54 protein-coding genes (1 of these 54 running past the window's edge) are annotated in these 55,073 nt (G+C 71.4%); 36 read left to right on the plus strand and 18 right to left on the minus strand.

Annotated features, from left to right (window positions below; translation table 11 throughout):
* Positions 1–7: 7 nt before the first annotated feature.
* Entirely contained in the window at positions 8–1,264 is a 1,257-nt protein-coding gene (locus QQ657_RS06310; protein WP_284741105.1) for an MFS transporter, read from the minus strand.
* 62 nt (positions 1,265–1,326) lie between these two features.
* On the opposite strand from QQ657_RS06310, the gene QQ657_RS06315 reads away from it, so the two are divergent.
* From QQ657_RS06315 to QQ657_RS06325, 3 genes are read left to right on the plus strand one after another with little or no spacing between them, the layout of a single operon-like run.
* Complete coding sequence (locus QQ657_RS06315) at positions 1,327–1,830, plus strand: ArsR/SmtB family transcription factor (protein WP_284741290.1); 504 nt, start codon at positions 1,327–1,329, stop codon at positions 1,828–1,830.
* Between the two features lie 42 nt (positions 1,831–1,872).
* On the plus strand, positions 1,873–3,321 hold the full coding sequence (gene hflX / locus QQ657_RS06320) for a GTPase HflX (RefSeq protein WP_284741106.1): 1,449 nt from the start codon (positions 1,873–1,875) through the stop codon (positions 3,319–3,321).
* A gap of 53 nt (positions 3,322–3,374) precedes the next feature.
* Positions 3,375–4,385: an SdiA-regulated/phytase-like domain-containing protein gene (locus QQ657_RS06325; protein WP_284741107.1), complete on the plus strand. Its 1,011-nt coding sequence runs from the start codon at positions 3,375–3,377 to the stop codon at positions 4,383–4,385.
* 251 nt (positions 4,386–4,636) lie between these two features.
* On the opposite strand, the gene lexA is transcribed toward QQ657_RS06325, so the two are convergent.
* On the minus strand, positions 4,637–5,296 hold the full coding sequence (lexA, locus tag QQ657_RS06330) for a transcriptional repressor LexA (RefSeq protein WP_284741108.1): 660 nt from the start codon (positions 5,294–5,296) through the stop codon (positions 4,637–4,639).
* 358 nt (positions 5,297–5,654) lie between these two features.
* On the opposite strand from lexA, the gene QQ657_RS06335 reads away from it, so the two are divergent.
* From QQ657_RS06335 to QQ657_RS06350, 4 genes are all read left to right on the plus strand, one after another.
* Positions 5,655–6,125: a LysM peptidoglycan-binding domain-containing protein gene (locus QQ657_RS06335; RefSeq protein WP_284741109.1), complete on the plus strand. Its 471-nt coding sequence runs from the start codon at positions 5,655–5,657 to the stop codon at positions 6,123–6,125.
* Positions 6,126–6,600: 475 nt separating this feature from the next.
* A complete protein-coding gene (gene nrdR, locus QQ657_RS06340) occupies positions 6,601–7,095 on the plus strand; it encodes a transcriptional regulator NrdR (protein ID WP_284741110.1) in 495 nt (164 codons plus the stop codon).
* A 31-nt stretch (positions 7,096–7,126) separates the two neighbouring features.
* Entirely contained in the window at positions 7,127–9,940 is a 2,814-nt protein-coding gene (locus QQ657_RS06345) for a vitamin B12-dependent ribonucleotide reductase (RefSeq protein ID WP_284741111.1), read from the plus strand.
* A gap of 50 nt (positions 9,941–9,990) precedes the next feature.
* The gene (locus tag QQ657_RS06350; RefSeq protein WP_284741112.1) at positions 9,991–10,308 is read left to right on the plus strand and encodes a hypothetical protein; all 318 of its coding nucleotides are present in this window, start codon (positions 9,991–9,993) and stop codon (positions 10,306–10,308) included.
* Between the two features lie 9 nt (positions 10,309–10,317).
* Here QQ657_RS06350 and QQ657_RS06355 read toward each other — a convergent pair whose 3' ends face one another.
* Both QQ657_RS06355 and QQ657_RS06360 read right to left on the minus strand, forming a co-directional pair.
* A complete protein-coding gene (locus tag QQ657_RS06355; protein ID WP_284741113.1) occupies positions 10,318–11,109 on the minus strand; it encodes an isocitrate lyase/PEP mutase family protein in 792 nt (263 codons plus the stop codon).
* A gap of 38 nt (positions 11,110–11,147) precedes the next feature.
* Positions 11,148–12,665, minus strand: a complete 1,518-nt coding sequence (locus QQ657_RS06360) for an FAD-dependent oxidoreductase (RefSeq protein ID WP_284741114.1) — start codon at positions 12,663–12,665, stop codon at positions 11,148–11,150.
* A 92-nt stretch (positions 12,666–12,757) separates the two neighbouring features.
* On the opposite strand from QQ657_RS06360, the gene QQ657_RS06365 reads away from it, so the two are divergent.
* Positions 12,758–13,456, plus strand: a complete 699-nt coding sequence (locus QQ657_RS06365; protein ID WP_284741115.1) for a TetR/AcrR family transcriptional regulator C-terminal domain-containing protein — start codon at positions 12,758–12,760, stop codon at positions 13,454–13,456.
* A 4-nt stretch (positions 13,457–13,460) separates the two neighbouring features.
* Here QQ657_RS06365 and QQ657_RS06370 read toward each other — a convergent pair whose 3' ends face one another.
* The 3 genes from QQ657_RS06370 to QQ657_RS06380 are packed head-to-tail and all read right to left on the minus strand — an operon-like array spanning position 13,461 to position 15,347.
* Positions 13,461–14,867, minus strand: a complete 1,407-nt coding sequence (locus QQ657_RS06370; RefSeq protein ID WP_284741116.1) for an MFS transporter — start codon at positions 14,865–14,867, stop codon at positions 13,461–13,463.
* A gap of 1 nt (position 14,868) precedes the next feature.
* A complete protein-coding gene (locus tag QQ657_RS06375) occupies positions 14,869–15,195 on the minus strand; it encodes a VOC family protein (protein ID WP_284741117.1) in 327 nt (108 codons plus the stop codon).
* The gene (locus QQ657_RS06380) at positions 15,192–15,347 is read right to left on the minus strand and encodes a ribbon-helix-helix domain-containing protein (RefSeq protein WP_284741118.1); all 156 of its coding nucleotides are present in this window, start codon (positions 15,345–15,347) and stop codon (positions 15,192–15,194) included. The genes QQ657_RS06375 and QQ657_RS06380 overlap by 4 nt, the downstream gene beginning before the upstream one ends.
* 101 nt (positions 15,348–15,448) lie before the next feature.
* On the opposite strand from QQ657_RS06380, the gene QQ657_RS06385 reads away from it, so the two are divergent.
* Entirely contained in the window at positions 15,449–16,183 is a 735-nt protein-coding gene (locus QQ657_RS06385) for a ferritin-like domain-containing protein (protein ID WP_284741119.1), read from the plus strand.
* Here the strand turns inward: QQ657_RS06385 and QQ657_RS06390 are convergent.
* Positions 16,180–16,719, minus strand: coding sequence for a TetR/AcrR family transcriptional regulator (locus QQ657_RS06390; protein ID WP_284741120.1), 540 nt, complete (start codon positions 16,717–16,719; stop codon positions 16,180–16,182). The two genes, QQ657_RS06385 and QQ657_RS06390, sit on opposite strands and share 4 nt — an antisense overlap.
* A gap of 77 nt (positions 16,720–16,796) precedes the next feature.
* On the opposite strand from QQ657_RS06390, the gene QQ657_RS06395 reads away from it, so the two are divergent.
* Positions 16,797–17,408, plus strand: coding sequence for an FMN-dependent NADH-azoreductase (locus QQ657_RS06395; RefSeq protein WP_284741121.1), 612 nt, complete (start codon positions 16,797–16,799; stop codon positions 17,406–17,408).
* Positions 17,408–17,722: a DMT family transporter gene (locus QQ657_RS06400; RefSeq protein WP_284741122.1), complete on the plus strand. Its 315-nt coding sequence runs from the start codon at positions 17,408–17,410 to the stop codon at positions 17,720–17,722. The genes QQ657_RS06395 and QQ657_RS06400 overlap by 1 nt, the downstream gene beginning before the upstream one ends.
* On the opposite strand, the gene QQ657_RS06405 is transcribed toward QQ657_RS06400, so the two are convergent.
* Positions 17,712–19,724 (minus strand): prolyl oligopeptidase family serine peptidase, encoded by a 2,013-nt coding sequence (locus QQ657_RS06405; RefSeq protein ID WP_284741123.1) that lies wholly within the window; start codon positions 19,722–19,724, stop codon positions 17,712–17,714. The two genes, QQ657_RS06400 and QQ657_RS06405, sit on opposite strands and share 11 nt — an antisense overlap.
* 263 nt (positions 19,725–19,987) lie before the next feature.
* On the opposite strand from QQ657_RS06405, the gene QQ657_RS06410 reads away from it, so the two are divergent.
* Complete coding sequence (locus tag QQ657_RS06410; protein ID WP_284741291.1) at positions 19,988–20,944, plus strand: neutral zinc metallopeptidase; 957 nt, start codon at positions 19,988–19,990, stop codon at positions 20,942–20,944.
* Here the strand turns inward: QQ657_RS06410 and QQ657_RS06415 are convergent.
* Positions 20,937–21,509: a TIGR03086 family metal-binding protein gene (locus tag QQ657_RS06415; RefSeq protein WP_284741124.1), complete on the minus strand. Its 573-nt coding sequence runs from the start codon at positions 21,507–21,509 to the stop codon at positions 20,937–20,939. The two genes, QQ657_RS06410 and QQ657_RS06415, sit on opposite strands and share 8 nt — an antisense overlap.
* A 77-nt stretch (positions 21,510–21,586) precedes the next feature.
* Here QQ657_RS06415 and pdxR point away from each other — a divergent pair, with 77 nt between their 5' ends.
* From pdxR to QQ657_RS06430, 3 genes are all read left to right on the plus strand, one after another.
* On the plus strand, positions 21,587–22,999 hold the full coding sequence (gene pdxR, locus QQ657_RS06420; RefSeq protein ID WP_284741125.1) for a MocR-like pyridoxine biosynthesis transcription factor PdxR: 1,413 nt from the start codon (positions 21,587–21,589) through the stop codon (positions 22,997–22,999).
* On the plus strand, positions 22,996–23,418 hold the full coding sequence (locus tag QQ657_RS06425; protein WP_284741126.1) for a hypothetical protein: 423 nt from the start codon (positions 22,996–22,998) through the stop codon (positions 23,416–23,418). The genes pdxR and QQ657_RS06425 overlap by 4 nt, the downstream gene beginning before the upstream one ends.
* A 102-nt stretch (positions 23,419–23,520) precedes the next feature.
* A complete protein-coding gene (locus tag QQ657_RS06430; protein WP_284741127.1) occupies positions 23,521–23,952 on the plus strand; it encodes a CBS domain-containing protein in 432 nt (143 codons plus the stop codon).
* A gap of 43 nt (positions 23,953–23,995) precedes the next feature.
* Here QQ657_RS06430 and QQ657_RS06435 read toward each other — a convergent pair whose 3' ends face one another.
* Positions 23,996–25,555 carry a DUF4139 domain-containing protein gene (locus QQ657_RS06435; protein WP_284741128.1) on the minus strand — a complete coding sequence of 520 codons (1,560 nt, stop codon included), beginning with the start codon at positions 25,553–25,555 and terminating at the stop codon, positions 23,996–23,998.
* An 84-nt stretch (positions 25,556–25,639) separates the two neighbouring features.
* Here QQ657_RS06435 and QQ657_RS06440 point away from each other — a divergent pair, with 84 nt between their 5' ends.
* Together QQ657_RS06440 and QQ657_RS06445 are read left to right on the plus strand one after the other, a co-directional pair.
* Positions 25,640–27,448: a Xaa-Pro dipeptidyl-peptidase gene (locus QQ657_RS06440; RefSeq protein ID WP_284741129.1), complete on the plus strand. Its 1,809-nt coding sequence runs from the start codon at positions 25,640–25,642 to the stop codon at positions 27,446–27,448.
* Entirely contained in the window at positions 27,448–28,089 is a 642-nt protein-coding gene (locus tag QQ657_RS06445; RefSeq protein WP_284741130.1) for a YdcF family protein, read from the plus strand. The genes QQ657_RS06440 and QQ657_RS06445 overlap by 1 nt, the downstream gene beginning before the upstream one ends.
* Before the next feature lies 1 nt (position 28,090).
* Here the strand turns inward: QQ657_RS06445 and QQ657_RS06450 are convergent, their stop codons facing one another.
* Together QQ657_RS06450 and QQ657_RS06455 are read right to left on the minus strand one after the other, a co-directional pair.
* Positions 28,091–28,732, minus strand: coding sequence for a response regulator (locus QQ657_RS06450; protein WP_284741292.1), 642 nt, complete (start codon positions 28,730–28,732; stop codon positions 28,091–28,093).
* On the minus strand, positions 28,729–29,841 hold the full coding sequence (locus tag QQ657_RS06455) for a sensor histidine kinase (RefSeq protein ID WP_284741131.1): 1,113 nt from the start codon (positions 29,839–29,841) through the stop codon (positions 28,729–28,731). Before QQ657_RS06455 ends, QQ657_RS06450 begins: the two co-directional genes overlap by 4 nt.
* A 96-nt stretch (positions 29,842–29,937) precedes the next feature.
* Here QQ657_RS06455 and QQ657_RS06460 point away from each other — a divergent pair, with 96 nt between their 5' ends.
* Together QQ657_RS06460 and QQ657_RS06465 are read left to right on the plus strand one after the other, a co-directional pair.
* Positions 29,938–30,792 carry a M23 family metallopeptidase gene (locus QQ657_RS06460; RefSeq protein WP_284741132.1) on the plus strand — a complete coding sequence of 285 codons (855 nt, stop codon included), beginning with the start codon at positions 29,938–29,940 and terminating at the stop codon, positions 30,790–30,792.
* A gap of 158 nt (positions 30,793–30,950) precedes the next feature.
* A complete protein-coding gene (locus QQ657_RS06465; RefSeq protein ID WP_284741133.1) occupies positions 30,951–32,075 on the plus strand; it encodes a DUF4192 domain-containing protein in 1,125 nt (374 codons plus the stop codon).
* A gap of 192 nt (positions 32,076–32,267) precedes the next feature.
* Here the strand turns inward: QQ657_RS06465 and galE are convergent, their stop codons facing one another.
* From galE to QQ657_RS06480, 3 genes are all read right to left on the minus strand, one after another.
* Entirely contained in the window at positions 32,268–33,248 is a 981-nt protein-coding gene (gene galE / locus QQ657_RS06470; RefSeq protein ID WP_284741134.1) for a UDP-glucose 4-epimerase GalE, read from the minus strand.
* Between the two features lie 102 nt (positions 33,249–33,350).
* Positions 33,351–34,535, minus strand: coding sequence for a galactokinase (gene galK, locus QQ657_RS06475; protein WP_284741135.1), 1,185 nt, complete (start codon positions 34,533–34,535; stop codon positions 33,351–33,353).
* Complete coding sequence (locus tag QQ657_RS06480; protein WP_284741136.1) at positions 34,532–35,248, minus strand: iron-dependent transcriptional repressor DtxR; 717 nt, start codon at positions 35,246–35,248, stop codon at positions 34,532–34,534. The genes galK and QQ657_RS06480 overlap by 4 nt, the downstream gene beginning before the upstream one ends.
* Before the next feature lie 113 nt (positions 35,249–35,361).
* Between QQ657_RS06480 and QQ657_RS06485 the strand changes: the two genes are divergently transcribed.
* From QQ657_RS06485 to QQ657_RS06500, 4 genes are all read left to right on the plus strand, one after another.
* On the plus strand, positions 35,362–36,207 hold the full coding sequence (locus QQ657_RS06485) for a sulfurtransferase (RefSeq protein WP_284741137.1): 846 nt from the start codon (positions 35,362–35,364) through the stop codon (positions 36,205–36,207).
* 420 nt (positions 36,208–36,627) lie between these two features.
* Positions 36,628–37,797 carry an acetoin utilization protein AcuC gene (locus QQ657_RS06490; protein WP_284741138.1) on the plus strand — a complete coding sequence of 390 codons (1,170 nt, stop codon included), beginning with the start codon at positions 36,628–36,630 and terminating at the stop codon, positions 37,795–37,797.
* 2 nt (positions 37,798–37,799) lie between these two features.
* Positions 37,800–40,481, plus strand: a complete 2,682-nt coding sequence (locus QQ657_RS06495; RefSeq protein WP_284741139.1) for a bifunctional acetate--CoA ligase family protein/GNAT family N-acetyltransferase — start codon at positions 37,800–37,802, stop codon at positions 40,479–40,481.
* A gap of 3 nt (positions 40,482–40,484) precedes the next feature.
* A complete protein-coding gene (locus tag QQ657_RS06500) occupies positions 40,485–41,615 on the plus strand; it encodes a serine hydrolase domain-containing protein (RefSeq protein WP_284741140.1) in 1,131 nt (376 codons plus the stop codon).
* Positions 41,616–41,681: 66 nt separating this feature from the next.
* Here the strand turns inward: QQ657_RS06500 and QQ657_RS06505 are convergent, their stop codons facing one another.
* Both QQ657_RS06505 and QQ657_RS06510 read right to left on the minus strand, forming a co-directional pair.
* Complete coding sequence (locus QQ657_RS06505) at positions 41,682–42,704, minus strand: acyl-CoA dehydrogenase family protein (protein ID WP_284741141.1); 1,023 nt, start codon at positions 42,702–42,704, stop codon at positions 41,682–41,684.
* Positions 42,705–42,713: 9 nt separating this feature from the next.
* A complete protein-coding gene (locus QQ657_RS06510; protein WP_284741142.1) occupies positions 42,714–43,874 on the minus strand; it encodes an acyl-CoA dehydrogenase family protein in 1,161 nt (386 codons plus the stop codon).
* Between the two features lie 70 nt (positions 43,875–43,944).
* Here QQ657_RS06510 and QQ657_RS06515 point away from each other — a divergent pair, with 70 nt between their 5' ends.
* From QQ657_RS06515 to QQ657_RS06575, 13 genes are all read left to right on the plus strand, one after another.
* A complete protein-coding gene (locus tag QQ657_RS06515) occupies positions 43,945–44,136 on the plus strand; it encodes a ferredoxin (RefSeq protein ID WP_284741143.1) in 192 nt (63 codons plus the stop codon).
* A gap of 82 nt (positions 44,137–44,218) precedes the next feature.
* Positions 44,219–45,076, plus strand: coding sequence for a 3-oxoacyl-ACP reductase (locus QQ657_RS06520; protein WP_284741144.1), 858 nt, complete (start codon positions 44,219–44,221; stop codon positions 45,074–45,076).
* Positions 45,073–45,837 carry a glucose 1-dehydrogenase gene (locus tag QQ657_RS06525; protein ID WP_284741145.1) on the plus strand — a complete coding sequence of 255 codons (765 nt, stop codon included), beginning with the start codon at positions 45,073–45,075 and terminating at the stop codon, positions 45,835–45,837. Before QQ657_RS06520 ends, QQ657_RS06525 begins: the two co-directional genes overlap by 4 nt.
* A gap of 95 nt (positions 45,838–45,932) precedes the next feature.
* Entirely contained in the window at positions 45,933–46,721 is a 789-nt protein-coding gene (locus tag QQ657_RS06530) for an MlaE family ABC transporter permease (protein WP_155542112.1), read from the plus strand.
* A complete protein-coding gene (locus QQ657_RS06535) occupies positions 46,721–47,569 on the plus strand; it encodes an MlaE family ABC transporter permease (RefSeq protein ID WP_284741146.1) in 849 nt (282 codons plus the stop codon). Before QQ657_RS06530 ends, QQ657_RS06535 begins: the two co-directional genes overlap by 1 nt.
* On the plus strand, positions 47,566–48,897 hold the full coding sequence (locus tag QQ657_RS06540) for an MCE family protein (protein WP_284741147.1): 1,332 nt from the start codon (positions 47,566–47,568) through the stop codon (positions 48,895–48,897). The genes QQ657_RS06535 and QQ657_RS06540 overlap by 4 nt, the downstream gene beginning before the upstream one ends.
* Positions 48,894–49,943: an MCE family protein gene (locus tag QQ657_RS06545; protein WP_284741148.1), complete on the plus strand. Its 1,050-nt coding sequence runs from the start codon at positions 48,894–48,896 to the stop codon at positions 49,941–49,943. The genes QQ657_RS06540 and QQ657_RS06545 overlap by 4 nt, the downstream gene beginning before the upstream one ends.
* Positions 49,940–50,971, plus strand: coding sequence for an MlaD family protein (locus tag QQ657_RS06550; protein ID WP_284741149.1), 1,032 nt, complete (start codon positions 49,940–49,942; stop codon positions 50,969–50,971). The genes QQ657_RS06545 and QQ657_RS06550 overlap by 4 nt, the downstream gene beginning before the upstream one ends.
* Positions 50,968–52,161, plus strand: a complete 1,194-nt coding sequence (locus tag QQ657_RS06555; RefSeq protein WP_284741150.1) for an MCE family protein — start codon at positions 50,968–50,970, stop codon at positions 52,159–52,161. Before QQ657_RS06550 ends, QQ657_RS06555 begins: the two co-directional genes overlap by 4 nt.
* The gene (locus tag QQ657_RS06560) at positions 52,158–53,303 is read left to right on the plus strand and encodes an MCE family protein (protein WP_284741151.1); all 1,146 of its coding nucleotides are present in this window, start codon (positions 52,158–52,160) and stop codon (positions 53,301–53,303) included. Before QQ657_RS06555 ends, QQ657_RS06560 begins: the two co-directional genes overlap by 4 nt.
* Positions 53,300–54,535: an MCE family protein gene (locus tag QQ657_RS06565; protein WP_284741152.1), complete on the plus strand. Its 1,236-nt coding sequence runs from the start codon at positions 53,300–53,302 to the stop codon at positions 54,533–54,535. The genes QQ657_RS06560 and QQ657_RS06565 overlap by 4 nt, the downstream gene beginning before the upstream one ends.
* A complete protein-coding gene (locus QQ657_RS06570) occupies positions 54,532–55,014 on the plus strand; it encodes an Rv1363c family protein (protein ID WP_284741153.1) in 483 nt (160 codons plus the stop codon). Before QQ657_RS06565 ends, QQ657_RS06570 begins: the two co-directional genes overlap by 4 nt.
* Positions 55,011–55,073: the 5' portion of a hypothetical protein gene (locus QQ657_RS06575; protein ID WP_284741154.1), read on the plus strand. 420 nt of this gene lie beyond the right edge of the window; only the first 63 of its 483 coding nucleotides appear in the window; the start codon lies at positions 55,011–55,013; the stop codon falls past the right edge of the window. Before QQ657_RS06570 ends, QQ657_RS06575 begins: the two co-directional genes overlap by 4 nt.

Here is a 55,073-nt window from a genome sequence, read left to right on the forward strand (position 1 = left end):
AACAACTCTAGGCGGCGCCGGAACCCGTTTTCGCCGAGGTCGGCAGATCACGCATGTGCCGCAGCGGCGAGAAGACCACCCACAGCACCGCGGCCACTTCGCCGGCCACGCCCACCCACGTCGCGCCGCGCAGCCCGAGACCCTCGCCGAGTGCGCCGCCCAGCAGGCCGCCCAGCGGTATCACGCCCCAGACGACGAACCGCACACTCGCGTTCATCCGGCCGAGGAGCCGGTCCGGGCAGATCGCCTGCCGGTAGGACACCTGCGCGACGTTGTAGATGATGATCCCGAACCCGCCGATCGCCGCGCCGAGCCCGGCGAGCCCGAGCCGCCAGTCCGGCGCGGCGAGCGGGAACACCAGGTTGGCCGGCAAGGTGCACAGCGGGACCAGCCAGATCGCCCGCGACTGGCCGAGCCGCCGGGTCACCGCGCCCGAGCAGACCGCGCCGAGGATCCCGCCGGCGCCGCCGACCGCCAGCAGTACGCCGACCGCGGCCGGCGGCAGCCCGACGGTCCGCGTCAGGAACAGCACCTGCACGGCGCTGAACGCGCCGTGGAAGAAGTTCGCCGTCGCCGTGGTCGCCACCATCGCCCGCAACGGCTTGTCGGAGAACACGAACCGCAGCCCTTCGGCGATCTGCGGGAGCAGCCGGGTGTGGCCGCGGGGTTCCGGCTCGGGTTCGCTCGCGCGGATGCGCAGCAGGCACAGCGCCGACGTCAGGTAGCCGAAGCCGGTGATCAGCACGGTGTTCGCGGCGCTGACCAGCTGGACCAGCACGCCCGCGGCGCTCGGCCCGGCGATCTGCGCGGTCGACTGGACGGCCTGCAGCTTCGCGTTGCCCTCCAGCAGGTGCTCCCGGCCGACGAGCGAAGGCAGGTACGACTGGTAGGCGATGTCGAAGAACAGCGTCGCGATGCCCACGAGCAGCACGACCACCAGCAGCTGCGCGAGCGTCAGCACTCCGGCCCACCAGGCGAGTGGCACGCTGAGCAGCAGGGCGAAGCGGGTGAAGTCGGCGGTGAGCATGACCCGGCGGCGGCTCAGCCGGTCGATCCACACCCCGGCGGGCAGGCCGAGCAGCAGGAACGCGAGCGTCTCGGCCGCGGTGAGCAGGCCCATCTCGAACGGCGTCGCGGCCAAGGTGACGGCGGCGAGCAGCGGGATGGCGGTGTTGCCGACGAACGTGCCGAGCTGGCTGGCCGTGTCGCCGGCCCAGAGCCGCCTGAAGTCGGCGTGGAAGAAGAGTGATGACCCCCTGGACATGGGGTCGAGTCTGGCGCGAGTGATTGGAAAGTGTCAATCACTGTTCGCTCTAGGCTGTGCGCGTGTCCTCTGAGAAACGACGTGTCGCGACCGAAGCCGAGGCTGCCGCCCTGGCCTCCGGAATACGGCTGCGCATCATCCGGTTGACCTTCTCGGAGGCGCTCACGAACAAGGAGCTCGCCGGGCGGCTCGGGCGGGACCCCGCGACGACCCTGCACCACGTGCGCAAGCTCGTCGAGACCGGTTTCCTCGCCGCGCAGCCGCCGCGCCGCGGAGCCCGGGGCGCGAAGGAAATTCCGTATCTTTCGACGGGGCTCTCGTGGACACTCGACTCATGCGGTGATCAGGGTGTGAAACAGGCGGTGCTCGAGGCCTATCTGGCCGAGATCGCCGAAACCGGGTTCGAGGACGTGCAGCAGACGCGCCTCGTCGTCCAGGTGGCCCCTGAGGAGCGCGAGGAGCTGGAAAACCGGCTCGAATCGCTGCTCGAGGAGTTCCGCGCGCGCCCCCGTCGTCCCGGCGCGAAGCGCACCGCGATCTACCTCGCCACCTATCCCAGCACGTAAAAGTTCGGTTCCCGCGGCGAATCGTGGGACCATGGAGGCACGATGACAGAACTGACACACACCGAAGACCACGACGACGACCTGTACGACGGAGACCCGTCGACAGGCGAAATGGAGCTCGAGGACCGGGCGTCGCTGCGCCGGGTCGCGGGGCTGTCCACCGAGCTCGACGACGTCACCGAAGTCGAGTACCGGCAACTGCGGCTCGAGCGGGTCGTGCTGGTCGGCGTGTGGACCGAGGGCACCGCCCTGCAGTCCGAGGCGTCGCTGGCCGAGCTGGCGCGCCTGGCCGAGACCGCGGGTTCGGAAGTCCTCGAAGGTCTCATCCAGCGGCGGACCAAGCCGGACCCGGCCACCTACATCGGCTCGGGCAAGGTGCGGGAGGTACGCGACATCGTCGGGTCCACCGGCGCCGACACCGTGATCTGCGACGGCGAGCTCTCGCCGGGCCAGCTGCGGCAGCTCGAGGAGAAGGTCAAGGTCAAGGTCATCGACCGGACCGCCCTGATCCTCGACATCTTCGCCCAGCACGCCCGGTCCAAGGAGGGCAAGGCCCAGGTCGAGCTGGCCCAGCTGCAGTACCTGATCCCGCGCCTGCGCGGGTGGGGTGCGTCGCTGTCCCGGCAGGCCGGTGGCCGCGCGGGTGGCGCGAACGGCGGCGTGGGCCTGCGTGGTCCCGGTGAGACCAAGCTCGAGACCGACCGGCGGCGGATCAACAAGCGCGTGGCGAAGCTGCGCCGGGAGATTGCCGCCATGGACACGATCCGCGAGACCAAGCGCGGGCGGCGGCTGGCCAACGAGGTGCCCAGCGTGGCGATCGTCGGCTACACCAACGCCGGCAAGTCGAGCCTGCTCAACGCGCTGACCGGGGCCGGGGTGCTGGTGGAGGACGCGCTGTTCGCCACCCTCGACCCGACCACGCGGCGCACGCAGACCGCGGACGGGCGCACCTACACGCTGACCGACACCGTCGGGTTCGTGCGGCACCTGCCGCACCAGCTGGTGGACGCGTTCCGCTCGACGCTGGAAGAGGCCGCGGACGCGGACCTGCTGGTGCACGTGGTCGACGGGTCCGACCCGGCGCCGGAGGAGCAGGTCAGCGCCGTGCGCGAGGTGCTCGGCGAGATCACGCGCAAGCGCAAGGAGCCGCTCCCGCCGGAGCTGCTGGTGATCAACAAGATCGACGCGTCCGACGAGGTCAGCCTCGCCCGGCTGCGGCACGCGCTGGCCGGCTCGGTGCCGGTCTCGGCGCGGACCGGGGCGGGCATCGCGGAGCTCGTCGAGGTGATCACCGAGCGGCTGCCGCGGCCGGAGGTCACGGTCGAGGTCCTCGTGCCGTACACGCGCGGCGAGCTCGTCGCGCGGGCGCACGCGGAGGGCGAGGTGCTCGAAGAGGAGCACGTCGAGGACGGCACGCGCCTGCTGGTGCGGGTCCGCCCGGACTTCGCCGCGGCTTTGCGCGAGTACGAGACCAACTCGACCAGGGCCTGAGACGTCTCCGTAGTGTGCGGTCCACGGGGACTGCACACTACGGAGGTGGCTGGGTGCGCTGGGTGGTCGCGTTTGCGGCGGTTTCTTTGGGCGTACTCGGCGGGCCGGTTCCGGCGTCCGCGGCTCCGGCCGCTCCGGAGCCGTTGTGCACGATGAAGGACTCGCGGATCGGCGAGCTGTCCGGCCTGGTCTCCGACGGATCGAAGCTATACGCGATCAATGACGGCGGCTCGAAGGTCCAGGTGTTCGTCCTGGGGCGGGACTGCAAGGTCCAGAAGGTCTTCACGGACAAGACGGACCCGTTCGACGTCGAGGACCTGGCCCGGACTCCCGACGGGACGCTCTGGCTGTCCGACACCGGTGACAACAAGAAGGGCCGGCTGACCGTCGCGCTGCTGGAAATGAGCCCGGCGGGCAAGGTGACCGTGCACCGGCTCACGTACCCGGACGGGCAGCACGACACCGAAGCGCTGATCATGGACAAGGCGGGGACGCCGTACCTGATCACCAAGGACATCCTCGGCGAAGCCCGTGTGTACCGGCCGTCGGGTCCGCTGGCCAGCCCCGGGCCGACCAACCTGGAGAAGGTCGGCACGGTGAAGATCTCGGAGACCGACACGCCGGGCGGCCCGGTGGGCTCGTTCGGCTCGGTGCTCGTGACGGGCGGCGCGTCTTCGGCCGACGGAAGTGTCGTCGCGCTGCGGACCTACACCGACGCTTATGTCTACGCGGCCCCGGACGGCGATGTGCTCGCGGCGTTGCAGCGGACGCCGACCCGGATCCCGTTGCCGGGGGAGAAGCAGGGCGAGGCGATCGCGTTCGACCCCGACGGGACGTTGCTGTCGGGCAGCGAAGGCGTCGGCGAGCCGATCCGCGCGGTCCGCGGTGCGGCCGCGTCGGCTCCTCCGGTGTCGTCATCCTCGGACGGCAAGCCGGCTTCGAGCGCGAGCGGCGGATCGTCGGACGGCGGGGGAGTGCCGATCCTGCCGGCGGCGGGGATCGCGGTCGCGGTGGTGGGGCTCGGCTGGTTCGGGTTCAGCAAGCTGCGCCGCCGCCGCGGCTGAGAAACGCCTGGCGGGTCACCGGTTCCGGCGGGGAGGCCGTCCTTCGCGCGGTGCGGGGCGCGGCCGCTCGAGCCGCGCAGTCCTGCGCACCGCGCGAAGGAAACCTCAGCCGGCGCGGCGGCGGACGGGGCCGGGCTTCCCGTCCACCCACCGCACCGCGACCGGGTTGGCTCCCGGATCTCGGCTCCCCACGGCCAAGATCATCCGATCCGGTGAACCTCCGGGCCGTGCGATAGCCCGGAAGGCTTCCCTCAAAGGCGTCGCAGCACCGCCACCACCTTGCCGAGCACCGTCGCGTCGTCGCCGGGGATCGGCTCGTACGCCTCGTTGTGCGGCATCAGCCAGATGTGGCCGCCCTTGCGCTTGAACGTCTTGACCGTCGCCTCGCCGTCGATCATCGCCGCGACGATCTCGCCGTTGTCCGCGTCCGGCTGCTGCCGGACCACGACCCAGTCGCCGTCGGTGATGGCCGCGTCGATCATCGAGTCACCGGTGACCTTGAGCAGGAACAGCTCGCCCTCGCCGACGATCTCCCGCGGCAGCGGGAAGACGTCCTCGATGGCCTGCTCGGCCAGCACCGGGCCACCGGCGGCGATCCGGCCGACCAGCGGCACGTACGCCGCCTTCGGCATGACCGGCTGCTGGTCCATCTCGATGCCCATGGGGTTGTCGTCGGTCGCCGAGAGCACGCCGACCGCGCGGGGACGGTTCGCGTCCCGGCGCAGGTACCCCTTGCGCTGCAACGCCCGCAGCTGGTGCGAGACCGACGACGTCGACGTCAGCCCCACCGCCTCGCCGATCTCCCGGACGCTCGGCGGGTAGCCGAACCGGCTCACCCACGAGCGGATCACGTCGAGCACCTGCTGCTGGCGGACGGTGAGGGCGTCGTCCACGTCGTACACCTCGGGCATGGAGGCCACCTTTCCGGTGCCCCCGGGGGACCCACTGGTCCTGCCCGCCTTGTTCTCCTTCGCCACTGCGTCGCCTCCCAGACGTTCGCTGCACGTATGCGCGCCGGCCGCCGCCCGCCGGGTGCGGGCAGCCTCGCCGGCGGCATCTGCCCGGCAGATGCCCTGGTCACCGACGTTAGCCCCCGGGCACGCCGATTTCAAACATCTGTTCGATCGACACGCCGTGTCCGCTCGATTTTGTCGGTGGTAGGTGGTAGACCTTCGCACGGGCGTTCGATAGAACGCTTGTTCGACCTTGATCCACGGGCCGGCACCGGTCCCGGAAACAGGCGGACACCAGGGTTTCGAGGAGGTTCGGATGTCCATTCTGGCCGAACGCGGGCACGCCCGCCCGGCGACCCCGGTCCCGGCGCCACCCCGGCCCGTCCGCGTCCTGCGCGGGCGCCGCGGCGAGGTCCAGCGCCCGCCGACACGCGCGCGGGTCGTCGCGGGTCGCCGGCCGGCCGGCGACCCGTGCGCGGCGCCCCGCCGGGTGCCGGTGCGGTGGCCGTGGCTGGCCGGGCTCGCCGTCGCGAGCTGCCTCGTGGTCACCGGGCTGGGACTCTTCGGCGGCGGCGTCGCCGCGAACGCCCCGGTGCCGGCGCGGACCGCGACGGTGTCGGTCGGCCAGGGCGACACCCTTTCTTCGCTGGCCGAGCGGTTCGCGCCGGGCAGTGACGCGAGCGCGGTCGTCGCCCGGATCAAGGAGCTCAACCGCCTGGACGAAGCCGTTCTGGTGCCCGGGCTGCCGCTGACGGTCCCGGTCGCCGACGCCGTTCCCGCGCCGTGACCCCGCCCCGCGCATGAACCGCCCACCGAGAATCACCCGCTCCGGTGAAACCGCCGATCGCCCGGAGAGCGGTGTCCCGCCGGGCTCGCGGCTCCGGTTTCGAGGTGCTCGCCGCGGCGGTTCCACTGCTCCACCAGGGTGACGCCGCCCCGGCTGCCGTGTCGCGGCGGTCCGGTCCCGGGCGAAGCGCGGCCCGGCCTTCGCAAGCCGGCCTGCCGGACCTCACCCGGGCGAGTCCCGCTCCGGCCGTGTCGCTTGCGCACACCCCCTCCGAGTTCTACGCTCGCCCGCTATATGTAGTAGTTACACCGCTGTAGTTGGTCCACAGGTTGGGGTAGACTGGGCAGCAGTTGTCCACAGCTGGTCGGCTTTTACCCACCGGATGTCCACAAAACGATCACCAGGTGCAGGGGTGCATGGTGGCCGCGAGGACGTCGACCGGGGCGGCCGGCGATGAGGGGAAGGTGATCGGCGGATGAGGTGCCCGTTCTGCCGGCATGCGGACTCCCGGGTCGTCGACTCCCGAGAGGTGGATGAAGGCCAGGCGATCCGCAGGCGGCGCTCGTGCGCGTCCTGCGGACGGCGGTTCACGACGTCGGAGACGATGGTGCTCGCCGTCGTCAAGCGGTCCGGGGTCACCGAACAGTTCAGCCGGGACAAGGTGGTGAGCGGCGTCCGCCGCGCCTGCCAGGGCAGGCCGGTCGACGACGACGCGTTGCAGCAGCTCGCGCAGCGCGTGGAGGAGTCGATCCGCTCCGCCGGCTTGGCGGAGATCCCGAGTCACGAAGTCGGCCTGGCCATCCTGGGCCCGCTGCGTGAGCTCGACGGGGTCGCCTATCTCCGGTTCGCCAGCGTCTACCGCTCCTTCTCCTCGGTCGAGGACTTCGAGAAGGAGATAGCCGATCTTCGTGAGGCCATGGCGGGTACTGCTGCCCCGGAGGAGAGCGATCAGCGCGAAGACGGCGATTGACCGTCCCGCTGCGGGAGTGAGGGTTCGACCGATGACCGAAACCGTGGGAACCGGAGCCGGCACGGCCGCCGGCAAGAAGAGCAAGGCGGCCGGCGGGCTGAGCGTGAAGCGCGTCTTCACCACCGAGGGGAAGCATCCCTACGAGCAGGTGACCTGGGAACAGCGCGACGTCGTGATGACGAACTGGCGCGACGGCTCGGTCAACTTCGAACAGCGCGGCGTGGAGTTCCCGGCGTCCTGGTCGGTCAACGCCACCAACATCGTCACCAGCAAGTACTTCCGCGGCGCCGTCGGCAGCCCGCAGCGCGAGCGCAGCCTCAAGCAGCTCATCGACCGCGTCGTGAAGGCGTACGTCAAGGGCGCGCGCGACCACGGCTACTTCGCCACGCCGCAGGACCTCGAGATCTTCGAGCACGAGCTCACCTGGATGCTGCTGCACCAGGTCTTCAGCTTCAACTCCCCGGTCTGGTTCAACGTCGGCACGTCGTCGAAGCAGCAGGTCTCGGCGTGCTTCATCCTCGCCGTCGACGACACCATGGAGTCGATCCTCAACTGGTACCGCGAGGAGGGCCTGATCTTCAAGGGCGGCTCCGGTGCCGGCCTGAACCTCTCCCGCATCCGCTCCTCGAAGGAGCTGCTGACCTCCGGCGGCACCGCGTCCGGCCCGGTCTCGTTCATGCGCGGCGCCGACGCGTCCGCGGGCACCATCAAGTCCGGCGGCGCCACCCGGCGCGCGGCGAAGATGGTCGTGCTCGACATCGACCACCCGGACATCGAAGAGTTCGTCCAGACGAAGGCCCGCGAAGAGGAGAAGATCAAGGTCCTGCGCGACGCCGGGTTCGACATGGACCTCTCCGGCGCGGACATCTCCTCGGTGCAGTACCAGAACGCGAACAACTCGGTCCGCGTGACCGACGAGTTCATGCAGGCGGTCGAGAACGGCACCGAGTTCGGCCTGCGCGCCCGGCTCACCGGCGAGGTGCTCGACCGGACCGACGCGAAGAAGCTGTTCCGCAGCGTCGCCCAGGCCGCGTGGGAGTGCGCCGACCCCGGCATCCAGTACGACGGCACGATCAACGACTGGCACACCTGCCCGGAGTCCGGCCGGATCACCGCGTCGAACCCGTGCAGCGAGTACATGCACCTCGACAACTCGAGCTGCAACCTCGCCTCGCTGAACCTGCTCAAGTTCGTCACGCCCGAGGGCACGTTCGACGCGCCGCTGTTCGCGCGCGCCGTCGAGTTCGTCATCACGGCGATGGACGTCTCGATCTGCTTCGCGGACTTCCCGACCGAGCCGATCGCCGACACGACGCGGAAGTTCCGCCAGCTCGGCATCGGGTACGCGAACCTGGGCGCGCTGCTGATGGCGCTGGGCCACGCGTACGACTCCGACGGCGGCCGCGCGCTCGCGGCGGCGATCACGTCGCTGATGACCGGCGTCTCGTACCGCCGCTCGGCCGAGCTGGCCCAGGCGGTCGGCGCGTACGAGGGCTACGCGCGCAACGCCGAGTCGCACCAGCGCGTGATGCGGAAGCACGCGGCGGCGAACGAGCTCGTCCGCACCTACCACGCCAACGACGCCGCGGTCCGCAAGCTGGCGACGGAGGAGTGGAAGAAGGGCATCGACATCGGCACGAAGCACGGCTGGCGCAACGCGCAGGCGTCGGTGCTCGCGCCCACCGGCACCATCGGCTTCATGATGGACTGCGACACCACCGGGATCGAGCCGGACTTCTCGCTGGTGAAGTTCAAGAAGCTCGTCGGCGGCGGCTCGATGCAGATCGTCAACCAGACGGTGCCGCGCGCGCTCGAGGCGCTGGGTTACCAGGCCGAGCAGGTCGAGGCGATCGTCGAGTTCGTGGCGCAGAACGGCCACGTCGTCGACGCGCCCGGGCTGCGTCCCGAGCACTACGAGGTGTTCGACTGCGCGGTCGGCGAGCGCTCGATCGCGCCGATGGGCCACGTCCGGATGATGGCCGCGGTGCAGCCGTTCCTTTCCGGCGCCATCTCGAAGACGGTCAACATGCCGGAGTCGGCGACGGTCGAAGAGGTCGAGGAGATCTACTTCCAGGGCTGGAAGCTCGGTCTCAAGGCGCTGGCGATCTACCGCGACAACTGCAAGGTCGGCCAGCCGCTGTCGACGGCCAAGAAGGAGAAGGCGGTCGCGGAGCCGGAGAAGGTCGTCGAGTACCGGCCGGTGCGCAAGCGCCTGCCGAAGAAGCGCCCGAGCCAGACGGTGTCGTTCACCGTCGGCGGCGCGGAGGGCTACCTGACGGCGGGTTCGTACCCGGACGACGGCCTCGGCGAGATCTTCGTCAAGCTGGGTAAGCAGGGCTCGACGCTGGCCGGCGTGATGGACGCGTTCTCGATGTCGATCTCGGTGGGCCTGCAGCACGGCATCCCGCTCGAGTTCTACGTGTCGAAGTTCTCGAACCTGCGCTTCGAGCCGGCGGGCATGACCGACGACCCGGACATCCGCATCGCGACGAGCGTGATGGACTACTTGTTCCGCCGCCTGGCGCTGGACTACCTGCCGTACGAGAAGCGTTCGCAGCTGGGCATCCTGTCCGCGGACGAGCGTTCGGCGGAGGTGGAGGCCACCTACGGCGGCGGTGGCGTCGATCTCGAGGCGCTGAGCTCCACGGTGGATTCCTCGCCGGAGCCGCACGCGGAGGAGCCGGAACACCCGCACCGCGAAGCCCAGACGACGACGGAGCTGATGGAGCTGCGCCTCGGCAAGGCGGCGGACGCCCCGCTGTGCATGACGTGCGGAACGAAGATGCGCCCGGCAGGTTCGTGCTACGCGTGCGAAGGCTGCGGCGCGACGTCCGGTTGTAGCTGACGGCCGGAGCCGGGCGGGCGCCCCACGCGCCCGCCCGGCTTCCCGCGCTCATGGAGATCACTTCCGGCGGCACCGAGGGACCACGGCTCGGTGATGAGCTTGCCCTCTCGGATACCAACGTCTACGGACTCGTTCTCGGCGACGACGGTCCCGAAGAGCTCGCGCGAACCTTCGCGCGGGCGGGGTGGCGAGCCCGCAAGTCGTCCTACGACGAGTACGAAGTCGAACACACGTGGGCCCGGCTCCGGTTCTTCCGGGACCGAGGCGGTGCCGACGTGTTCGCCGGCACCGTCGACCCCGCTCACCTCGCCCGGCTCGCCGGTACCTTCACCGGTCTGGGCCTGACCGTCCGGATCGACGGGGGCTGACCGCCCGGGTCAGCCGAACGCCCGCTGCAGCTCGGAAATCGGCGGCAGGTCGCCGACGAAGCCGAACCGGCCCGCGCGCATCTCGCGGGCTCCGTCCATAAACGACTTCAACGCCAGCCGGGACAACGCCGCGCCGATGCTGATGCGGCGGACGCCGATCTCGGCCAGCTGCTCGAGCGTGATCGACGGGTCGGCGAACCCCATCACCACGTTGACCGGCTTGTCCACCGAGGACACCACTGCGCGCATCTCGTCGAGCGTCTTCAACCCCGGCGCGTACAGCACGTCCGCGCCCGCCTCGCCGAAGGCCTGCAGGCGCTTGATCGTGTCGGCGAAGTCGTTCGCGCCCCACAGCTGGTTCTCGGTGCGGGCCGTCAGCACCACCGATCGGGCGCGGGCCGTCTCCACCGCGGCGCGGACGCGGTCGACCGCCAGGCCGAAGTCGTAGATCGGCGCGTCCGGGTCGCTCGACTGGTCCTCGATGGACACCCCGGCCGCGCCGGCGTCGGCCGCCGCGTCGATCGTCTTCGCGGCTTCGGCCGGGTCGTCGGCGAAGCCGTTCTCGAGATCGGCGTTCACCGGCAGGGGCGTCGCCTCGGCGATCTCCCGGAGGTTGGCCAGGACCTCGGCCCGGGTCGCGCGGGTCCGGCCCACCACGTTGGCCACGCCGAGGCTCGTCGTGGCCAGGGCGTCGAAGCCGAGGCCGGCGAGCAGCCGGGCCGTCCCGGCGTCCCACGGGTTCGGCAGCAGGAAGGGCTCGGGCCGCTCGTGCAGCGCCCGGAACTCGTCGGCGGTCGTCATGTGTCCACCATCCTCCCGGGACGGCCGGCGGACAATGGTCAGCGAGCCAGAACGCGCGCCACCGCCCCGGCGGCCTCGTCCGGCCGCCCTCGCCACGCGATGAAGTGGTCCGGGCGCACCAGCACCGCGCCGCCGTCCGCGATTCCCGTGTCGCGCAGCCATTCCTCGTCCTCGACGACGTGGAAGTCGAAATCACCCGTCGGCGCCCCGGCGCCGGGACCGGTGAGCAGGGTCAGCCGGCGGCCGACGAGATCCAAAGTGGACACCTCGGCCGACACCCACGCGTGGGGGAGCCGTGACCCGGGTGTCCCGTCGAGCACGACGTCCTCGGTGGACGGCAGCTCGGCGCGGGCACCGAGCACCGCCGCCGAGTCGTAGCGGTAGCCGAGGTGGACGACCGGGGCGTTGACGACGCCGGCGGCCGCGCGGGCCGCCGCGGCGGACGGGCCCTGCTCCCAGTGCAGGCGGGGATCCTCGAGCCGCCGCAGTGCCTGGTCGAGCGCCAGTGCCGCCACCGGACGGCGTTCGGCTTCGTAGGTGTCCAGCAGCGCCGGGCCCGCGGCGCCGTCGAGCACCGCGGCCAGCTTCCAGGCCAGGTTGTGCGCGTCGGCCATGCCGGTGTTCGCCCCGAACGCCCCGAGCGGCGGCACCGCGTGCGCCGCGTCGCCGGCGAGGAACACGCGCCCGGCGCGGAACCGGTCGGCCAGCAGCCCGCGCACCCGCCACGGCAGCACGCTCAGCACCTCGACGGCCAGGTCGGGGACACCGACGGCGGCCCGGATCAGCGCGGCACAGCGCGACGGCGGGAACGCGTCCACCGGCTCGTCGCCCAGCTCGGTGTGGAAGATCCAGTCCTTCTCGGCGTCGACGGTCACCAGCATCCCGGGCGACTCGGGCGTCGTGATCGTGCAGTTCGCGAAGTGGTGGCCCTTCGTGTACGGCGTCAGGTCGGCGCGGAAGAGGATGTTGAGCAGGGGCTTCCCGAGCGCGCCCGGCCCGGTCGTGCCGATGCCGAGCGCGGCCCGCACCTCACTGCGGCCGCCGTCGGCCGCGACCAGGCAATCGGCGCGTTCCGTGCGCCGCCCGTCCGGGCCGTCGAGGACCGCCGTGACGCCGGTGTCGTCCTGCTCGAACGAGACGAGCGTGGTCGAGTACGCGACGGTCGCGCCGCGTTCGCGCGCCGCGGTGAGGAGCACCGAGTCGAGCCGGTCTTGCGGGCAGGTGCCGCGCAGCACGCTCGGGCTGTGCCGGGAAGCGGCGAGGTTCGGGGTGTTCGGCACGGCGGGCGGCGTGTCGGGCAGGTCGGCCGTGGCCAGTGTGGGGGCGTAGATCTTGCCGAGGGTGGCGGTGCGCCGGATGGCGACCGCTTCGACGGCGTCGGCGATCCCCGCCTGGCGGAGGAATTCCAGGGTGCGGAAGCTCAGGCCGGTGGCTCGCGGGTGCGCGGACGGGCCGTCGGCGCGTTCGACGACGAGCGCGCGCACGCCGTGGTGGGCGAGGAAGAGCGCGGTGGACAGGCCGACGGTGCCGCCGCCGGCGACGATCACGCGAGTCATGGTTACCCCCAAGTTATGGCTACAGTGTTCTCACTACGGATACACCGTAGCCAATCAGGTACGCTGTTCGCAACGAACCCGGGAGGACGACGATGGCGGAGGAGCCGGCGCTGGTCTGGGCGAAGGAGCGGCGCAGCCCGCGGCGCCAGGCCCCGAGCGTCGAGCAGATCGTGCGGACGGCGATCACGATCGCCGACACCGAGGGACTGCCCGCGCTGTCGATGCGCCGGGTCGCGGCCGACCTGGGCTCGGGCACGGCGTCGCTCTACCGCTACGTCGCGAGCCGCGACGACCTGCTGGACCTGATGATCGACGAGGTCAAGAGCGCCGAAACCACCGAGCTCACCGGCGACTGGCGCGTCGACCTGGCGAGCGTCGCCCGGCAGGTCCGCGCGACGCTGCTGCGGCACCCCTGGCTGAGCGGCGAGATCCCCGGCCGTCCGGCGCTGGGCGCGAACTCGCTGCGCCGCCACGAAGCCGCCCTCACGGCGGCGGCCCCGCTGACCGGCGACATCACGTTCGTCGCGGGGGCCGTGGACGTGGTGCTGGCGTACGTCTTCGGCACGGTGACGCAGGAGCTGGCCGAACTACAGGCCCAACGCCGGTCGGGGCTGACGAAGGAGCAGTGGCAGGCGAGCGTCGGCCCGTACATCCGCGAAGTCATCGAGAGCGGCGAGTACCCGCAGTTCTCGCGCCGGGTGATCGAGGGGGAGGACCGGAGCGCGGAAGAGGTCTTCGAGTTCGGCCTCGGCTGCGTGCTGGACGGCATCGCCGCCCGCGCCGGACGCTGAAAAGTCAGTCGGCGGCGGGCACCCGGCGGCCGCGGATCGCGGACAGGACCGCGGCGGCCAGCATGATCACCGTCAGGGTGTAGAAGGCCGTGCTCAATCCTTCGGTGAACACCGTCGCGAGTGGACCGTCCAGACCCGCCGAGCCGACGAAGATCGCGAACGCCGTGCCGCGCGGGATCGCCTGGGCCGCCACCAGGATCGCCGTGGTGAACGAGAAGACCATGCCGATGCTCGCGAACGTCCGCAGCACGCCCGAGGCGATCCCCAGCCGCTCGGGCGGGCAAGCCTTCATCACCGCCGAACTGTTGGCGGGGTAGAAGAAGCTGCCGCCGATCATGATCACGACGTTGCCGAGCGCGGGCAGCCACAGGCTGCTGGTCGTGGTCATCCGGGCGAAGAGCACGAGCGCGACGACCGAAAGACCCAGCCCGGCGGTCGCGGGGAGCACCGGGCCGAGGCGGTCGGCGAGCCGTCCCGCGTACGGCCCCGCCGCCGCGCCGAGCACGTAACCCGGCAGGAGCAGCAGCGACGCGTCGATCGGGCTCAGGCCGCGCGGGCCCTGCAGGTACATGATCACCAGGAACAGCACCGCGAAGCTGCCGAGCCCTTGGAGCAGCGACGCCAGCAGCGACGGCGCGACCGCGGGGATCCGGAACAGCGACAGGTCCACAGTCGGGTCCGGGTGCCGCAGTTCGATGACCACGAAGACGCCGAGCAGCACCAGACCGCCGGCCAGGTAGGCGAAGTGTGTCCAGTGCAGCGGTTCCGCGGCCAGCGACGTCATCGCCCACGAGATCCCGAACAGGCCCAGGCCGAGGGTGACCATGCCGGCGACGTCCAGCCGGCGGCGCTTCCGTTCGCCGCGGTCGCGCAGGACGCGCCCGGCCAGCACCAGCGCGGCCACGCCGATCGGCAGGTTGATCCAGAAGATCCAGCGCCACGACACCGACGTCACGATGACGCCGCCGAGCAGCACGCCGACCACCGAGCCGACGGAGTAGCCGAGGGCGTTGAACCCGTAGGCGCGGCCGCGCTCGGCCGGCGGGTACAGCTCGGAGATGATCGCGCCGCTGTTGGCGGCGATGAGCGCCGCGCCGAGGCCCTGCAGGAGCCGGAACGCGATGATCGTCGCCGCGTCCCAGGCCAGCGCGCACAGCACCGAGCCGGCGACGAACACCGCGAACCCGGCCCGGTACATCCGCACCCGGCCGAAGAGGTCGCCGAGCCGCCCGAGCTGCGTCGCGAGCACCGTGACGACCAGCAGGTAGCCGACGACCACCCAGGTGACCGCGGATAGGGAGATGCCGAGGTCGTCCTGGATGGCGGGCAGCGCGAGCACGACGATGGTGCCGTCGACGGCCGCGATGAGCACCCCGATCATCACGACGAGCATCCCCAGCGAGCGCTGCACGTCAGCTCCCGGCCTGGAGGATCCACTCCCGCCCGTCGGGATCGCGGACGGTCATCTCGCGGGTCCCGAAGTGGGTGTCCTCGAAGGGGGAGACGACCTCGACGTCGAGCGTCGCGTCGCTCGGGGTCTTCAGGACGAGCTTCATCCCGGTCGGGTGGCTCTCGGGCACCTCGGCGATGAACAGGTACGGCCCGTCGCCGTTGCGCAGCAGCCCCGAGTTGTGGTCGGTGGCGAAGTCGATTTCGTAGCCGAGGGTCTGGAAGAACTTGGCCGCCTTGCCCCAGTTGTGCGTCTCGAGGTACACGGCGTCGATCCCGCTGGTGGTCATCCCTGGTCTCCTTCGGTGGCGAGGTACTGGCGAAGCGCCTCGGTGACGAGCGCCGACAGCGACTGCCCGGTGTCGACGGCGTGGTGCTTGACCTCCCGGATGAGGTCCACGGGGAGGTACACGTTGAACTGCTTGACGTCCTTGTCCGCCATGACAGTATGCTAGCATCCTAACTTAGTAGCGCGTCAACCTTCACCGGATCTCCACCGTGGACGCTCGGGAAATCCACGACCGCGGGGGAGGATCGGGCCTGATGAACTGGTTGCGGGAATTCGAAGAGGAAGCCGAACGTCGACGCCGTCGCGAGGATCCGCCCTGGGCGCGAGGGGCCCGGCTGCACCCTGATGTTGCGCGGAGCATCCAACGGTTCCAGGTCGGCGAAGCCGGGGACGGCGCGAACCTCATCGCGAAGGCCGGTGACGGCGACTACCTCGACGCCGTGAAGCTCTTCGTTGCCGAGGAGCAGAACCATGCCCGGATGCTCGCCGAACTCCTCGCGGCCGCCGGGGTGCCCACCATCGCGACGCACTGGTCCGACACCGTGTTCGTCCGGCTGCGGCGGGCGCTCGGGCTGCGGCTGGAGCTGATGGTGCTGCTGATCGCCGAGGTGGTCGCGCTGCGGTACTACCGCGCCCTGCGCGACGGCGCTGAGGACCCGCTAGTCACGCAGGTCGCCGCCCGGATCCTCGCCGACGAGGAACGGCACGTGCCCTTCCACTGCCACCGGCTGCGGATCGGGTTCGCGGGCTTCTCGAGGCCGGTGCGCGCCGCGGTGTTCGGCGCCTGGCGGGTGCTGCTACTCGGCGTCGCGGTCACGGTCGCCGCCGACCACGGTCCGGCGCTGCACCGCCTCGGCGTCGGACGGCTCGTCTTCGTCGCCGACGTCCTCACCGCCTTCGAGGCCGCCCTCGCGCGGATCCGCGGTGAAGAGCCGAAACCGAAGCCGCGGTACATCCCGAAGCGCGCCCGGCCACGCGGGCTCGTCTAGAGGAGACCGGAAAGCTCCTTCAGTGACGCCGTGATGCGCTCCGGTGTCACGCCCTGCGCGCGCTGGTGCAGGTACAGCTCCGGCGCGAGCGGTGCCAGCAGGACGTCGGCCAGGACGTCGGGGTCGGCGGTGCCTGCCGCCAGGACGCGGACGTGCATGCGCCAGAAGCCGTACGCGCCCGTCGTGAAGCGGGAATGGCCGACCTCCGTGCCCAGCACCAGGTGCGCGTGCCGCTCCAGCAGTTCCACCATCGCCGCGTAGAACGCCGCCAGCCGCTCGGCCGGCGGCGCGCCCGGACCCAGGGGCGGGTCGCCGCGCAGCAGCGACTCCTGCAGCTGGCGTTCGTGCTCGTCCAGGAGGGCGACGGCGATCGCCGCGCGGTCGGGGTAGCGGCGGTAGAGCGTGCCGCGGCCGACGCCGGCCGCTCGGGCGATGTCCTCCATCGTCACGTCGGCCGCGCCGTGGGCGGTGAACAGCTCGTCGGCCGCCGCGAGGATCTTCGCGCGGTTGCGGGCCGCGTCGGCGCGTTCGGGCATGGCGGCAGCCTAGGGAATAAGCGGACGGGGCGTCCAGTTGACGTCAAGTGGACACCGCGTCCACTTGAGGAGGAACCGTGAGCCACCTGCTGCACCTCGACTCCAGTGCCCGCCGCACGTCGTTCTCGCGCGAGCTGTCCGCGCGGTACGCCGACGCCTGGACGGGCACCCGCACCTACCGCGACCTCGCCGCCGACCCGGTCCCGGTGATCGGCGAGGCGTGGACCGAGATCTGCGACGCGCTCCTGACCGCGGGCATCACCGACCCCGCGCACTACGCCGACGTCGTCGAGACGCCGGAGCGGCGGAAAGCCTGGGCGACCGTCGAACCGCTGCTGGCCGAGCTGCTCGAAGCCGACGTCGTCCTGATCGGCGCGCCGATGTACAACTTCTCGATCCCGGCCGCGCTCAAGACGTGGATCGACCAGGTGACGTTCCCGCGGATGTCCTTGCGGGGCAAGGCTTTCGTCATCGCCGGCGCCCGGGGCGGGACATACGCGCCGGGGACGCCGCGAGCGCCGTTCGACCACCACGAGCGGTACCTGCGGGACTTCATCGCCGGGCACTACGACGTCGACGACGTCCGGTTCGTGCACGCCGAGCTGACCAACGCCCTGGTCGACCCGCACCTCGCCGCGCGCGAAGGCGACCGTGCGGCTTCTCGTCGTCAGGCCCTTGAGAGTATCTGATGGGGTGGGCGACACTGATCTGCGCCGGACTCGTCGAGATCGCCTGGTCGCAGAGCATCAAGCCGACGGAGAACTTCACGAAGCCGTGGCCGACGCTCCTGTGTTTCGTGCTCGGCGCGGCCGCGGTGTACCTGCTGTCACGTGCGATGGACACCGTCCCGGTGGGCACCGCCTACGCGGTGTTCACCGGGATCGGCGCCGTCGGCGCGATCGTGCTCGGCGTCGTCGTGACCAAGGATCCGCTCAGCGTCGGCCGGGTGGCCGCGCTGGCCCTGATCGTCGGCGGCGTCGTGCTCGCGCGCGTCACTTCGTGAGCTGCTCCCACAGGAACTCGAACACCAGCGCCCACTTGAACGCCAGCTGCTCGTTGTCGGCTGCGGCGCCGTGGCCGCCTTCGATGTTCTCGTGGTAGCGGACGTCGTGCCCCTGCTCACGCATGCGCGCCACCATCTTGCGGGCGTGGGCGGGGTGCACGCGGTCGTCGCGCGTGGACGTGACGAACAGCGACGGCGGATAGGCGCGTCCACTGTGGACGTTCTGGTACGGCGAGTACTTCGAGATGAACTCCCATTCCGCGCCTTCGTCCGGGTCGCCGTACTCCGCCATCCACGACGCGCCGGCCAGCAGCAGGTGGTAACGGCGCATGTCCAGCAGCGGCACCTGGCTGACGATCGCGCCGAACTGGTCCGGGTAGCGCGTCAGCATGACGCCCATCAGCAGGCCGCCGTTGCTGCCGCCCTGGATCCCGAGCTTTTCCGGCGTCGTGATGCCGCGCTCGACCAGATCCGCGGCCACGGCGGCGAAGTCCTCGTACACGCGGTGGCGCCGCGCCTTGATCGCCTGCGTGTGCCAGCTCGGCCCGTACTCGCCGCCGCCGCGGATGTTCGCGACGACGTACGTGCCGCCGCGCGTGAGCCAGCCGCGGCCGATCATCCCGCTGTAGGACGGGGTCAGCGACACCTCGAAGCCGCCGTAGCCGGTCAGCAGCGTCGGCCCGCCTTCGGCGCCGGCGGGCCGGACGACGAAGTACGGGATCTTCGTGCCGTCTTCCGACGTCGCGAAGTACTGCGCGACGTTCATGCCCGAAGCGTCGAAGAACGCCGGCGCCTGCTTCAGCACCTCGACCTCTTCGCCGACGTGGCCGTAGCTCAGCGTCGACGGCTGGAGGAAGCCGCTGGAGTTGATCAGGTACTCGTCGCTGACGTCGGGATCGGTGTCGAAGATGTCCGCGCTGCCGAACTCCGGCCCGCCGGACAGCGGTTCCTCCTGCCAGCCGTCCGGGCCCGGCGTGAGCGTGCGCAGCTCGGTGCGGACGTCGCGCAGCAGGCCGAGCAGCAGGTGGTGGCGCGTCCAGGCCCAGTAGTCGAGCGAGGTGTGCTCGTCGGGCGTGAAGAGCGTGGTGAACGCCCGGTCGCCGGCCATGAAGTCGTCGAACCGGATGCCGATCAGCGACCCCGCCGGGTGGTCCACGCCGCCGACGGTCCACCCCGTGCGCGGGCGCACCAGCAGCCATTCGCGGTGGATGGACGCGCTCGCGTCGTCCGGAACGTCGATCTTGACCAGCGCTTCGGGCGTGCGCAGGTACAGCTCGGAGCGGTAGAAGTCGATCGCGCGGCTGACGAAGTCGCGCTCGAAACCCTCGGTCGGGTCGTGGGACGCGCCGATCGAGACGTCGTCGGGCTTGCCCTCGTACACCGTGGTCGCGGCCTCGATCGGCGTGCCGCGGCGCCACTCCTTGCTCAGCCGCGGGTAGCCGGAGCTGGTCAGCGTGCCCGGGCCGAAGTCGGTGCCGACGTAGACGCGGTCTTCGTCGATCCAGCCGATCCGGGTCTTCGCCTCCGGCAGCGTGAAGCCGTCTTCGACGAACTCGTGCGCGTCGAGGTCGAACTCGCGCACGACCGTGGCGTCGGCGCCGCCGCGGGACAGCTCGACCAGGCCGCGCCGGTAGTCCGGCCGCAGCACGGTCGCGCCCTGCCAGACCCAGTTCTCGCCCTCGGCCTCGGCCAGCGCGTCGACGTCGAGCAGCAGCTCCCACTCGGGTTCGGCCCGCCGGTAGGACTCCAGCGTCGTTCGCCGCCACAGGCCGCGCGGGTGGCTCGCGTCCTGCCAGAAGTTGTAGAGGAGCTCGCCGCGGCGGCGCACGTACGGGATCCGGTCGTCGGCGTCGAGCACCTCGCGCAGCTCGTCACGCAGCTCGGCGAACCGGGCGCCGGTGGTCAGCTCCGCCAGCGTCTCGTCGTTGCGGGTGCGCACCCAGCCGAGCGCGTCATCGCCGGTCACGTCTTCCAGCCACAGGTACGGGTCCTCGACACTCATCCCGACAGTGAACCTTATTCAGCCGTCGCCCGGCGCAACAGTCACCGCAAGTGCGCCAGTTACGGCCCGTAGCGCCGGTCTAACCAGAATAAGGTTCAGTTTCGCCTGTTCGCGGTCCTGGTGGCCACCGGGCGGCGTTTTCGTTTCGTGATCCTTCCCTCTTCGGGCGTCCGTATGCTGGTGCCATTGAGCAGGGGGAGAACGTGACCGACACCGACGGACCGGCTCCGCCGGGGCGCTCCGGACCGCCATCACCGCCGCCGATGGTGGCCCGGGCCCCCGAACCCGCGTGGGTGCCCGAGCCGAACCCGTGGGCGCCGAACTGGGCCGCCGCGCCGCCGGTGCCGATCGCCCCGCCGCGCAGCCGGCTCTGGGGCGCCGTCGCCGGGGTCATGATCGTCGTGCTGGCGATCTCGCTGATCGCGGCCACCATCCCGCGCCGGGTCGACGGGCACGCGGTCGTGGCGCAGGGCGTCGACACCGGCCGCGCGTACGGCGGCGGCACGGACGGGAAGCCCGCGCAGCCCGTGCCGGAGCTGGCCCGCAACCCGCTGCTCTCCGACGCCATCACGCCCGGGCCCGCCACCTGCTCGCTGCCCGACCTCGGCCGGCCCGCCGCGCAGCTCAAGGCCTACTACAACGCGCTCGTCGGCTGCCTGGAGCAGTCCTGGCGCCCGGCGCTGCAGAAGGCGAACGAGCCGACGCTGACCGCGACCGTCTCGGTGACCCTGCCCGAGCACAGCGCGTGCGGCGAAGCGCCGACGGAGAACGAAGCCGTCGCCTACTACTGCGGCGGCGACACCACGATCTACGCCCCGACCGACTGGATGCTGTCCGACGCCGGGCTCAACAAGGCCCGGCACATCGCGACGATCGCCCACGAGTACGGCCACCACGTCCAGCGCGAGAGCGGCATCCTGTCCGCGGCGGCCGACAAGATGACCTCGCCGGACGAGAACAGCGCGGCCGACAAGGAGGTCGTCCGCCGGATCGAGCTGCAGGCGAACTGCTTCGGCGCGCTGTTCCTGGCCGCGGTCGCCGGCTCGGGCTCGATCAGCCGGTCGCTGGCGAACGCCGCCGTCGCCGACTACGGCCGCGCCAACGACAGCGACACCCACGGCTCGCGCGAGCACCAGCTGTCCTGGGCCAAGGCCGGCTACGACGTCAAGACGACGAAGGCGTGCGACACGTGGAGCGCCGCGCCCGCCGACATCAGCTGACGGTCCACGCCGGGTCACGGCCGAGGAGGGCGAGGAACCGGTCGAGTTCGCTCGCGTCCGCTTCGGTCTCGACGCGGTGCGCGAACGAGCCGTTCTTCTCGCGGCCTTCGTCCGGGATGTGCTCGGCCAGCTGCAGCGCGGCGTGCACGGCTTCGGTGTCCGGCTCGTAGGGCAGGCCGAGCGTGCGGGCCAGGTCCCAGCCGTGCGCGACGGTGTCGACGAGGTGCATGTGCGCGGCGATCGTCCCGGGGAACGTGCCGAAGTGGTTGATGGTGAGCTGCCGGTCCAGCACGGCGTCGTCGGCCATGGCGTCGAGGAAGTCGTCGACCGATGCCTGGTACGCGGCTCGCGCGTCGTCGCCGAGGTCGCCGGCGTCCCAGTCCGGCGCCGAGCCTTCGCGGGCCGCGGTCGCGAAGGCGTGGTTCTCGCTGACCTGGTGACGCAGGAGGTCGGCCAGGGTCCAGCCGGCGCACGGGGTCGGGCGGGCGAGGTCGGCGGGCGTGGCGGTGGCGACGATCTTGTCGAGGACGAGCAGGCTGCGGCGGTCGAGTTCGCGGAGATCCATGCTTCGCACGCTAGGCGGGCCAGCGGACCACGAACAGTGCCAAATTCGGGCCACTTCAGGTGTGCCAATCTGGAGTGGTGGACGTGCACATCGACCTGACCGGGACGCGCGGGCACCGCGACGCGATCTACCGGCAGCTGCGCGCGGCGATCCTGGACGGCCGGATCCGGCCCGGCGAGGCGCTGCCGCCCACACGGGAGCTGGCGCAGCGGCTGGCGGTCTCGCGGACGACGGTCAGCGCGGCCTACGACCGGCTCACCGCCGAGGGGTTCCTCGCCGGGCGCGTCGGCGCGGGCACGTTCGTCACGGCTTCCGCTTTGACGCGCCCCGAGCCGTCCGCGGTTTCGGGCGTGCGGCCGCTGCCTGAGTGGGACGCGCTGCCGTCGCCGCCCGCCCCGTTCGCCCCGGCGCCGGAGTTCGACTTCCGCCCCGGCGTCCCGGACCTGACGCGGTTCCCGTTCGACACCTGGCGCCGGCTCGTCACGCAGCGGCTGCGCGCGGGCCAGGCCGACCTGATGACCTACGGCGACCCGCAGGGTCTCGCTTCGCTGCGCGCCGAGATCGCGAGGCACGTCGGGGTGTCGCGCGACGTGCGGGCGAGCGCGGATCAAGTCGTCGTCACCGCCGGGGCCCAGCAGACGACGGACCTGGTCGGGCGCGTGCTGCTGCGCGCGGGGGACGTGGCCGCCGTCGAGGACCCCGGCTACCCGCCGCCGCGGCTGGTGCTGGCCGCCCGCGGCGTGCGGGTCGCGCCGGTGCCGGTGGACGCGTCCGGGATCGTCGTCAGTGCCATTCCGGCCGGGACGCGGCTGGTGTACGTGACGCCGTCGCACCAGTACCCGCTGGGGCTGTCGATGTCGCTGGAGCGGCGTCTCGAGCTGCTGGACTGGGCCGAGCGCAACGACGCCGTGCTCGTCGAGGACGACTACGACACCGAGTTCCGCTACACCGGCCGGCCGCTGGAACCGTTGCACAGCTTGGATTCCCGCGGGCGGGTCGTGTACGTCGGCTCGTTTTCGAAGGTGCTTTCGCCCGCGCTGCGGCTGGGGTTCCTCATCGCGCCGCCGTCGCTGGTGCCGGCGTTGGTGAAGGCCCGGTACCTGACCGACTGGCACGCGCCGAACGTCGAGCAGGCGGCGCTGGCGGCGTTCATGGCCGAGGGCGGTTTCGCGCGGCACGTCCGGCGGATGCGGAAGGTCTACCGCGAGCGGCACGAGCTGCTGTCGGGATTGCTCGCTGCTTCGTTCGCGGATTTCCTGACGCCGTTGCCGTCTTCCGCGGGCCTGCACCTGAGCGCCACTTCTTCGTCGGATCTTTCGTCCTTGGTTCGCCGCGCCCGGCACGACGGTGTCCGGCTGTATTCGCTGGGGGACTTCGCCGTGGGGGAGCGGCGGCACGGGCTGGTGTTCGGTTACGGTGCGGTCGCGGCCGAGCGGATCGGGCCGGGGCTGGCCCGGCTGCGGGCGCTGGCGGACGAGGGAGCGGCATGACCGACGAGGTGCTGGTGGCGATCGACGCGGGTCTGCGGCAGCACATCGGCGGCGACCGCGCGGGCGCGTACGCGACGTTCACGGCGTTGTGGGCGTCGATCGGACCGGACGGCGACCCACTGCACCGCGTCGCGCTGGCGCACCACATGGCCGACGTCTGCGACGACCCGGCGCAGGAGCTGGAGTGGGACTTGCGCGCCCTGGCGGCGGCGGGCGCGATGACCGACTCGGCGACCGCGCGTGGTTTCTACCCGTCGTTGCACCTCAACCTGGGTGAGGACTACCGCAAACTGGGTGACATGGCGGCGGCGCGCGAGCAGCTGTCCCTGGCCCGCGCCCGCCTCGACGCCCTGTGCGACGACGACTACGCGGCCGGTATCCGCCTGGCACTGGACGGCCTGGCCGAACGGCTTGGCTGAATCGGTACGAATACCACGAACAAGCCCCGTTTGCCGGACTTTCGCGCACGTCCCGGCGCCCTTACCCTGTGGTGATCCAGCTCACCGACGGGAAGGATCGCCATGCGGATTGCGGATCTGCTGCGCAAGAAGGGGTCGGCGGTCGCAACGGTCACCCCGGAGACCACGGTGACCGCGCTGCTGGCCGGCTTGGCCGAGAACAACGTGGGCGCGATGGTCGTGGTGTCCCCGGAGGGATCGATAGCGGGCATCGTGTCCGAGCGCGACGTGGTACGCCGCTTGAACGAGCACGGCCCCGGTCTGCTGGACGGGCCGGTGTCGGAGATCATGACGAAGCTGGTGGCGAGCTGCGGTCCGGAGGACTCGGTGGACCAGCTGTCGGTCCTGATGACGGAGCGCCGAATCCGGCACGTCCCGGTCCTGGTGGACGGCCGGCTGGCGGGGATCATTTCCATCGGGGATGTGGTGAAGAACCGGATGGAGCAGCTGGAACAGAGCCAGGAACAGCTGGAGGCGTACATCTCGCAGGGCTGAAGGACGGCGGCGGTCCCGTCGGGGCCGCCGCCGCGCAGCGCGGTTATTCCCGCCAGCCCGACAGTTCCACGCCCTTCGCGACATCCACCCGATAAGACAACGTCACCGTCTTGGTCTCACCCGCCGCCAAGGTCAGCTTCCACGTAACCTCACCCAACTCAGACGTCTCCACCGGCTCCGGCGACGTCTTCACGTCCTTCACCGTGACCGCGTCATCCCGCGAAACCGGCGCTTGGTCCAACACGGTCACCACAGCCTCCCGAGGCCCATGGTTGGCAACGGAAATCCGATACTCCGCCTCACGCCGCTTCTGCCCCGACAAAGTCGCCTTCGAAGCCGTCCGCCGAACCAGCTCCCGCTCGATCCGGATCCGGTCGTCCACCCCCAAAGCCAACTCGAGCTCCTCCCCAGGAGCCCACGGCTCGAGCACAGTAGTCCCGACGAACTCGGCGTCATGGAACACCGAAGCCCGCCCCGGCCTCAAGGCAAAAGAAGACGTATTGACGACGACCGCCCGCAGATAAGCCTCCTCGGCCAACACCGGCGCCGTCACGTAACCCAAAACAGCCGTGAGCGAAAGCTGAGCCAACGTCGTCCGATGCCCCTGAGCCCCGGAAGGCACCGCCACCGGACGCGAAGGCCGGTACGTCACCGCCGTCGTCCCCTGCTCGGCCGAAGCCAGTTTCGGCGCCATCGGAGCAGGAGCGGAAGCAGCGAAACGCGCCATCCGCGCGCCCTCCGGAATGCCGCCACCGGAACCGCCGTAAGCCGCCGCCGGAGCCGCCGGGACCGGGTGGACGCGGTCCAAGTACCACGGCGACAACTCCGGTACCACCACCGAAACCGCCGGCCGCGCCGTCGACAAAGCCAGCTCGCACTCCGGCCAGTCCTCGCCCGTGTGCTGGCTGACCAGCCCGTACGACGTCACGCTGACCTCGGTCCCGCGCACCCGGACGTCGTAGCCCGGCTCCCAGCTCGCGCCCTGGACCACATAGGACAGTTCCAGCTCCGCCGACCCCGACGGATCCGCGATCTCCAGCTCCACGACCACCGTCGTACTGTCCTGATAGGACTGTCCGCGGTGGGACTCGATCCGCCGGTCGAGCGCCGCGAGGTCTTCGCGCAACCGGGTGATCCGGTCAGCGAAAAACCGCCGGGACTTCAACGCCGAAGCCAGCCGCGAGCTCAGCGCGTCGGTCACCTCGGCGACGCGCGACGGCTCTGCGGTCCCGGCCGCCAGCGCCTTCGCGAAGCTGCCGCCACTGCGCTTCGCGAGCGAAGTCAGCAGATCCACCTTCATGGTTTCGGCCGCTTCGTCGTCGACGACGCCGTCGAGCGTCGCCTGGTCGGTACGCCGTTGTTCGACGAGCGTGTGCAGGACGGCATCGGCCGGCGAAGCGTGCTGCTCGGTGCGCACGTCGACGCCGGTGATCAGGGCGGGACCGGTGCCGGTGACGCGCACGGACGCCGGATCGAGGGCCGGGGAGAGCCCGGCGAAGGTCAGGCGCGGCCCGCCGTCGAGCGGGGCCTTGCCCCGGCGGGTGATCCGGGCCTGCTGCGGGTAGACGGTCACGGCGGCGATCGGCGCTTCCACGGTCGGCATGACCCCGACGTTAGTCTCTTGACACTCCCGAGGCCGGAGCGGAAGTCTCGACACTCGTCCGCTTCGCCCGGCTTGGGGGTTTGAGTGAAAGCCGCACGAACCGCAGTCCTGCTCCTCGCACTGGCCACCCTGCCGCTCACGGCGGTCACCGCCGAAGCCGCCGCCCCGCCCGGCCCGGTCTTCACCGGCGGCCAGGCGCAGCCGGTGTTCGACCCGGCCGACGTCGTCCGCGAGGACGTCTGGGTCACCGCGCCCGTCGACAGCGACCACGACGGCCAGGACGACCTCGTGCACGCCCAGGTCGTGCGCCCGCGCGCGACGCAGCAGGGCCTGAAGGTCCCCGTCGTCTACCAGGCCAGCCCGTACTACGCCGGCGGCAACGACATCGCGAACCACGACGTCGACGTCGAGCTCTACGCCCCCGGGTACGCCCGCGGCCCGGAAGGCCCGCGCGTCGCGGCGCACGGCGTCGGCCCGGCCGCCCCGATCACCTGGCGCTACCAGGACTACTTCACCGCGCGCGGGTTCGCGGTCGTGTACGGCGAGTCGCTCGGCTCCGGTCTCTCCACCGGGTGCCCGACCACCGGTGACGTCAACGAGACGATCGGCGCGCGCTCGGTCGTCGACTGGCTCAACGGCCGGACGCCCGCTCGTGACGCCGCCGGCGCCGCGGCGAAGGCCGACTGGAGCACCGGCAAGACCGGCATGATGGGCGTCTCCTACAACGGGACGCTGCCCAACGCCGTCGCGAGCACCGGCGTCGAAGGTCTCGAGACGATCGTGCCGATCGCCGCGATCTCCAGCTGGTACCAGTACTACCGCAACGACGGCGCCGTCGTCGCGGCCGGCGGGTACCAGGGCGAGGACGCCGACGTGCTCGCCGAGTACGTCTACACCCGCGAAGACCGGCAGGTCTGCCGCCCGGTGATCGACGGGCTGGCCCGCGACCAGGACCGCGTGACCGGCGACTACACGCCGTTCTGGGACGTCCGCAACTACCGCAACGACGTCGCGAAGGTGCACGCATCGGTGCTCGCGGTGCACGGCCTCAACGACTGGAACGTCAAGACCGACCAGGTCGCCGAGTGGTACGAAGCGCTGAAGGCGCACGGCGTCGAGCACAAGATCTGGCTGCACCAGTCCGGTCACGCCGACCCGTACTCGCTGCGGCGCGACGTCTGGCTCGCGACGCTGAACAAGTGGATGTCGCACTACCTCTACGGCATCGACAACGGGATCCAGAACGAGCCGAAGGCGACCATCCAGCGCGAAGACCTCTCGTGGGTCGACGAAGCCGACTGGCCGGCGCCCACGACGTCCGACGTGCGCGTCTACCCGTGGCCCGGCGGCAAGGCGAAGGGCACCATCGACACGCGCAACCCGGTGCCGGGCAGGGCGGCCGTCGAAACCCTCGCCGACGACTCGTCGAAGACGATCGAGCAGCTGGCCGGCCTGGCATCGTCGGGCAACCGGCTGCTGTACGCGACTTCGGCGGCGAAGCAGTCCGTACGTCTCTCGGGCACCGCACGGGCCGACCTGGCACTGGCGTTCGACCGGCCCGCGGCGAACGTCTCCGCGATCCTGCTCGACCGTGCCCCGGACGGCACGTCCCACGTGATCAGCCGCGGCTGGACCGACCCGCAGAACCGCACGTCACCGGCCCGCACCGAGCCGATCACGCCCGGGCAGACGTACAAGATCACCGTCGAACTGATGCCGAAGGACTACATCCTGGCCGCGGGTCACCGGCTGGAGTTCCTGCTGGCGTCCAGCGACCACGACTACACGTTGCGGCCGAAGCCGGGCGCGGGACTGGCGCTCGACCTGACCAAGACGTCGGTGACGCTCCCGGTCACGGGCGGCAAGCCGGCCCTGCGAGCCGCGTTCGGCTGATGCTGCCGGAGCGTCTCCACGCCGACGTCCGCACGCTGTGGGACTACCACGACCTGCGGCACGAGCCACGGCGCTGCGACGCCGGGATCGGGCTGGGCAGCCGCGATCCCGGCGTCGCCGTCCACGCGGCGGAACTGTTCCACGCCGGACGGTTCCCGCTGGTCGTGTTCACCGGGGCCAACGCGCCGACGACGGTGGAGCGCTTCCCGCGTGGCGAAGCGGTCCACTACCGCGAGATCGCACTGGAGCTCGGCGTGCCCGACGAGGTGATCCTGGTCGAACCCGAGGCGCGCAACACGGGGGAGAACGTCGAATTCACCCGCCGGCTGCTCGCCGGGCGGGAGATCCGGTCCGTGACGCTGGTGACGCGGCCGTACCAGCAACGACGGGCCTACGCCACGGCGAAGCGGCTCTGGCCCGGCGTCGACATCGTGTGCGCGTCGAAAGCGGTGTCGTTCGAGGAGCACCTGACCGGCGAAGAGGACGTCGACCGGGTGATCAGCATGCTCGTCGGCGAGACGCAGCGGATCACCGCGTACGCGGCGCGGGGCTTCGCGATCCCGCAGCACGTCCCGGACGGGGTCGAGCGGGCGTTCGGCAGGCTGGCCGCGGCCGGGTTCACGCAACGGATGCTGCGGTGAGTCAGTCCGCGATGCCCGTCCGGTAGGCGAAGGCGACCGCCTGCGCGCGGTCCCGCAGCCGGGCCTTGGTGAACAGGTGGTTCACGTGGGTCTTCACGGTCGCCTCGCTCACCACGAGCGTGCGCGCGATCTCCGTGTTCGACAGGCCCGCCGCGATCAGCCGCAGCACCTCGATTTCGCGCGCGGTCAGGCCTTCGATCTCCTTGACGCGCTGGGGCGTGCTGCGCGTGGCGGCCTCGACGAGCCGGCGTTGCAGCTCCCCGTCCACTGTGGACTGGCCGGCGGCCGCCGAGCGAAGCGCCCTCGCGATCGCTTCGGCGTCGGCGTCCTTCGTGAGGAACCCGCGGGCGCCGGCGCGCAACGCGGCCAGCAGCGACTCGTCGTCGGCGTACGTGGTCAGCACGACGACCTCGGTGCCCGGGTGCTCGGCGCGGATCCGCTCGGTGGTCTCCACGCCGTCGCAGCGTGGCATCCGCAGGTCCACGAGCACGACGTCGGGGTGGTGCTCGGCGACGAGGTCGAGGGCGGCCAGGCCGTCGGCGGCGGCGCCGACCACCTCGACGCCGGGCAGCAGCCCGAGCAGCGTGACCAGGCCCTCCCGGACCACCGCCTGGTCGTCGGCCAGCACGACGCGCAGCGTCACGCCGGCACCGTCAGGTGAATCCGCCATCCGTCCTCCCCCGGCCCGCTCTCGAAGCGCCCGTCGAGCAGCGCGACCCGTTCGCTCATCCCGCGCAAACCGTAGCCTGCCGCCGGCGCGTCCGGCGGGCGCCTGCCCTGCCGGTCGGCGACGGTCAGCGCGACCCTTCCGGAGCCGTAGTCCAGGGTGACGTCGACCTCGGCCTGCGCCGCGTGCTTGCGCGTGTTGGCCAGGGCTTCCTGCACCGCGCGGACCAGCGCGGTGCCGACCGCCGGGTCGAGCTCGCGCGGTTCGCCCTCGATCGTCAGGTCCGCCCGGGCCCCGCTGTCCAGCCGGTAGGCGGCGAGGAGGTCGGCGATCGTGCGTTCGACCGGGACGGCGTCCTCGCGTAGCGCGGCGACGGCCTTGCGGGCTTCGGCGAGGCCGTCCGACGCCAGTTTCTGCGCCCGTTCGATCTGCGCGACGGCGTCCGGGCTCGCCCCGTCGCGCACCAGCATGAGCCGCGCGCCCTGCAGGTTGAGCGACAGCCCGGCCAGCGAGTGCGCCAGGACGTCGTGCAGCTCGCGGGCGATGCGGGTGCGTTCGGCGAGCGCCGCCGCGCGGGCGTGCTCCTCGGTCGCCGTCTGCGCGCGGGCCAGCGCCAGCTCGGTCTGCTCGATCCGGGCCAGCCGGGTCCGCCGGTTCAGCCCGAGCAGCACGATCACGGCGACGATCGCGTACGTCGGCAGCGCGCCTTCCCAGGCGTGGTGGTAGCCCGCCCAGAAGGAGATCGCGGCCAGGTCGATGCCCACCGCGAGGATGATCGGCAGCTTCGGCTGCCAGAGCACGACGAAGAACGTGGTGCTGAACATCGTCACCGACGCCCAGCTGTTCGGCACGATCGCCCACAGCGTGCCCGCGGCCGTGATCACGGTGATGCTGAAGACCGGCAGGAAGCGGCTGGCGCCGGTGTCGAAGATCCAGAGCAGCGGGAGCGACAGGGCCAGGGTGATCCCGATCAGGATCCACGAGAGCGTGTTCGCCCGGGGCATCGCGGCGAACATCGGCACCGCGACGAACCCCCAGCGCACCCAGTCCTGGGCCTGGGGGAGCCCGGGTCGTGTGGCGATCATCTTCAGAGTCCTCCGCGGGGTGCTTGTACGGAAAATGTACCGACGAGGGCTTCGCTGTGCGGTGTCGAGATGTCCGCTTCGTCAGGAGGTTTCCCCATGTCCAGGTTGCGACGGCTCGCCGTGTTCGCCGCCGCCGCGGCGCTGCCCGCGCTCGGCCTCACCCTCGCCGGCTCGGCGACCGCGTCGGCCGCGCCGAACTTCCAGGTGCCGTTCAAGTGCGGGGTCACCGTGACCGCGGCGACATTCAGCGGGCACAGCCCGGAGTACTCGGTCGACTTCCAGAAGTCGGGCATCACGGGCATGCCGGTGCTGGCCGCGTCGTCCGGCACGGTGACGCGGGTCGCCGACGAGGGCAGCACGAGCTACGGCAAGTGGATCGAGGTGGACCACGGCAGCGGCTGGCGCACCCGGTACGCGCACCTGTCGGCCCAGGAGGTCTCGGTCGGGCAGTCGGTCGCCGGCGGCAAGGAGATCGGCAAGGCGGGCGCGACCGGCGGAGTCACCGGCCCGCACCTGCACTTCGAAGAGCGGCTGAACGGCGTGGTGCAGAAGGCGAAGCTGAACGGTGTCGCCGTGCCGTACTACGGGCACACGGACTTCACGAGCAAGAACAACTGCGGCGGCAACCCCTACTCCGCCGAAGAGGTCTGCGGCTCCGGCTTCTCCGTCGTCGACCAGCAGGCGCTGGCGAGTTCGTCCGGCACGACGTACCTGCTGTACAACGCGTCCACCAAGGCGAACTGCGTGACGACGCTGAAGGCGACGTCGCTGGGCACGGCGAGCGCGGTCTCGGCGTTCCTCGAGGTCCAGGGTTCGGCGCGGGTGACCGACTCCGGCAGCTTCACCTACTACGCCGGACCGGTGAAGAAGACCGCCGACGCGACCTGCGTGAAGTGGGGCGGCTCGGTCGGCAGCAACACCTACGAAAGCGGCTTCGAGCACTGCGGCTGAGCCGGGCCGGTCGGTGGGGCCGGGCAGCATAGCCCGCCCCACCGACAAGAATCCGCCGTCCGGCCGCCTCCCGGCCGGATCCGTCCACATCGGCCCCGCCCATCCACAGATTTGCCGCCACCGCCCCATCCGGCCCCGGCTTGCCCCACCGTGGAGGCATGACCACTGCCACCCCGGCCGGCCGCTCGCCGGTCGACCTCCGAAGCCCCGCGCAGCTGCTGGCCGCGCTCCCCTACCTGATCGGGTTCCGGCCCGCGAACTCCGTCCTCCTGCTCGGCCACCGGGCTCCCATGGGCGACCGGCTGGGCCTGGTGCTGCGCGGCGACCTCCCGCGCCGCGAAGACCGGGCCCACCAGGCCCGGGCGCTCGCCCCGAGGTTCGCCTTGGCCCCGCACACGGGCGTGACGCTGGTGGTGGTCGGCGGCCGGCGAAGACCCGGCAGCCCGCCGCCGCACGCGGGCTTCGTCAACCTGCTGGGTGACGCGCTGGGCGAGCTCGGCCTCCCGGTGCTGCACGCGATGTGGGCACCGGACATCGACGAAGGGGCACCGTGGGGGTGTTACGCGGACCCGGACTGCGGCGGTTCGCTGCCGGACCCTCGCGCGACCGTGGCGGCGGCGGTCGCGACGGGCGACGGCTCGGTGGCCTTCGACAGCCGCGCCGAGCTGGAATCGCTGCTCGCCCCACGGTCGCCGGAAGCACTCGCCCGCCGGGCTGAATCGCTAGCTCGGCTGTCGTCCCTGCTCTGGCCGGAGGCGACGTGTGTCTTCGAAGCGGCGTCGGCAATCCGAGCGGCGTTCGAGCGCCAGCTGCGCGGCTCAGGGCCACCGACGGACGAGGAAGCGGTCGCGCTCGCGAGCGCCCTGACGCTCCCGGAGATCCGGGACGCGTGCCTGGGAATGGCGGTCCCACCCCACACTCCGGCCGCGCGTGAAGCGGAGCGCTTGTGGCTGACGTTGGTCCAGGAGCTCCCGGCCCCGGAGCGCGCGGAAGCGGCGACCTTGCTGGGGTACACGGCATTCATGCGCGGCGACGGCACGTTCGCGCGCATGGCACTGGAGAACGCGTTGGCGGCGAAGCCGGACCACGTACTGGCCGGGCTGTTGAAGACGGTGCTGGACCAGGGCATGGCGCCTGGGCAGCTGTTGGGCTTGGCGCTGACGGCGGACCCGGTGGGCTTGTCGGGCTTCGGCCTGGCTCCGGAGGATTTCGGGGAGCCCGGTCCGCGCCTGCCGCTGGGTGTCGTGTGTGGACGTTCGGAGTTCGTCGTCGAGCCGGGGTGAACGGCGCGCGTGCCCCTGGCCGGTTCAGCTTCGCACTTGCCGCGCCAGGTAGTGGACTGTCACTGCCTGGCGCGGCCGGCAGCCTCATCTCTGCCGGTCCTGGTGACGGGGCAGCTCGGTACGACCCCAGCCCTCGCGCCGCCGCGCAGCGGAATACTGCCGCGCGGCGGAGGCCCGAAGCGGCGCGCGGTCTCAGCCCTGCCGGGCCTGGGTGAACTCCCAAGCGTCCCGCACGATGCCGGTCAGCTCGGTGCGCTCCGGCTTCCAGCCCAGCTCTTCCCGGGCCCGGTCACTGGCCGCCACGAGCACCGACGGGTCGCCCGCCCGCCGCGGCGCCACCTCGGCCGGGATCGGGTGGCCGGTGACCTCGCGGCACGCCTCGATCACCTCGAGAACGGAGAACCCCGTGCCACTGCCCAGGTTGTAGATGCGGTGCGTACCCGCCGTCGCGTGCTTCAGCGCCAGCAGGTGCGCGTCGGCGAGGTCCACGACGTGGATGTAGTCGCGGATCGCCGTGTGGTCCGGCGTCGGGTAGTCGTCGCCGAAGATCTTGATCTGTTCACGGTCGCCCGTGGCGACCTGGAGGACGAGGGGAATCAGATGGGTTTCCGTGGTGTGGCGCTCCCCGAACGCGCCGTACGCGCCCGCGACGTTGAAGTACCGCAGGCTCACCGCGGCCAGCCCGTGCGCGACGGCGAAGCTGGTGATCGCGTGGTCGATGGCGAGCTTCGTCGCGCCGTAGGTGTTGGTCGGCCGGGCCGGCGCGGACTCCGGGATCGGCGACTGCTCCGGCTCGCCGTAGGTCGCCGCGGTCGAGGAGAACACCAGGCGCGGCGTGCCGTGCTCGCGCATGGCCTCGAGCAGCCGCAGCGACGTGACGACGTTGCCTTCCCAGTACTTCGCCGGCTCCGTCATCGACTCGCCGACCAGCGACTTGGCCGCGAAGTGCAGCACGCCGTCGAAGCCCTCGCGCAGCAGGCTGCCCGCCACCTCCGCCGCGTCACCCTCGACGAACCGCGCGTCCGGGTGGACGGCGTCGGCGTGGCCGGTGGACAGGTCGTCGACGACGGTGACCTGGTGCCCGGCCTCGATCAGCCGGGCGGCGCAGACACTGCCGACGTACCCGGCTCCGCCCGTCACGACCAGTTTCAGGGCGTTGCTCTGCTCCGACACGTCCAGGCCTTCCTGCCGAGGGTGGTGACTGTGCGCCACAGTTTCCTCCCATGGCGACGCGCGGGTCCGCGCGGGGGTTGCCCCGGACGGACCCGCGCGGCCTCAGCGCTCGTCGCGCCCGGCGCCGCGGGAGGGCACCGCGGTGAACATCCGCGGCCGCCGGTAACCGGCCTTCTCGTACGCCGCTTCGACGGCCGCCTTGACCCCGTCCAGGTCGGCGTCGCGGACCAGCGCGATCGCCGAGCCGCCGAAACCGCCGCCGGTCATCCGGGAGCCCAGGGCGCCGGCCCCCCGCGCCGAGTCGACCGCGAGGTCCAGCTCGGCCGTGGAGATCCGGTAGTCGTCGCGCATGCTGACGTGCGAGGCGTCCAGGTACGGGCCGATGTCGGCCAGCCGGCCGGCGCGCAGCAGTTCGACCACTTCGAGGACCCGCTGGTTCTCGGTGACGACGTGCCGCACCAGCGGCACCAGGTCGTCGGGCAGCCGGTCGAGGGCCGCGGAGAGCCCTTCGACGGTGATGTCGCGCAGCGCCTTGACGCCGAGCAGCTCGGCGGCCCGCTCGGTGCCGCGGCGGCGCTCGCCGTACCCGCCCTCGGCGTGCGAGTGCTTCGTGCGGGTGTCCATGATCAGCACCTGCAGCCCGGCCTCGGCCAGGCCGAACGGCACCTGCTCCTGCTCGCCCGACCGGACGTCGAGGAACAGCACGTGCGATTCGGTGCAGCAGAGGGACGCCGTCTGGTCGAGCAGGCCGGTGGGCGCGCCGACGAAGTCGTTCTCCGAACGCTGGACCCACCGGGCGACCTCGGGCCGCGTCGGGACGCGGTCGCCGGACGCGCCCAGCTCCAGCCCGGCCAGGCCCAGCAACGCCAGCGAGACCGCGCACTCGAGCGCGTGGGAGGAGGACAGCCCCGCCCCCGACGGCACGTCCCCGGCGATGACCAGGTCGGCGCCGGCCGGAAAGCCCTGGTCGCGCAGCACCCAGGCGACGCCTGCCGGGTACGCGGCCCACCCGTCGACGGTGCCCGGCGCCAGGTCGGCGATCTTGAGCTCGCCGGAGCGCTGGAGCTGGCCGTCGTCGCCCAGGGTCGCCACGGACAGGACGCCGTCCTCGCGGGGCGACGCCGCCGCGGCCAGGCGGTGCGGCAGGGCGAACGGCAGCACGAAGCCGTCGTTGTAGTCGGTGTGCTCGCCGATCAGGTTGACGCGCCCCGGCGCGGACCACACGCCGGCGGGCTCGCCGCCGTGCACCGTGCGGAACGCCGCCGCGGCCTCCGAGGCCGGGCTCACCTGGCCAGCGCCAGGACGGCGTGCAGCGCGGAGCTGGCGACCTGGGCGGTGGTGTCCCCGCCGGTGACCTCGACGGTGCCGCCGTTGGCCCGGCCGATGGTGACCGTGCCGCCCGGCACGATGCCGACGGACTTGAGCTCGGTCATCAGCGACTCGTCCAGCTGGACGTGCTCGGCGATGCGCCGGATCTCGACGCGGCCGCCGCCGGTGCGGGCGAACTCGTCGAGCCGGACGAGGTCGGCCTCGGCGGGCGGTGCCGGGTCGCCGTCGCCCAGCTTGTCCAGACCGGGGATCGGGTTGCCGTAGGGGGAGGTGGTCGGGTGGTCGAGGAGCTTGACCAGCTTGCGCTCGACGGCCTCGCTCATCACGTGCTCCCACCGGCACGCCTCGTTGTGCACGTGCTCCCACTCGAGGCCGATGACGTCGACGAGGAGGCGCTCGGCCAAGCGGTGCTTGCGCATGACGGCGATGGCCAGTTCGCGGCCGTGGTCGGTCAGCTGGAGGTGCCGGTCGTCGGCCACCACGACCAGCCCGTCGCGCTCCATCCGGGCGACGGTCTGGCTCACGGTCGGGCCGCTCTGCTGCAGGCGCTCGGCGATGCGGGCGCGCAGCGGGACGACACCTTCTTCTTCGAGTTCGTAGATCGTACGCAAGTACATCTCGGTGGTGTCGATGAGATCGTTCACGCTGTCCCCTTCGTCCGCGTTGCTCATCGTAGTCGTTGACCCCGACAGCGGCGGGGGGCCTTGCGGATAACAACTCGCCGGTGACGGATATGTCCGCACCCCGGCGCGGCCGGGCCGGCGGCCGCTGGAAGATGGGAGGCATGCGTCCGCTGATCAGCACCACCGACCTCGCCGCCGCGCTGGCCGGCCCGGCGGGGGACCGGCCCGTCGTCCTCGACGTCCGCTGGCGGCTCGCCGGCCCGCCCGGCGCCGATTCGTACCGCGAGGGCCACGTGCCCGGCGCGGTGTTCACCGACCTCGACCGCGTGCTCGCGGGCGAGCCGGGCGAGGGCGGCCGGCACCCGCTGCCCGCCCCGGCCGACCTCCAGCGCGACCTGCGCGCGGCCGGCGTGCGTGCGGCCGCGCCGGTGGTGGTCTACGACGACGCCGACGGCTCGGTGGCGGCGCGGGCGTGGTGGCTGCTGCGCTGGGCCGGCCACGACGAGGTAGCGGTGCTCGACGGCGGTTACGCTGCGTGGACTAGCGGCGGTCACCCGGTGAGCACGGAACCGGCGCGGCCGGAGCCCGGGGACATCACGGTCCGCCCGGGCGGCATGCCGGTGCTCGACGCAGACGAAGCGGCGGCGCTGGCCCGCGACGGCCTCCTGCTCGACGCCCGCGCGACACCGCGCTACACGGGCGAGACCGAGCCGGTCGACCCACGGGCCGGCCACATCCCGGGCGCGGTGAACGCCCCGTTCGCGGCCCACACAGCCGACGACGGCCACTGGCGCGCGCCCGAGGAGCTGGCGGCCCGGTTCGCGGACCTGGGCCTGCGCCCGGGCGAGCCGGTCGCGGCGTACTGCGGCTCGGGGGTCACGGCGAGCTCGGTGGTGCTGGCCCTGGAGCTGGCGGGCCACCCGGGCGCAGGGCTGTACGCGGGCTCGTGGTCCCACTGGTCCCGCAACCCGGACCGCCCAGCGGCGACGGGCACCCTCCCCGGCTGAGCGGAGCCTTCACGAGATCGGCGATGCCGGGCGCTGCCCGCGCCCGGCTAAGCGCTGCCCGCGGCTCCAGCCCGACTCGTTCGGGCCGGGCCGGGCAGGCTGGGGGCTCCCCGCGGCCCGACGTGGCTTGTCCGCCGAGGCCGGGCTCGGCTGGGCGCTGCCCGCGGACCTGGCGTGGTTTGTCCGGCGCGGCCGGGCCGAACAAACCGCTACCTGCAGCACGGCATGGCTCCCCACAGCCCGATGCCTGGCTGAGCGCTGCCTGCGACTCAGCGCGGCTCTCCCGCGGCTCGGGCCGGGCGCCGCGCTGCCCGGCGTCCGCTCGCACCCGGCGTGAGCGGCAACCGCCGCGGGCCGGGGAGCTCCGCCGCCGGTTCGCCCAGGGCACAGATTCCTCCGATCGGCACTACAGTCGACCGCATGGCGCCGGCTGTTGTTTGGGACTCCGCTCTGCTCGGCTATGACCTGGGCGGGGACCACCCGTTCAACCCCGTCCGGCTGGAGCTCACCGTCCGGCTGGCCACCGAGCTCGGCGTGCTCGACGACGTCCCCCTCCTCGTCCCCACCAGCGCCGGGGACGAAGAACTGCTCCGCATCCACGCCCCCGAATACATCGCCGCTGTGCGGGAGGCGCCGCTTGTCGGGTGGGATGTCGGGCATGGGCTCGGGACCTCCGACAACCCCGTCTTCTCCGACATGCACGATGCCTCCGCGCTCGTCGTCGGCTCGACGCTGCTCGCCGCCCGGAAGATCGCCGAAGGCGAAGCCACCCGGGCCGTCAACATCGCCGGGGGCCTGCACCACGCCATGCGCGACCAGGCTTCCGGCTTCTGCGTCTACAACGACTGTGCTGTCGCCATAAGCTGGCTGCTCGACCACGGCTTCGAGCGCATCGCCTACATCGACACCGACGTCCACCACGGCGACGGCGTCCAAGCCGCCTTCTACGACGACCCGCGCGTCCTCACCATCTCGATGCACCAGCACCCCTTCACGCTCTGGCCGGGCACCGGCTACTCCGGCGAGACCGGCCGCGGGAAGGCCGACGGCACCTCCGTCAACGTCCCGCTGCCGCCGCGGACCCGGGATCCCGGGTGGCTGCGCGCCTTCAACGCCGTCGTCCCCTCGCTGCTCGCCGACTTCGAGCCGCAGCTGCTGTTCACCCAGTGCGGCGTCGACTCGCACGAGGAAGACCCGCTGGCCGACCTCTCGCTGTCCGTCGACGGGCACCGCACCATCTACGCCACCCTCCGCGACCTCGCCGAGACGTACGCCGGCGGCAAGTGGATCGCCGTCGGCGGGGGCGGGTACCAGCTGATCCGGGTCGTCCCGCGGTCGTGGACGCACCTGATCGCCACCGTCCTCGACCGGGACGTCGCCCCGGCCACGCCGCTGCCGCCCGGCTGGGTCTCCACCGTCACCAAGGCCGCGCCGCACGCCGAGCTGCCGACGGCGATGACCGACGACCGCGAGACCCAGTTCAAGCCGTGGGGCGACGGCGAAGACGACCCGGTCGACGTCGCCGTCCGGGACACCCGCCGGGCCGTTTTCCCGTTGCACGGTCTCGACCCGGACGACCCCAGGGACTGACGATGGCCGGCCGGGACCCCTTCGACTACCCCCGCGACTGGGAGGCCGACGTCGTGCTGTCCGACGGCGGCACCGTCCACCTGCGCCCGGTCGTCCCCACCGACGCCGACGGCCTCGTCGCCTTCCACGGCAAGCTGTCCGAGCGCACCCGCTACTTCCGCTACTTCGGCGCCTACCCGCGGATCCCCGAGAAGGACCTGAAGCGCTTCTCGACCGTCGACCACCACGACCGCGTCGCGTTCGCCGCCTTCCTGGGCGACGACATCGTCGCGGTCGGCCGGTACGAACGGCTCGACCACGGTCCCTCGGCCGAAGTCGCCTTCGTCGTCAGCGACGCCCATCAGGGCCGCGGTCTCGGCTCGATCCTCCTGGAACACCTCGCCGCGGCCGCCTCCGAATGCGGGCTGCGCCGGTTCGTCGCCGAGGTGCTCGCCGAGAACGCCGCCATGGTGCGGGTCTTCCGCGACGCCGGTTACCAGGTCAGCCGCGAGATCGAGGAAGGCGTGCTGCACCTGGAGTTCGACATCGACCCGACCGAGGAGTCCCTCGCCGTCGCGCGCTCCCGGGAACAAGCCGCCGAAGCACGCAGCGTGCACAACCTGCTGCATCCCACCTCGGTCGCGGTGATCGGCGCGTCCGCGGAGCCGGGCAAGGTCGGGCACGTCGCCTTCGCGAACCTCCTGGCCGCCGCGTTCACCGGCACCGTCTACCCGGTCAACCCGGAGCACCACTCGGTCCGCGGCGTCCGCGCGTACGCGTCGGTGCTCGACATCCCGGACCAGGTCGACCTGGCCGTCGTCGCGGTGCCAGCCGAGGCCGTCGAGTCCGTTTTGGACGCTTGCCTCGCGAAAGGCGTCAAGACGCTGCTGATCCTCTCCAGCGGCTTCGCCGAAGCCGGGCCGCACGGCCTGCACGCCGAGCTGCGGCTGGTCGGGGAGGCGCGGGCGCACGGCATGCGCGTCGTCGGCCCGAACGCGCTCGGCGTGCTGAACACCGCGCCCGGCATCCGGCTCAACGCCACCCTCGCGCCGCGCCTGCCCGTGCGCGGGCGCACCGGGTTCTTCTGCCAGTCCGGCGCGCTGGGCACCGCGATCCTCGCCGACGCCGAGTCGCGCGGGCTCGGGCTCTCGACGTTCGTCTCGGCCGGCAACCGCGCCGACGTCTCGGGCAACGACCTGCTCCAGTACTGGGAAACCGACCCGGACACCGACCTCGTCCTGCTGTACCTCGAGTCCTTCGGCAACCCGCGCAAGTTCGCGCGCCTGGCCAGGAGGCTCGCGCGGACGAAGCCGATCGTCGCGGTGAAGTCGGGGCGGCACGCCGTCCGCCCGCAGCTCGCCGCGACGTCGACCGAGATCGACGAAGCCAGCGTCCAGGCCCTGTTCGAGCAGGCCGGTGTCGTGCGCGTCGAGTCGCTGGCGCAGCTGTTCGACACCGCGCTCGTGTTCGCCCACCAGCCGCTGCCCGCCGGGCCGCGGGTCGCGATCGTCGGCAACTCCAGCGCGATCGGGCTGCTGGCCGCCGACACCGCGCGGATGCAGGGACTGCGGCTGGCGTTCGACCCGGTGGACGTCGGCCCGCAGGCCGGGCCGGACGACTTCGCCAAGGCAGTCGGCGAAGCGCTCACCTCGCCGGACACCGACGCGCTGGTCGTCGTGTTCGCGCCGCCGGTGGCCATTCCCGGCACGGCGTACGCACGCGCTCTGCGCGAAACCGTCGTCGAACTGGGGCAGCGCAAGCCGATCGTCTCGACGTTCCTGGCCGCCGAAGGCGTCCCGGACGAACTTGCCGTCCTGACCGAGGACGGGACGCCGACGCGCGGCTCGATCCCGTCGTACCCGAGCCCCGAACGCGCGGTGACCGCCCTCGCCCGGGTCATCCGGTACGCCGCGTGGCGGCAGCGCCCGCAGGGCACGCTCGTGACGCCGTCCGGGATCCACACCGAGCAGGCGCAGGTGATCGTGCGCGAGCTCCTGGAAAGCGAGAGCGGCCGGACGACGCTGCTGTCCGACACCGACGTCGTGCGGTTGCTGGGCTGCTACGGCATCGACGTCGTCCCGTTCCGCGTCGCGTCCACAGTGGACGAAGCCGTCGCGGCGGCGGCCGAGCTGGGCTACCCGGTGACGCTCAAGGCCGTCGACGAGCGGCTGCGCGGCCGCCCCGACCTGGCCGGGGTGCGGCTCGACCTCGCCTCCGAAGAAGCCGTGCGCACCGCCTACGAAACGCTGCGCGAGATCTCCGATGACGACGACGTGTACGTCCAGCGGATGGCCCCGAAGGGCCTGTCGTGCGTGATCGGGCTGCAGGACGACCCGTCGTTCGGCACGCTCGTGTCGTTCGGGCTGTCCGGGCTGGTCAGCACGCTGCTGGGCGACCGCGCCTACCGGGCGGTGCCGCTCACCGACGTCGACGCGGCCACGCTGCTGCGCGAGCCGCGGACGGCGCCGCTGCTCACCGGCTACCGCGGCGACGAGCCCGCCGACCTCGCCGCCCTGCAGGACATGGTGCTGCGCGTCGCCGCGCTGGCCGAGGACAACCCGGAGGTGCGGTCCCTGGTGCTCGACCCGATCCTGGCGTCGCCGGACGGCGCCTTCGTCGCCAACGCCCGCCTCGTGCTGGGGCCGCCGCCGTCCCGGCCCGACACCGGCCCGCGGCGCCTGCGTGCCATCAACCCCCTGGACTGAGTCGTGCTGACCGAACTGCTGAAGCAGCACGCCGCGGACGTGCCCGGCGCGGTGGCCCTCGTCGCGCACGGCGACCAGGTCGAGGCGGCGGCGGTGGGCTCGGCCGACGCCGGCGGCACCGTGCCGATGGCGCGGGACTCGCTGTTCCGCGTCGCGTCGCTGACCAAGCCGATCGTCGCGGCGGCCGTCATGCTGCTCGTCGACGACGGCGAGCTCGCGCTGGACGACCCGATCGCGCGGTGGCTGCCGGAGCTGGCGTCGCCGGTGGTCGTGCGGACGCCGGCCGGGCCGGTCGACGACGTCGTGCCCGCGGCCCGTCCGATCACGGTGGCCGACCTGCTGACGTTCCGGTGCGGCTACGGCCTCGCGGCGGACATGACGCTGCCCGCGGTCGACCTGCTGCTGCAGGTGCTGGGCCACCCGGCGGCGGCGTCGCGGGCGTTGGCGCCGGACGCGTGGACGGCCGCGCTGGCGCAGGTGCCGCTGCTGCACCAGCCGGGGGAGGCGTGGCTCTACGACACCGGTTCGGACATCCAGGGCGTGCTGGTCGCGCGGGTGTCGGGCCGGCCGCTGCCGGAGTTCCTGGCGGAGCGGCTGTTCGAGCCGCTGGGCATGGCCGACACCGGGTTCTTCGTGCCGACGGCGGCGCTGGGCCGGTTCACCAGCGCGTACCGGCGGGGCGAGGCGGGGCTGCGGCTGATCGACTCGCCGGAGGGGCGGTGGAGCGCGGCGCCGCCGTTCCCGTCCGGCTCGGCGGGCCTGGTTTCGACGGCGGACGACCTGCTCGCGTTCGGCCGGTTCCTGCTGGCCGAGGGGAGGGCAGGCGACCACCGGCTGCTGACGCCGGAGTCGGTGCGCCGGATGACCACCGATCACCTGACCCCGGCCCAGCGCGAGGCCGGGCGGGTGTTCCTGCACGGCCAGGGCTGGGGATACGGCGGCGCGGTCGACGTCGAGGCGAAGCAGCTGTGGCAGGTCCCCGGCCGCTACGGCTGGGTCGGCGGCGCGGGCACGGCCTGGCACCTGCTCCCGGCGACGGGCACGGTGACGGTGCTGCTCACGCAGGTGGAGATGACGAGCCCGGAACCGACCCGCCTGATGCGCGAGTTCTGGACCTACGCGGCTTCGAGCTGACTCGGGCCCAAGCCATGAGGGGCACCTTCATGGCTTTTAGGTCCATGAGGGTGCCCCTCATGGACTTCAGGCGTCCGCGGCCAGCTCGGTGCCCAGGGCGAGGAGCTGCGAGGTCGACCCGCCCAGCAGGAACTCCAGGCGCTTCGCCGCCGTGAAGTAGCGGTGGACCTCGTGGTCCACGTCGATGCCGACGCCGCCGTGGATGTGGACCGTCGTGTGGGCCACCCGGTGGCCCGCCTCCGACGCCCAGAACTTGGCGGTCGCCACCGCTTCCGCCGAGGGCAGGTCCGACGCCAGCCGCCAGGCCGCCTGCAGCGACGTCAGCCGCACCGCCTCCACGTCCACGTACGCGTCCGCCAGCCGCTGGCGGACCGCCTGGAACCCGCCGATCACGTGGTCGAACTGCTTGCGCTCGGCCGCGTAGGCCGCTGTCAGCTCCAGCGCCCGCTCGACCACGCCGAGCTGCTGCGCGCACACCCCGGCCGTCCCGCGCAGGCGCAGCCATTCGCCGATGTCGCCCAGCGAAATCCCCGGCACTCCGGACAATTCGAGCAGACAAGCGTCCGCGTGGTCGGTCGTCTGCTGCGGCCGCACCGTCACGCCGGGCGCCGCGGCGTCGACCAGGAAGACCTCGCCGGAAGCCGCCACGAGGAAGCCGTTCGCGAACGCGCCGAAGTGCACCGCGGACTGCGAGCCCGAAAGCACTCCGTCAGAAGCGGTGAAACCGGTCAGCGCCACCGCTAGAACGCGTTCTCCTCGCAGCACCGGCAGCACCCAGCGGTCCACCAGCTCCGGCGTGCCGAACTCGGCCAGCGCCGACGCCGCCATCGTGATCGATGGCAGGTAGGGGACCGCCGCCACCGCGCGGCCGATCTCGGTCAGCACCGCGCACTGCTCCAGCAGGCCGAAACCGCCGCCGCCCAGCGACGACGGCAGTGCCGCGTCGAGCACGCCCGCCTGGCCCAGGGCCGTCCACAGTGGAGCGTCGAAGCCGCCGGTGCCGTGCGGGTCGTGGGTGACCTTGTCGGCGAGGATCCGCCGGGTCAGCGCCGCCAGGTCGGCCGACGCCTCGGAAGGGGTGAAGTCCATGGGACGCTCCTAGCGCGTGACGGGCAGGCCGAGGGCGGTCGCGGCGATCATGTCCCGCTGGATCTCGTTGGTGCCGCCGCCGAAGGTGAGGATCAGCGCCGAGCGGTGCAGCCGCTCGATCCGCCCGGCCAGCAGCGCGCCCGGCGAGCCGTCGCGGACGACAGCCGCCGCGCCGAGCACCTCCATCAGCAGCCGGTAGGCCTCGATCGCGAACTCCGTGCCGTACACCTTCGTCGCCGACGCGTCCGCCGGGCCGAGCTCGCTCGCCGCGGCCGCCCAGGCGATCCGCCAGTTCCGCAGCTTCAGGTACTCCGCGCCGGCGTGCACCCGCGCGAGGTGCACCCGCACCCACTCCTGGTCGATGGCGCCGGTCTCCTTCGCCCACGCCAGCACGTCGGCGAGGGCCTTGCGGACCGGCGCCGACGACGTCAGCGCGACGCGCTCGTGGTTGAGCTGGTTGGTGATCAGCGGCCAGCCCGCGTTCTCCTCGGCGACGCGCGCCGACACCGGCACGCGCACGCCGTCGTAGTACGTCGCGCTCGTCCCGGCGCCCGCGACCGTGCGCACCTTGGTCCAGGAGAACCCCTCCGACGACGTCGGCACGATCAGCATCGACAGGCCGCGGTGCTTCTTCGCGTCGGGGTCGGTCCGGACGGCGAGCCACACGTAGTCGGCGTACTCGATCAGGCTGGTCCACATCTTCTGCCCGGTGACGACGTACTCGTCGCCGTCGCGCACCGCGCGCGTCCGCAGCGACGCCAGGTCGGTGCCGGCCTCCGGTTCGGAGTAGCCGATCGAGAAGTGCAGCTCGCCGGCGGCGATCTTCGGCAGGTAGAACGCCTTCTGCTCGTCGGTGCCGTAGCGCATGATGGTCGGCCCGACGGTGTTCACCGTCAGGAACGGGACCGGCACCCCGGCGACGGCCGCTTCATCGGTGAAGATGAGCTGGTCGAGCATCGGCCGGCCCTGGCCGCCGTACTCCGCCGGCCAGCCGAGCGCGAGCCAGCCGTCCTTGCCCAGCTGCCGGACGATCTCCTTGTACGCCACGCCGTCGCCGTACTCGTCGCCCGCGCGGAGGCTTTCCCGCCGCTCGGGCGTCATCAGCTCGGCGAAGTACTCCCGGAGCTCCGCGGCCAGCGCCCGCTGCTCCGGTGTGTAGTCGATCCGCACCCGTCACCTCGATCCGGCGTTATAGTAGAACCTGTTCTAGTTGTACCAGGACTCACGCGGCGGAGGAAGCATGGAGATCGGCGTCGATCGTTCGCTCTGCGAGGCGAACGCGGTGTGCGTGGGGTTCGCGCCGGACGTCTTCGACCTGGACGACGACGAGGAACTCGTCATCCAGTCGGGGCCGGTACCGGAAGGTCGGATAGAACAGGTTACAGATGCTGTGAAGGGTTGTCCTAAGAACGCCCTGTTCATCACCAGTTAGCGGTGTTCACTCAAGGGCTTGCCCTCGACAAGAACAGATTCTAATGTAGGCCCGATCACCGGACTCGACGAGGAGGCCTCGCGTGACCCTGACCGGCAGGACAGCCATCGTCACCGGCGCCGCCGCGGGCCTGGGGCGGGCCGAAGCGCTCGCCCTGGCCGGGCAGGGCGCCACCGTCGTCGTCAACGACATCGGTGAGCCGAAGGACGTCGTCGAAGAAATCGAAGCGGCCGGCGGCAAGGCCGTCGCGGTCGCCGGCGACGTCGGGGAGCGGGCCACCGCGGACGCCCTCGTGGCCGCCGCGCTCGACCTCGGCGGGCTCGACATCGTCGTGAACAACGCGGGCGTGCTGCGCGACAAGATGCTCTTCTCGATGTCCGACGACGACTGGGACACCGTGCTGCGCGTCCACCTGCGCGGCCACTTCCTGTTGTCCCGCAACGCCACCAAGTACTGGCGGGACAAGTCCAAAGAAGACGGACAGCCGGTGTACGGGCGGCTGATCAACACCGCGTCCGAAGCCTTCCTCATCGGCTCGCCCGGCCAGCCCAACTACGCCGCGGCGAAGGCCGGCATCACCGCGCTCACCATGTCGGCCGCCCGCGGCCTGGCCAAGTACGGCGTCCGCGCCAACGCGATCTGCCCTCGCGCGCGGACGGCGATGACCGAGGGCGTGTTCGGTGCTCCTCCCGCCGAGGGTGCCGATCCGCTCTCGGTCGAACACGTCGCACCTTTCGTCGCCTACCTCGCCTCGCCCGCGGCCGAGCACGTCAACGGCCAGGTGTTCGTCGTCCACGGCGGCACGGTCGCCCTGGTCGAGGCCCCGCGGATCGAGCAGCGCTGGTCCCTCGACGAGCTCGACACGTCGGTCAGCGCGTTCTTCGCCGAGCGCGACCCCGGCCGCATGTTCGCCGCCACCGAGATCCTGGGAGAGTCATGAGGCTGGACGGGAAGATCGCCCTGATCACCGGCGCCGCGCGCGGCCAGGGCGCGGCCGCCGCGCGCGCGTTCGTCGCCGAAGGCGCGAAGGTGCTGATCGCCGACATCCTCGACGACGAGGGCAAGCAGCTCGCCGCCGAGCTCGGCGAGCAGGCCGTCTACCAGCACCTCGACGTCGGCGACGAGGACGGCTGGGTCACCGCCCTCGAGCGCGTGACCACCGAGTTCGGCGCGCCGAACGTGCTGGTCAACAACGCGGGGATCCTCCATTTCTCGGAACTGGGCAAGACGAAGCTGGCCGATTACGAGCGCGTGATCCGGGTGAACCAGATCGGGGCGTTTCTCGGGATGCGCTCGGTCGTTGAACCGATGACCGCCGCCGGCGGTGGCTCCATCGTCAACGTGTCCTCTGTGGAGGGTCTGGCCGGGATGCCGTACCTCGTCGCCTACACCGCGAGCAAGTTCGCCATCCGCGGGATGACCAAGGTCGCGGCGATGGAGCTCGGCAAGAAGCACATCCGGGTCAACTCGGTCCACCCCGGCGCGATCGACACGCAGATGGTCGAGACCGCCGCCGGCGGGCAGAAAGTCGACATGTCGTACGTCGGGAAGAAGGTCGCGCTCGGGCGCGTCGGACAGCCCGAGGACGTGGCGAAACTGGTGCTGTTCCTCGCCAGTGACGAAAGCGCGTACTGCACGGGAGCGGAGTTCGTCGCGGACGGTGGCGCCACGGCGTCGCACGCCCTCAACCTCAGCTTCTGAAGTTTCCGACAGAGATCAGTTAACACCGCTAACGAAAATCGGGCACCGGGTATGGAGAACACTCGGAGGTCAGCGACGACCTACTGGGAGGTGTGGTGAGCGAGAGCACGGGCACGCTCCCGGGAACCGCGGCCCTGACCCAGGTCGGGCGCCTCGCGACGCTGTCCTGGGAAGTCCTGCGCGCGATCTTCAAGCGCCCCTTCCAGACCCGCGAGTGGATCCAGCAGTGCTGGTTCTTCGCCAGCGTCACGATCCTGCCGACCGCGCTCGTCGCCATCCCGTTCGGCGCCGTCATCGCGTTGCAGCTCGGTTCGCTGACCGCGCAGATCGGCGCGCAGTCGTTCACCGGCGCGGCCAGCGCGCTGGCCATTGTGCAGCAGGCGAGCCCGCTGATCACCGCGTTGCTCGTGGCCGGTGCCGGCGGCAGCGCGGTCTGCGCGGACATCGGCGCGCGCAAGATCCGCGAAGAGATCGACGCCATGGAGGTCCTCGGCGTCAACCCGATCCAGCGCCTCATCGTGCCGCGCGTGCTCGCCGCGATGGTCGTTTCGGTGCTGCTCAACGGCTTGGTCAGCGTCGTCGGCGTCCTCGGCGGCTACTTCTTCAACGTCGTCCTCCAAGGCGGCACGCCCGGTGCGTACCTGGCCAGCTTCAACGCCCTGGCGCAGGTGCCGGACCTCTGGGTCAGCGAGATCAAGGCGCTGCTGTACGGCTTCGTCGCCGGGGTCGTCGCCGCGTTCCGCGGGCTGAACCCGCCGCCCGGGCCGAAGGGCGTCGGCGACGCGGTCAACCAGGCCGTCGTCATCACGTTCCTGCTGCTGTTCCTGATCAACGTCGTGCTGACCGCGATCTACCTGCGGATCGTCCCGCCGAAGGCCATGTGATGACGGCGGAGCCCCTCGACCAGGACCGGACGCTCGAGTACATCGCGCGCCCGGGCCAGAGCCTGGAAGGTCTGGGCAAGCAGCTCGCCTTCGCCGCGAAGGCGCTCGCCTGGTCGCCGCGCACGATCCGCCGCTACAGCCGGGAAACACTGCGGCTGCTGACCGAGGTCTGCTTCGGCACGGGCGGCCTCGCCGTCATCGGCGGCACGCTCGGCGTGATGATCGGGATGACGTTGTTCACCGGTCTCATCGTCGGCCTGCAGGGCTACTCCGCGCTGAACCAGCTCGGCACGGCCGCGCTCACCGGCTTCATCTCCGCTTACTTCAACACTCGCGAGGTCGCGCCGCTCTCGGCCGGGCTCGCGCTGAGCGCGACCGTCGGCTGCGGCTTCACCGCGCAGCTCGGCGCGATGCGGATCTCCGAGGAGATCGACGCGCTCGAAGTCATGGGCGTGCCGAGCATGCCGTACCTGGTGACGACGCGGGTGCTCGCCGGTGTCGCCGCGGTGATCCCGCTGTACGCGGTCGGCCTGCTCTCGAGCTACCTCGCGTCCCGGCAGATCACCATCTGGCTCTACGGCCAGTCCGCGGGCACCTACGACCACTACTTCACGCTCTTCTTGCCTCCCGGGGACGTCCTCTGGTCGTTCGGGAAGGTGATCGTGTTCAGCGTGCTCGTGATCCTTTCCCATTGCTACTACGGCTTCAACGCGAGCGGCGGCCCGGCCGGGGTCGGCGTGGCGGTCGGCCGCGCGGTGCGGACGTCGATCGTGCTGATCTCGGTGCTGGACTTCTTCCTCAGCCTGGCGATCTGGGGCGCGAACACCACGGTGAGGATCTCGGGATGAGGCGCGAGCTCTGGCAGCGGCTCCGGTACCAGGTGCTGGGGCTGGCCTTCCTGCTCGTGGCCGCGCTGTTCATCGCGTTCACACTCGCCGTCTACAACAAGGCCTTCACGCCGGTGACGCTGGTGAAGCTGGAGACCGACCGCGTCGGCAGCCAGCTGCGCACGGGCGGCGACGTCAAGGTCCGCGGCATGCTCGTCGGCGAAGTCCGGTCGGTGCTGGCGAAGGGCGACCACGCCGAGCTGGAGCTGGCCCTCGACCCGGACAAGACGCACGTGATCCCGAAAAACGTCTCGGCGCGGCTGCTGCCCAAGACGCTCTTCGGTGAGCGGTACGTCGCCCTGCAGCTGCCCGAGGCTTCCGTGTCTTCGCAAGGCCCGATCAAGGCCGGTGACGTCATCCCGCAGGACCGCAGCAGCACCGCGATCGAGCTGCAGAAGGTGCTCGACGACGTGATGCCGCTGCTGCAGGCCGTCCAGCCGGAGAAGCTGTCGAGCACGCTGACGGCGGTGTCGACCGCGCTCGAGGGCCGCGGCAAGCAGCTCGGCCAGACCCTCGTGCAGCTGAGCGACTACCTCGGCAAGCTCAACCCGTCGCTGCCGGACGTCAAGGCCGACATCACCGGGCTCGCGAACGTCGCGGACACCTACGACAAGGCGGCGCCGGACCTGCTGCAGGCGCTGTCCGACCTGACGACGACGAGCCGGACGATCGTCGACCAGCGCGCCCAGCTGACCGACCTCTACGCCACCGTCACCGCGGCTTCGGTGGACCTGACGAGCTTCCTGCAGGTCAACAAGGACAACCTGATCCGGCTCACCACGGCGGTCCAGCCGACGCTGGACGTGCTCGCCAAGTACGCGCCCGAGTACCCGTGCCTGCTCGAACAGCTCGCCGGTGAGGTCGGGCCGGCCGAGCTGGCATTCGGCAAGGGCACCGCGCACCCCGAGGTCAGCCGGGTCACCATCGAGTTCGCCGCCAGCCGCGGCAAGTACCTGCCCGGCGTCGACGAGCCGAAGTACGAGGACAAGCGCGGGCCGCGCTGCTACCCGCAGGTCCCGAAACCGGGCGTCTGGCCGCAGTACCCGCCCGACGGCGCGATCAAGGACGGCTCCAGCAAGCCCGCGCCGCCGAAGTCGCCGTCCGGTGAGCTGCCCGCCGGTGGTGGTGCCGTCGGCGGCGACGGGTCGATCGTGGGCTCGTCCTACGAGCGGGACCTGATCGACCTGCTCGCCTCGCCCGCGCTCGGGACGTCGCCCGGCGACGTGCCCGGCTGGGCCGGCCTGCTCGTGGGGCCGCTCTACCGCGGGGCGGAGGTGGAGCTGAAGTGAGGAGTTTCGTCCCGTCCCTGGTGAAGCTCGCGGTGTTCGCCGTCGTCACCGTGCTGTTCACCGGCGTCCTCGCAGCCACCATCGCGAACACCAACTTCGGCGAGACGTCGGGCTACCTGGCGAAGTTCACCGACGCGTCCGGCCTCAAGGAAGGCGACGACGTCCGCATCGCCGGGGTCAAGGTCGGCCAGGTCGACACGATCGAGGTCGTCGGTGCAACCACAGCTGGCGAGCAGAACCTCGCCCAGGTGCGGTTCGACGTCGAGCACACCTACCGGCTGCCGGAGACGGTGACCGCGACGATCAAGTACCGCAACCTCGTCGGCCAGCGCTACCTCGCGCTCGGCACCGACGTCCCGGGCGCCAAGGCGCTGGCCGACGGCGGCACGATCCCGCCCGAGCGCACCAAGCCCGCGTTGAACCTCACCGTGCTGTTCAACGGCTTCAAGCCGCTGTTCAAGGCGTTGAGCCCCAAGGACGTCAACCAGCTTTCGGCCGAGATCATCAGCGTCTTCCAGGGCGAGGGCGGCACGATCACCAGCCTGCTGCAGCACACCGCGTCGCTCACCACCGCGATCGCGAGCAAGGACCAGGTGATCGGGCAGGTCATCGCGAACCTCAACACCGTGCTCGGCACGGTCAACGCCCACGGCCCGCAGCTCGGCGACCTCATCGAGCAGACCCAGAAGCTCGTCAGCGGGCTGGCCGAGCAGCGCAAGCCGATCGGCGACGCGGTCAGCGCGCTCGGCGACCTCGCGGTGTCCACGACCGGACTGCTCGCCGACGCGCGCCCGGCGCTGAAGGACGACGTCGCGCAGCTCGGCGTCCTGTCGCAGAACCTCGGCGACTCCGGTGAGCTGGTCAACCACCTGCTCGAGGTGCTGCCGGGCAACCTGCAGAAGTTCACCCGGACCCTGAGCTACGGCAGCTGGTTCAACTACTACCTGTGCGGGATCACCGGCACCATCGGCATTTCCTCGCTCGACATCACCCTGCCGATCATCCCCATTCCCGGCACGCAACGCGCGGAGAGGTGTGGTCCGTGAAACGGCTGAAGGATCGCAACCAGGCCGCCGTCGGCGCGGTCGCGCTCGTGCTGATCGTGCTCGTCACGGCCACGACGTACTTCTCCGACCAGCTCCCGTTCTTCGGCAACGGCACGACGTACTCGGCCTACTTCGGCGAGTCCGCCGGGCTGGCGCCGGACAACGAGGTCGAGGTCGCCGGCGTGAAGGTCGGCACGGTGTCGTCGGTGACGCTGGCCGGCAAGCAGGTGCTGGTTCGCTTCCGAGTCAAGGACGTCCGCGTCGGCGACGCGACGACCGCGTCCATCGAGATCAAGACGCTGCTGGGGGAGAAGTACCTCGCGCTCGACCCGAAGGGCGGCGGCGCGCAGGAACCGGACGCGACGATCCCGCAGGCCCGCACGCGCACGCCGTTCCAGCTGCAGGACGCGTTCGAGCAGCTGTCGACGACGGTCGGCGACATCGACACGAAACAGCTCGCGGACAGCTTCAACGCGCTGTCCGACAGCCTCAAGGACAGCCCGCAGTACCTGAAGGACACGCTGACCGGCTTGTCGTCGCTGGCCAAGACCGTGTCCTCGCGCGACAACGACCTGCACACGCTGCTGGCCAACACGAGCCAGGTGTCGAAGACGCTGTCCGACCGCAACGCCCAGCTGCAACGCGTGATCAGCGACGGCAACCTGCTGCTCACCGAGCTGCAGAACCGCAAGACCGCGATCCACGCGCTGCTCACCGGCACCCAGCAGCTCTCGCAGCAGCTGTCCGGGCTCGTCGCGGACAACCGCGCGCAGCTCAAGCCGACGCTGGACAAGCTCGGGAAGGTGACCGACATCCTGCAGCGCAACCAGGGCAACCTCGACCAGAGCCTCAAGCTGATGGCGCCGTTCGCCCGCGTCGGCGCGAACGCCACCGGCAACGGCCGCTGGTTCGAGGGCTACCTGTGCGGGCTGCTGCCGCCGACGATCACCGCCGGCGGGCTGCACATCAACCCCGAGGGCTGCACCCCGCCGATCGCGGCGCCGAACCAGGGGGTGGGCGGCCGATGACCATCCGGACCTACCGCGGGCGGAGCCTGGTGACGTGGCTGGCCTTCGCCTGCATCGTCGCGCTGGTCGTCATCGCCGGGCTGTGGCTGGTGTTCCGCGCCTCCACCGGCACGACGCTCTCGGCGTACTTCGGCAAGACCGTCGGGCTCTACGCGGGCTCGTCGGTGCGGGTGCTGGGCGTGCCGGTCGGGCAGGTCACCGACGTCACGCCGCAGGGCGACGCGGTGCGCGTGGACATGCGGGTCGACGACGTGCAGCTGCCGGCCGACGTCGGCGCGGTCGTCGTCGCGCCGAGCCTGGTCAGCGACCGGTACGTCCAGCTGACCCCGGCCTACGACAGCGGCCCGACCCTGGCCACCGGCACGGTGCTGGCGAAGGACCGCACGGCGACGCCGGTGGAGCTGGACGACCTGTACTCCAGCCTGGACAAGCTGTCGACGGCACTGGGGCCCAACGGCGCCAACAAGGACGGCGCGCTGTCCGGCGTCCTGGACACCGCCGCCGACGCGTTGAAGGGCAACGGTGCTTCGCTGAACTCGACGGTCGGGCAGCTGGCCGACCTCGCGAAGACCCTGGACGGCTCGAAGGACGACCTGTTCTCGACCGTGCAGAACCTGAACTCCTTCACCGGCGCCCTGGCCCAGAGTGACCAGCAGCTCAACGAGTTCTACGGGCGCGTCGCCGACGTCAGCCAGTTCCTCGCCGCCGACTCCTCCGACGTCGGTGCGGCACTGCAGTCGCTCGGTGGCGCGCTCGGCGACGTCCAGCAGTTCGTCAACGACAACAAGGGCGCCCTGGAGTCCAATGTGGACAAGCTGGCGTCGCTGTCGAAGGTCCTGGTCGACCAGCGCGCGTCGCTCGCCGAGGTCCTCGACATCGCCCCGACCGGCGCCACCAACTTCATCAACTCCTACGACGCCGCGTCGGGCACGATCGCCGTCCGCGACAACCTCAACGAGCTCACCAACCCGCCGATCCTCACCGTGTGCCGGCTGATCAGCGCGGGCACGCCCAAGGAAATCCCGGACACGCTGGGGAACATCTGCAAGCAGCTCGCGCCGGTGCTCGACGGCGTGCTGAAGCTGCCGACGATCCCGCAGGTGCTCAACTCCTTGCAGAACGGCACCCTCCCGCCGTTGCCGCTCCCGCTCGTCGACGTGATGGAGCAGCTTGCGGGGGGTGCGAAGTGAAGCGGCTCGCGGGAGTGCTCGCCGGGGTGCTCGTGCTGGCGGCCTGCAGCGACGGCGGGTTCAACGGCCTCTACGGCACGCCGCTGCCGGGCGGCGCCGATGTCGGCGACCACCCCTACCGCGTCACCGCGTTGTTCACCGATGTGCTCGACCTGGTGCCGCAGTCCAGCGTCAAGGTCAACGACGTCGCGGTCGGGCGGGTCGACAAGATCAGCCTGACGCCGGACACCCGGTCCGCGCTGGTCGCGATGACCGTCAACGGCGACATCGCACTGCCCGCCAACGCCCACGCCGAGCTGAAGCAGTCTTCACTTCTGGGAGAGAAGTTCGTCGAGCTGAGCGTGCCGACGGCGGAGCCCGCGTCTGGGAAACTGAGTGAGGGCGCGCAGATCCCGCTCGGGCGCACCAACCGCAACCCCGAAGTCGAGGAGGTGCTCGGCGCGCTTTCCCTGCTGCTCAACGGCGGCGGCGTCGAGCAGATCCAGAAGATCAGCCACGAGCTGAACGACGCGCTGTCGGGCAACGAGCCGGAGATCCGCGCGCTGCTGTCGCGAGTGGACGAACTGGCGACCCAGCTCGACGGGCACCGGACCGAGATCCTCCGCGCGATCGACGGGCTCGGGAAGCTGTCCCACACCTTGACCGGGCAGACGCAGAATCTCTCCAACGCGCTCGACAACCTCGCGCCGGGCCTGAAGATCGTCACCGACCAGCGTGACCAGCTCGTCGGCATGCTCAACGCGTTGAACACGCTCTCCGGCGTCGCTACCGACACGGTCACGAAGAGCCGTGACCAGCTCGTCGCGAACCTCAAGGCGTTGCAGCCGACGCTGACCAAGCTCGGCGAGGCCGGTTCCGACCTGCCGAACGCGCTGCAGATCCTGCTCACGTACCCGTTCCCGGACTACGCGGGCAACGTGATCAAGGGCGACTACGCGAACGTCGAGGCGAACGTGAACCTCGACCTGGACACGCTGATCCAGAACTTCACGAACTCGTCGCAGCCGCCGATCGCGCTGCCTTCCGGACAGCCTTCCGCCGTCGCGCCGCCCTTGCCGTTGCCGGATCTCGGGTCGTCCGGGCAGACCGGCGGCACCGGGCTCCTGGGCGGCCTGCTCGGCCTGATCGGGGGCGGCAAGTGACCACGCGCAAGATCCGGATCCAGCTGGTGGCGTTCGTCGTCATCGCGGTGGTGTCGGTCGTCTACGCCGGCGGCCGGTACGCCGGGCTGGACCGGCTCTTCGGCAACCGCGGCTACGTCGTCACCGCGCAGCTGACCGACTCCGGCGGCATCTTCGTCAACTCCGAGGTCGCCTACCGCGGGGTCACGGTCGGGCGGGTGACCGGGATGACGCTGACCGAGCACGGCGTCGACGTCGCGCTGGACATCGACTCCGGCGCCCCGGACATCCCGGCCGACGCGCACGCGCAGGTGGCGAACCGGTCGGCGGTGGGGGAGCAGTTCGTCGACCTGCTGCCGCAGCACAACGGCGGTCCGTACTTGACGGACGGGTCCGTGATCACGGCGGACAAGACGTCGCTGCCGCCGTCGCCGGACACCGTGCTGACCCACCTCGACGACCTGGTCGCGAGCGTGCACCCGGATTCGCTGCGGACGGTCGTCGACGAGACGTACAACGCGTTCGCCGGCGCGGGCCCGGAGCTGCAGCAGCTCCTGGACAGCACCAAGTCGCTGACGTCCGTGGCCACGCAGTACATCCCGGAAACGCAAGGCCTGCTGGCGAATTCGCGAGTCGTGCTGGACACGCAGGAACGCCAGGCCGCGAACATCACCGACTTCGCTTCCGGTTTGAAGACGATCGCGGGTCAGCTCAAGACGTCCGATCCGGACCTCCGGCGGGTGATCGCGCAGGCCCCGCAGCTGAGCCGCCAGATCAGCGACGTGCTCGCGGCTTCGGGGACCGACCTGGGCGTGCTGTTCGCGAACCTGCTGACCACCGCGCAGATCACGACGTCGCGCAAGGACGCGATCGAGGAACTGCTGGTGGCGTACCCGATCATCTCGGCGTTCTCGCCGTCGACGTCCCCGGACGGCACCGGGCACCTGGGCGTGGTGCTGAACTTCTTCGACCCGGCTTCGTGCACGAAGGGCTACGAAGGGACGAAGCAGCGTCCGGCGAACGACGAGTCCGAGGCGCCGGTGAACATGAACGCGTACTGCGCCGAGCCGCCGGGCAGCCCGACGGGGGTGCGCGGGTCGCAGAACGCGCCCTACGCGGGCAAGCCGCCGGCGATCCCGGCCGCGCCTTCGCAGACCGCGTCGGCGCCCGCGCAGGCCCAGCTGCCGGGGATGCTGAGCCTGCTGACCGGGCCGTCGGCGGGTGGGCTGGGCAAGCTGCTGGGCGCGCCGTGAAGGTCCTGGTCGTCGCCGCGGTGCTTTCCGTGCTGGCGGCTTTGGGCGCGGGTTATGCGTGGTGGCGGGCCGCTTCGGACGACTCCGCGGCGCGTGGCCGGGAGCGCGACGCGGTGCTGGCGGCGGCGGGCCCGGAGCTGGTCACGCTGAACACGATCGACTACCGCTCGGCGGGCGCGGCCGTGGACCGCTGGATCGGGGCTTCGACGGGCCAGTACGGCAAGGACCTCGCGGGCGACCGTCAGGTGCAGATCGACCGGGCCACGACGGCTCGCACGGTGTCCTCCGCCTCGCTGGTCCAGGCAGCGGTGACGGAGATCGATGTCTCGAAGGGAACGGCGCGGCTCTTGGCGGTGCTGGACGTCCGGGTTTCGACCGGCGGCGCGGCGGTCACTCCACGCTTGAACCGGCTCACGGTGGACGTTTCGCGCGCTCCGGATGGCTGGAAGATCGCGGGCGTCCAGGCGGCGGGCTCATGACGCGGGTGCTGGCTTTGGTCGTGGCGGTGGCCCTGGGCTGCGCGGTGTGGTTCGGCATC

Origin of the sequence: Amycolatopsis ponsaeliensis (genome assembly GCF_030182635.1) — a bacterium.
Lineage (GTDB): Bacteria > Actinomycetota > Actinomycetes > Mycobacteriales > Pseudonocardiaceae > Amycolatopsis > Amycolatopsis ponsaeliensis.

What these genes read in the sequence shown, in the direction of transcription:
- QQ657_RS06310 (WP_284741105.1), bottom strand. Translation starts at nt 1,264, where the DNA reads ATGTCCAGGGGGTCATCACTCTTCTTCCACGCCGACTTCAGGCGGCTC.
- hflX (WP_284741106.1), top strand. Translation starts at nt 1,873, where the DNA reads ATGACAGAACTGACACACACCGAAGACCACGACGACGACCTGTACGAC.
- lexA (WP_284741108.1), bottom strand. Translation starts at nt 5,296, where the DNA reads ATGCCCGAGGTGTACGACGTGGACGACGCCCTCACCGTCCGCCAGCAG.
- QQ657_RS06335 (WP_284741109.1), top strand. Translation starts at nt 5,655, where the DNA reads ATGTCCATTCTGGCCGAACGCGGGCACGCCCGCCCGGCGACCCCGGTC.
- nrdR (WP_284741110.1), top strand. Translation starts at nt 6,601, where the DNA reads ATGAGGTGCCCGTTCTGCCGGCATGCGGACTCCCGGGTCGTCGACTCC.
- QQ657_RS06345 (WP_284741111.1), top strand. Translation starts at nt 7,127, where the DNA reads ATGACCGAAACCGTGGGAACCGGAGCCGGCACGGCCGCCGGCAAGAAG.
- QQ657_RS06350 (WP_284741112.1), top strand. Translation starts at nt 9,991, where the DNA reads ATGGAGATCACTTCCGGCGGCACCGAGGGACCACGGCTCGGTGATGAG.
- QQ657_RS06355 (WP_284741113.1), bottom strand. Translation starts at nt 11,109, where the DNA reads ATGACGACCGCCGACGAGTTCCGGGCGCTGCACGAGCGGCCCGAGCCC.
- QQ657_RS06360 (WP_284741114.1), bottom strand. Translation starts at nt 12,665, where the DNA reads ATGACTCGCGTGATCGTCGCCGGCGGCGGCACCGTCGGCCTGTCCACC.
- QQ657_RS06365 (WP_284741115.1), top strand. Translation starts at nt 12,758, where the DNA reads ATGGCGGAGGAGCCGGCGCTGGTCTGGGCGAAGGAGCGGCGCAGCCCG.
- QQ657_RS06375 (WP_284741117.1), bottom strand. Translation starts at nt 15,195, where the DNA reads ATGACCACCAGCGGGATCGACGCCGTGTACCTCGAGACGCACAACTGG.
- QQ657_RS06380 (WP_284741118.1), bottom strand. Translation starts at nt 15,347, where the DNA reads ATGGCGGACAAGGACGTCAAGCAGTTCAACGTGTACCTCCCCGTGGAC.
- QQ657_RS06385 (WP_284741119.1), top strand. Translation starts at nt 15,449, where the DNA reads ATGAACTGGTTGCGGGAATTCGAAGAGGAAGCCGAACGTCGACGCCGT.
- QQ657_RS06390 (WP_284741120.1), bottom strand. Translation starts at nt 16,719, where the DNA reads ATGCCCGAACGCGCCGACGCGGCCCGCAACCGCGCGAAGATCCTCGCG.
- QQ657_RS06400 (WP_284741122.1), top strand. Translation starts at nt 17,408, where the DNA reads ATGGGGTGGGCGACACTGATCTGCGCCGGACTCGTCGAGATCGCCTGG.
- QQ657_RS06405 (WP_284741123.1), bottom strand. Translation starts at nt 19,724, where the DNA reads ATGAGTGTCGAGGACCCGTACCTGTGGCTGGAAGACGTGACCGGCGAT.
- QQ657_RS06410 (WP_284741291.1), top strand. Translation starts at nt 19,988, where the DNA reads ATGGTGGCCCGGGCCCCCGAACCCGCGTGGGTGCCCGAGCCGAACCCG.
- QQ657_RS06415 (WP_284741124.1), bottom strand. Translation starts at nt 21,509, where the DNA reads ATGGATCTCCGCGAACTCGACCGCCGCAGCCTGCTCGTCCTCGACAAG.
- QQ657_RS06425 (WP_284741126.1), top strand. Translation starts at nt 22,996, where the DNA reads ATGACCGACGAGGTGCTGGTGGCGATCGACGCGGGTCTGCGGCAGCAC.
- QQ657_RS06430 (WP_284741127.1), top strand. Translation starts at nt 23,521, where the DNA reads ATGCGGATTGCGGATCTGCTGCGCAAGAAGGGGTCGGCGGTCGCAACG.
- QQ657_RS06435 (WP_284741128.1), bottom strand. Translation starts at nt 25,555, where the DNA reads ATGCCGACCGTGGAAGCGCCGATCGCCGCCGTGACCGTCTACCCGCAG.
- QQ657_RS06445 (WP_284741130.1), top strand. Translation starts at nt 27,448, where the DNA reads ATGCTGCCGGAGCGTCTCCACGCCGACGTCCGCACGCTGTGGGACTAC.
- QQ657_RS06455 (WP_284741131.1), bottom strand. Translation starts at nt 29,841, where the DNA reads ATGATCGCCACACGACCCGGGCTCCCCCAGGCCCAGGACTGGGTGCGC.
- QQ657_RS06460 (WP_284741132.1), top strand. Translation starts at nt 29,938, where the DNA reads ATGTCCAGGTTGCGACGGCTCGCCGTGTTCGCCGCCGCCGCGGCGCTG.
- QQ657_RS06465 (WP_284741133.1), top strand. Translation starts at nt 30,951, where the DNA reads ATGACCACTGCCACCCCGGCCGGCCGCTCGCCGGTCGACCTCCGAAGC.
- QQ657_RS06480 (WP_284741136.1), bottom strand. Translation starts at nt 35,248, where the DNA reads ATGAGCAACGCGGACGAAGGGGACAGCGTGAACGATCTCATCGACACC.
- QQ657_RS06485 (WP_284741137.1), top strand. Translation starts at nt 35,362, where the DNA reads ATGCGTCCGCTGATCAGCACCACCGACCTCGCCGCCGCGCTGGCCGGC.
- QQ657_RS06490 (WP_284741138.1), top strand. Translation starts at nt 36,628, where the DNA reads ATGGCGCCGGCTGTTGTTTGGGACTCCGCTCTGCTCGGCTATGACCTG.
- QQ657_RS06495 (WP_284741139.1), top strand. Translation starts at nt 37,800, where the DNA reads ATGGCCGGCCGGGACCCCTTCGACTACCCCCGCGACTGGGAGGCCGAC.
- QQ657_RS06505 (WP_284741141.1), bottom strand. Translation starts at nt 42,704, where the DNA reads ATGGACTTCACCCCTTCCGAGGCGTCGGCCGACCTGGCGGCGCTGACC.
- QQ657_RS06515 (WP_284741143.1), top strand. Translation starts at nt 43,945, where the DNA reads ATGGAGATCGGCGTCGATCGTTCGCTCTGCGAGGCGAACGCGGTGTGC.
- QQ657_RS06525 (WP_284741145.1), top strand. Translation starts at nt 45,073, where the DNA reads ATGAGGCTGGACGGGAAGATCGCCCTGATCACCGGCGCCGCGCGCGGC.
- QQ657_RS06535 (WP_284741146.1), top strand. Translation starts at nt 46,721, where the DNA reads ATGACGGCGGAGCCCCTCGACCAGGACCGGACGCTCGAGTACATCGCG.
- QQ657_RS06540 (WP_284741147.1), top strand. Translation starts at nt 47,566, where the DNA reads ATGAGGCGCGAGCTCTGGCAGCGGCTCCGGTACCAGGTGCTGGGGCTG.
- QQ657_RS06555 (WP_284741150.1), top strand. Translation starts at nt 50,968, where the DNA reads ATGACCATCCGGACCTACCGCGGGCGGAGCCTGGTGACGTGGCTGGCC.